Raw genomic sequence first — 55,826 nt, forward strand, 5'->3', positions numbered from 1 at the left:
CGACATCTCCCACAAAGGCCACCCCGACCGCCACGACTGGCACGTCGTGAACGCGGCGATCCACGGAAGCGTCGACTATCTCGTCACCGACGATACGAAATTCCAGTCCCTCATCAACGATGACGACCTGACCTTCGAACCACACACGCCGGACAGTGTGCTCGTCTTGATCGACGACTCGGCGCCGTCTGTGATCCGCGATGTCACCATCGAGCAGCAGGAGTACTGGACGCGCAAGCCGGGGTATTCCTCGCTCCCGGTTGCCTTGCGGAACGCCGGCAGTCCGCGGTTCGCCGAACGGATTCGTCGCCACCTGCAGGCCGTCTACTGCTGACGCGCGGCGCGAGTTCTCTTTCCCTCTTCAACTTATAACGCACACGGGGCCTTGCCGCAAGGCCCCGTGGAGGGCGCATACTCGCTGGCCGGATCCGATTTCTTGCGAGGTGGGTGCATGTCTGAATACGAGAACGAGCTGGCATCGGAGCGCGATTACGTGGCGGGGTTGTACGCGCGGCTGGATGCCGAGCGGGACCGGGCGCGCCGACGGTACGCCGACGCGCTGCGCGACCACGAGGGCCGGGCCGTGGACCGGGAGGGCGACGTGATGACCTCGGCGCGAGAGGTGCGGCGGCTGAGCGTCGCCGAGGAGGGGCTGGCCTTCGGCCGGCTCGACGGGGAGCCGGACGGCACCGTCGGGACGCGGTACGTGGGACGCCTGGGCCTCTTCGACGACGAGGACGGCGACAGGGAGCTGCTGCTGGACTGGCGGGCCCCGGCGTCGCGGCCCTTCTACACGGCGACGGGCGCGCACCCGGAGGGCGTGCACCGACGGCGGCAGTTCCTCAGCGACGGCCGCGCGCTGACCGCGTTCACCGACGAGATGCTGGGTCGCCCGGGTGCCGACGCCCGCGGTGATGCGGCCCTCTTGGCCGCGGTCAACGCGCCGCGCGGGGAGGGGATGCGCGACATCGTCGCGACCATCCAGGCCGATCAGGACCGGATCATCCGCTCCGACAACCCGGGCGTCACCGTGATCGAGGGCGGCCCCGGCACCGGCAAGACGGTGGTGGCGCTGCACCGGGTGGCGTACCTGCTGTACACGCAGCGGGCGCGGTTCGAGCGGCACGGCGTGCTGGTGGTGGGCCCGAACACCTCCTTCCTGCAGCACATCGGGCGGGTGCTGCCCTCGCTCGGCGAGTCCGACGTGGTCTTCGCGACCCCGGCGACGCTGTACCCGGGCGTCACGGCTCGCGCGGAGGACGCGCCGGCTGTGGCGCGGATCAAGGGCGCGGCCGCGATGGCCGACGTGCTCGCCGCCGCGGTCGCGGATCGTCGCACCCTGCCGGAGACGCCGGTCTCCATCGGGCTCGGCGACGCGACGGTGCGGATCGAGGCCGACGTGGTCGGCTGGGCCCGCGACGAGGCGCGCGACAGCGGGCGGCCGCACAACCAGGCGCGTGCGGTCTTCCTCGACGTGCTGACCTGGGCGATCACCGAGCGGGCGCTGGGCCGGATCGGGAAGCAGTGGCTGCGCCGCGAGGACACGCGGGCGTGGGAGGAGATGCGCGGCAGCATGCTCGCGGACCTCGCGGTGGACGGGACGTTCCGGCGCACCGTCGACGCGCTGTGGCCCATGCTCTCCCCCGAGGCCCTGCTCGCGGACCTGCTGAGCTCGCCCGAGCGGCTCGCCGCGGCGGGCGCGGACCCGTCGCTGCTGCGGTCCGACGGTGCCGCCTGGACCGTGTCCGACGTGCCCCTGCTGGACGAGCTCGCGGAGCTGCTCGGCCCGCACGAGGCGCAGGACGACGCGGCCGCCGCCGCGGCCCGGAAGGAGCAGGCGGAGTTCGCGGAGGGCGTGCTGGATTCGCTGGTGTCCCGGTCGGATTCGATGGACGACGAGGACCACCTCTTCGCGACCGACCTGCTGTACGCCGACGACCTGGCCGGGCGGTTCGAGGAGCGGGACACCCGCGACCTGGTGGAGCGGGCCGCGGCGGACCGGACCTGGGCGTACCGGCACGTGGTCGTGGACGAGGCGCAGGAGTTGTCGGCGATGGACTGGCGGGTCCTGATGCGGCGGTGCCCGTCCCGGTCGTTCACGGTGGTCGGCGACCTGACGCAGCGCAGCGCACCCGCGGGCGCCCGCTCGTGGGGCGAGATGCTGGACCCGTACGTCGCGGGCCGGTGGGCGTACACCGCGCTCACGGTCAACTACCGCACCCCGTCGGAGATCATGGCGGTGGCCGCGGACGTGCTGGCGGAGTTCGCACCCGGCGCCGTACCGCCGGAGTCGGTGCGCACGTCCGGGATCCGGCCGTGGGCCCGGCCCGTGACCGACGACGGGGTGGCCGGCGCGATCGACGCCTTCGTCCGGGACGAGGCGGGCCGGGAGGGCACGTCCGTCGTCATCGGGCCCGACGGTACGCCGGGCGCGGTGCCGCCGGCGGAGACGAAGGGGCTCGAGTTCGACGCGGTGCTGGTGGTGGACCCCGAGGCGATCCTCGCCGACGGCGAGCGCGGCGCGGCGGAACTCTACGTGGCGCTCACCCGCGCGACGCAGCGGCTCGGCGTGCTGCACCGCGCGCCGCTGCCGGCGTGCCTGTCCGGACTCGAGAGCCCCGTCGCGGCGTCCTGACGCCCGCGCACGGCGTGCTCAGCCTCCGCTCTTGATCCAGTCCAGCGCGATCGCCACGACGGCCGCGTTGAAGAAGAAGCTGAGCACGCTGTGCACGATCACCAGGCGGCGGGTGGAACGCCGCGTGACGGTCACGTCCGAGACCGCGAAGGACGTGCCGATGGTGATGGAGAAGTAGACGAACTCCGTGAGCTGCGGGCGCTCGCAGTCCGGGAACTGCAGGCCGCCGGCGGAGAAGTAGTCGCGGGCGTAGATCTGCGCGAACGCGGTGTGCAGGAGCAGCCACGAGAGAAGGACCGTGGCCGCGGCGACGGGCTGGAGCGCGGGATCCGGCTCGTCGCCGCGGGTGGCGATCATGAGCAGACCGCCCACCAGGCCGGAGCCGCTGACCACGACCGCGAACAGCGTGGTCTGCCAGCGCGGCGCGGCCATCAGGACCGGATCGTCCTCGCCCGCGGGGATACGGCGGCGCAACAGGAACCAGCCGGCGATCACGTAGGCGACGGCGGCCACGTTCCACACCACGAGCAGCGGCACGGCGGAACTGCCGAACACCAGGACCGCGGCCAGCCAGGCCAGGCCCAACAGGGTGAGCACCGTCTCGAGCAGGGGGACCAGGACCGACCGTCGCATGCGGTCAGCTTTCCACGGCGCCGGCTCCGCGGCGGATACCATCGCCGCATGCCCCCCGCCCGCTCCAGCCCGTCGCGCTACGTCCAGCTGCGGTTCCTGGAGGCGGGTCTGGCAGTGTTGGCCGAGCGGGGGCACGCGTCGCTCAAGCTGGCGGCGGTGTGCGAGCAGGCCGGATCGTCGACCGGGAGCTTCTACCACGCCTTTCCGAGCTGGCCGGAGTTCACATCGGCGCTCATCGCGTACTGGCGACAGACCAAGAGCGACCGGCTGATCGAGGCGGCGCGCCAGGTGCCCGACGCCTACGACCGGCTGATGTCGCTCACTCACGTCGGCCTGACGCTGCCGCACGCGACCGAGGCCGCGATCCGGGTGTGGGCGGCGCACGATCCGGAGGTGGCCCGCCATCAGGCGGAGGTCGACCTGGAGCGGCGCGATGTGATCGCGGAGACCTACGCCGAGGTGATCGGCGACCGCGAGCTCGCGGAGAAGTACGCGACCACCGCGCTGTACCTGCTCGTGGGCTACGAGAGCGGCACACTGCAATCGCTCGACACGCTCGCCTTCGCCTTCCGCACCTTCACCGACGGTGCCCTCGGCGGGCCGCCCGAGGCCGACTGAACGCGGGGCCGGGACGAGGAGGCGCGGCCGCCTGCGGGCGGGCGTCAGCGGCTCGCGCGGACCACGAGGGCGTCGAGCAGATCGAAGACCTGCGCGGTGAGGACGGCGCCGGCGCTCTCGTCACCGAGGACGCGGCGACGGACGGCGCGCTCGAAGGGCCCGTCGAGCGCGGCGTAGGTGCCCGCGGCGTCGAGGAGCGGCACACCGCCCGCGAGCTCCGAGTAGCGGCTCACGACCCGCCAGATCATCGCCTCGAGCGAGCCGTCGATCTCGCGCACGTCGTCGGTGAGCGCCGCCTCGAACATGGCCTGCGAGCGCAGGTCGTACCAGAGTTTATGGGTCGGGAGGTCGTGCTCCATGGTGGCGGCCAGCCGCTCCGCGAACCGCAGGCGCAGCGCGGCCGCGTCGTCGTCGGGACGGAGCACGTCGTCGTAGGAGGCGATGCACTCGGCCTTGTAGAGGTGCACGCAGTGCGCGATGAGCTCGAGGCGGTCGGCGAAGTAGTAGTGCAGCACGCCGTGGCTGTACTCCGAGTTCGCGGCGATCTCGCGGAGGCTGGTGCGGGCGTAGCCGAGCTCGGAGAGGGTCTTGAGCGCCGCACGGGCCAGCTCGTCGCGCTTGGCCGCGACCTTCGTGGCGTGCTTGGTGGCACCCACGGCAGCCGGCGCGATCACCTCGGTCACCCCGCACTCCCTTCCTCCGGCCGACGGCGCGCCGGCATCGTCCCAGGATAGCCCCTGTGCCGCGCCCCTGGGCGGCACCCCGAGCGAAAAGTCTTGACGAATGTCCAACATTTTTCTTGACAGTCGTCTAGATTCTGGAATGTGACGGCCACCACACGCCGCACGGACACCGATCCACCTCGATCAAGGGAGTAGTCGTGAGCGCATTCGATCTGACCGGCCGGCGGGTCCTGGTCACCGGCGGGGCACAGGGGCTCGGCGAGGGAATGGCCCGTGCGCTGACCGCCGCCGGCGCCCGGGTGATGCTGGGCGACCTGCAGGCGGACCGTGCCGCCACCGTCGCGTCCGAGCTGGGAGCCGGCAACGGCTCGGTCCACCTCGACGTCACCTCCGAGGAGAGCTGGACCGCCGCGATCGACGCCACCGTCGCGCACCTCGGCGGGCTCGACGTGGTGGTCAACAACGCCGGCGTCGAGATCACGGGCCTGCTCACCGAGATCACCGTTGAGGACGTGCGCCGCCAGCTCGACGTGAACGTGCTCGGCACGGCCCTCGGCCTCAAGCACGGACTGCGGGCCCTGCGGCCGGGCGGGGCGGCCGGTGGCGGCGGCGCCATCATCAACGTCGCCTCCGTGGCGGCGACCATCGCCTTCCCCGGCATCGCGATCTACTCCGCCAGCAAGTCGGCCATCGACCGGATGACCCGCGTGGCGGCGATGGAGGCCGGGAAGCTCGGCTACGGCGTGCGCGTCAACTGCATCTACCCCGGCCTCGTTCCCACCGAGATGGGCACCGGCCTCGCGGTCGACATGGCGAAGATCGGCCTGTTCGGCTCTGCGGAGGAGGCCGTCGAGGCGGTCGTGGGACTCACGCCCAGCGGCCGGCTCGGCGAGGTGCAGGACATGGCGGACGCCGTCGTCTTCCTCGCCTCCGACGCCTCCCGCTTCGTCAACGGGGCCGGGCTGCCCGTCGACGGCGGCATGGGCATGTGACGGAAACATCCACAGGACAAGGAGAATCATGAGCAACAAGCCGGTAGTGGTGTACGGGGCCTCGGGGTACACGGGGCGCCTCATCTGCGAGTACCTGCGCGAGTACAACGTGCCCTTCACCGCGGCGGGCCGCGACGAGGGCAAGCTGACCGCGTCGATGGAGAGGAACGTCGCGGGCATCGAGACCGCCGACTACGAGGTCGTGCAGGTCGATCACGACGTCGACTCCCTCACCGAGCTCTTCCGCGGCAGCTCCGTCGTGCTGAACACGGTGGGGCCGTTCATCAAGTTCGGCGACACGGTGGTCCAGGCCAGCTTGAACGCCGGTGCGCACTACAGCGACACCAACGGTGAGCAGGACTGGATGATCCACTGCGACGACACGTTCCATCAGCGGTACGCGGAGGCCGGCCTGCTGCTGGCGCCCGGTATCGCCCACATGTACACCACGGGCGAGATCGCGGCCCAGATCGCTCTGGAGACACCGGGGCTCGACACCCTCGACATCGCGGTCTTCTGGGGCGGCAGCCCCACCATCGCCTCCACCCGCACGATCCTCGTCAACGCGGCGGGCGGCGACGCCTTCTACCTCGAGCAGAACCAGTACGTCTCGTTCGACCCGATGCAGGGCCTGGTGCCCCTGTCCGTACCCGGGCAACACGAACTGGCGCAGTCCCTGCCGTGGGGCGGCACCTCGCACCCGGTGTGGTTCAAGCGCGATCCGCGCGTCGCGAACTGCAAGGCGCAGGGCGGCGTCTTCAACGCGGCGCTGATGAACAACGTGCCCGTGATCGTGGCGGACGCGCTCGAAGCCACGAAGGACATGTCGCCCGAGGACCGCGCCGACGCCCTCGACGCCGTCGCCGCCCAGGTGATGAATTCGATGCCGCCGCGCGAGAATCCGCGCGTGAACAAGTCGCTGGACTCCGTGCACGCCTCCGGCCCGCTGGGCCGCTCGCACGTCGTGATCCACGGCAACAGCAACTACAAGCAGACGGGCCTGCTGCAGGCCTACGCCGCGTACTCGCTGCTGCAGCAGCCGCCGAAGCGGGTCGGGCTGGCCTCGGGCTGCCAGGCCTTCGGGCACCGCGAGCTCGAGGGCGTGCTACGGACCTTCGGCCTCATCTCCGAGCCGATCGTCACGGTGCACCGATGACGGTGCGCGACCTGTCCGAGGTGCCCGCCCTCCCGGAGTTCCGGGCGGCGCGGGCACCGTCGGCCCCCGCCATCGCCGACGACCGGCTCGATCTGTCGAACGCCGAGTTCGCCGCGGCCGTCCGCACCGCCGCGATCCGGCTGGAGGAGTACGGGGTGTCCCGCGGCGATGTGGTGGGGCTGCTGCTGCCCAATCGGGTCGAGCTGGTGGTCGCCCTATTCGCTGCGTGGCGCCTGGGCGCGGCGGCCACCCCGATCAATCCCGCGCTCGCGCCGCCCGAGATCGCCTACCAGGCCGCCGATGCCGGCGCCCGCGTGCTGGTGACGGAGGCCGGCGAAGAGACCCCGGACGGCGTCGCGGCGATCGCCTGCCACGAGCTTCTCGCCGTGTCCGACGGCGAGCCGGTGGAAGCCGTCGCCGTGCGGCCCTCGGATCTCGCGCTGCTCATCTACACCGCGGGCACCACCGGGAAGCCCAAGGGCGTCATGATCACCCACGGGAACATCGCAGCGATGACGGCCTCCTTCATCGAGCACTTCTCGTTCACCGAGCGCGACCACAGCCTGCTGGTGCTGCCGCTGTTCCACGCCAACGGCGTCGTCCTCGGCACGCTCACCCCGCTGCGGGCGGGCGGCCGCGCGACGATCGTCGGCCGGTTCCGGCCGGACGAGTTCTTCCCCGCCGTGGAGCGGCACCGTCCCACCTACTTCTCCGCGGTGCCCGCGATCTACGCGATGCTCACCGCGCTGCCGGAGGAGGTGCGTCCGGATTCGTCATCGCTGCGGTTCGGAATCTGCGGCGCCGCACCGATGCCCGTCGACCTCATCGAGAGGTTCGAGTCGCGGTTCGGCGTGCCGATCGTCGAGGGCTACGGGCTGTCGGAGACCACCACCGCGTCGGCGATAAATCCGCTCGACGGGCCGCGCAAGCCCGGCACCGTCGGGCCCGCGCTCCCGGGGCAGCGGATCCGCATCGTCGACGGTGCCCTCCGCGACGTCGCGCCGGGCAAGACCGGCGAGGTGCTCATCGCCGGCAAGGTGGTGATGGCCGGGTACCTGAACCGGCCCGACGCCACCGCCGAGACGATCGTCGACGGCTGGCTGCGCACCGGCGACGTCGGCCTGCTCGACGAGGACGGCTACCTGCGGCTGGTGGATCGCGTGAAGGACATGGTGATCCGCGGCGGGGAGAACATCTACCCCAAGGAGATCGAGGCCCAGCTGTACCGGAACCCGCAGGTCTTCGAGGCCGCGGTGATCGGGCGGCCGCACGAGGTGCTCGGCGAGGTGCCCGTCGCCTACGTCTCGCTCCGCGACGGCGCGACGGTCACCGCCGACGAGCTCCTGGACGGCCTGCGCGGGGAGCTGGCGAAGGTGAAGGTCCCCGTCGACCTGATCCTGCTCGACGACGTCCCGAAGAACCCCGTCGGGAAGATCGACAAACCCACGCTCCGGCAGCGGGACCGGGCACGGGGGTAAGGAGTCAGGCGGACCGGGCGACCTTGTCGACCGCCGCGGCGACCAGCCGGTCGAACTGCGCGCGGTCGACACTCTCGCCCTGGAACGCCCGTAGCCGCACCCACACGGCGTGCTCGCCGACGCGGGCGTAGGCCACGAGGGCGCGCTGCTTCGAGAGCTGATCGTCCGGGGTCTCCTCGACGACGAGCAGCTGGTCCGCCCTGCCCCGCTCCCCGTCACGAACCGCGTACGTGGTGGTCAGCGGGGTTCCCCCGTCGTTCTGCACCACGATCCGGCACCGCTGGAAGTAGGCCGCGACCGTGGCGATGTCGGGCCGGCGCGCGACGACGGCCTCCGTGAAGGTGGACCGCCCGCCTCCGTCGCCCGCGGCGACGCCGGCGAGGGAGGGGGCGGGCTGGGCGGCCCCGTCGAACATCGACACCGGCGCGCACGCGGACGGCGAGTACGTGGTGCCCGTCGGTCGCTGCCCCGTCAGCGGGTCGAGCACGCCGCGGACCACGTCGTCGTCCATCGCGAAGTCCGCCATCGCCATCCCCGGCGGCAGGTCGGAGGCGGTGAGCACGAGGTCGCGCGGCGATGCCGCGGGCGCGGCACCGGAGCTCGACGGCGCCGCGCTCCCGTCGGCCCCCGGTCCGCTCCCACAGCCCGCCAGGGCCACCGCACCGAGGACGAGGATCGCGCAGAGACCACGTGCCGGTGTCATGGTCAGACACTAGCCCGCGACGAGGTCCTCCGTCGTGGACCGGCCGCGGACCACGGCGCTCGCTGCCCAGTACAGGCCCGCGCTCACCAGGAACGTCGGGACGGTGGCGCCCACGGGGCTGACCCACAGGTAGGTGATCGCCGAGGAGAAGGCGACGCCCACCACCCACACCGCCACAGCCACCGGGTTCCAGCCGCCGCGGTACCAGTAGTCGCGCGACCCGGCCTCGGCGAGCGACGCCGCGTACCGCCCGCGCCGCAGCACGTAGAAGTCCACGACGATGATCGCGAAGACGGGGATGAAGACGATGCCGATGGCGGTGAGGAAGGAGGTGAACTTGTCGAGCAACGCCAGCCACGCCGACCCCGCGATCGAGATCACTCCGAGTCCCAGCGCGGCGGGCAGGAACCGGATCCGGCCGGGCTCGGCGTTCACCAGCGAGGTGACCATCCCGTAGACGGCCATCGAGTTGGTCGCCATGACGGAGAAGAAGACCACGCCGGCCAGGGGGATGCCGAACTCGGCCACGATCACCGTCGGGTCGAAGGGCGGTGCGTCCCTGCCGTTCGCGAGCAGCCACGCGATCGCGGTGGCGCCCAGGGCCATCGCGGCCACCGTCGACGCGATGTAGCCCAGGCCCGAACCGATCACGCCGCCGCGCTCGCTCCGCGCGAACCGATTGATGTCGGCCGAGAGCACCGTCCACGAGATGGCCGTGGCGACCACGATGTCGAAGATGCCGAGGCCGCTGAGCCCCTCCGGGTCACGGGGCAGCGCGTTCAGGCGGGCGAAGCCGTCGCCGAACATGTCGATGAACAGGTAGGCCATGATCGCCAGGATCACCACGGCCAGAATCGGTTCCACCTTGGCGATGCCGGCGTGGCCGAAGATCGCCAGCGACACCACGATCACCTCGCACAGCACGGAGAACAGCGCGGGGTTCGAATACCCGGTCTGCTGCTCGATCACGTAGTTCACGGTGACGCCGGCGAGCATCGCCTGCACCCAGCTCCACCCCATGAGCACGGCGATGTTGGCGGCCACCGGGATCCGGCTGCCCCGCACCCCGAACGAGGCGCGGGTGAGCGCCATCGTCGGCAGGCCCGTGCGGGTGCCGACGTTCCCGACGGCGACGAGCACCAGAGCGCCGACGACCGTGCCGGCGACGATCAGCACCAGGGCGCTACTCAGCGAGACCGACGGCACGAACAGCGTGCCGGTCAGCATGGTGGTCACCACGAGGTTGGCCGCGAGCCAGATGGCGAAGATCCGGCGGCCGCCGAGGTCGCCCCGCACGGGCGTGCCGTCGTCGGCGCCGGCGTGCAGGTGCGCGTCGAGGCGGCGGTAGTAGCGCAGCATCAGGCGGCCGAGAGGTGCTCGTGGACGGCGACGAGCGCACCGTCGGGCGTGGTGGTGAAGACGATCGACTCGCGCTCCCGCGTCTCGGTGCGGGTGCCGTCGCCGTCCTGCGTCACCGTGTGCACCGCGTGGCTGAAGACGGCGGTGGCGCCGACGGCCGTCACGAGGCGCTCAGTACTCTCGCAGGAGACGACGCGCCAGCCGGAGTCGACCCAGCCCGCCCAGACCCGCTCGTACTCGGCGCGGTCGGCGAGCGTCCGGGGCTCGGTGTGGAAGACGAAGCTCGCGGCCGGGTGGAAGCCCGCGAAGTAGCCCTCGGTGTTCGTCGCGGCGAAGGCCTCGATGATGCGATCGGCCGCCGCGAGCACCTCGCCCTCGGGGATCGTGTGCTGCATTTCGTCTCCTGACCTGCGGTTCTCCGCTTCGGATCGGCCAACTGTAAGGCCGATCACAGCACCTCGCAAGCAGTTCATGACAGCCGGATCCGTCGGGGCGAACGATCCGCTCGGTGAGTACTGGCCGAAGTGCCCCAAACGCTGCACCGAACCACTCCGTGCCGCATCATCGGTACAGCGGTTCGTCCCGAAAAGGCGGCGGACGAAGTTCGAGAGGAATCGATGGACGAGGTCGACCGGACGCTGGTGGCGTTGCTCAGCGCCGACGGCCGGCTGAGCCACCGGGAGCTCGCCGCCGCCGCAGGCATCACCCGCGCGACGGTGGCCGCACGGATGCGACGCCTCCTCGACTCCGGGGCGTTCACCGTGCAGGGCGTGGTGCATCCGTCGGTGCTCGGCCGGGGCTCGGTCTGCTACGCCCGGATCGAGGTCGACGGTGCCGCCGCGCCCGTCGCGGAGGCGGTCGCCGCGCTGCCGGAGGTGGTCTACGTGTCGATCACCACCGGCCGGTACGCGGTGGCGGCGGAGATCCGGACGGGATCGGGCGACGCCGTCGACGCCGTGCTCTCCCGACTCCGTGGCCTGCGCGGCGTGGCGCGGGCCGAGACCCTGGCCTACCGCGAGGTGATCCGGGACGCCGTCGGCCCCGTCGGCGAGGCGACGGCGCAGCTCGACGCCACCGACGTCGCCCTCCTGCAGGTGCTTGAGCGCGACGGCCGGGCGTCGTACGTCCAGCTCGCTACGGTGGCCGGGGTGTCGGCGGCCGCCGCGCGCCGGCGGGTGCTCCGCCTGGTGGAGGCGTCGGTGGTGCGGATCGGCCCCATCGTCAGCCGGGGTTCGGAGCACGCGCTGGGTATGGGGATCCACGTCCGCGGCGACGCGCGGGACGCCGCCCGGCGCCTGGAGGTGCTCGACGGGGTGAGCTTCCTCGCCCGCACCGTCGGGACGTTCGACCTGCTCGCGACGGTGCGCGCGCCATCGTCGAGTGCGCTGGCCGACACCGTCGACGCGGTGCGGTCACTGCCCTCCGTCGCCGGGGCGGAGACCTGGTCGCACCTGCGGTTCGTCAAGGAGTCGTACGCGTCGTTGGGCGTGGTCGACTGAATCAGTGCGCCTCGGCCTCGATCAGGTCGAGGTCGCGGACGCAGTAGCGGTGGTGCTCGAAGGTCTCAGTGAGCACGGTGCGCAGGCACTGCCCCACCGAGCGGCCCCGCGCGTAGGGCGGCCAGACGTCGTCGTCGGGTACGGGCGCGGGCTCCGCGAGCTGCTCCGGTGCGACCCCGTCGAGCCAGCCCTCGAGCTCGGCCGCCTGGGCGGTGCGCACCGCCGCGACCTCGTCGAAGGAGGGATCGGCGGCGAGGTCCAGACCGTGCGCCCCGCGGTAGGGGGCGACGTCCGGTCCGAGGCCCATCGGTGTGAAGGTCGCCCGCGAGCCCCGGCAGCAGCGGCGGAACCACGAGTCGTGGACGAAGACGAGGTGTCGCAGGGTCTGCGCCGCCGACCACTCGCCGTTCACGGTGCGGCGCTCGATGCCGGGAGCGCGGCGGATGCGCTCGACGGTGACGGCCCAGTCGGCGTGGAGCGCCGCCGCCGCGCGGCGCAGGTCGGCGGGGTCCTCCGAGCGGATCAGGGCGCGCACCGGGTACCTCCGGTCGAGTTCGGCCTCCACGTGCGCCGTCACGTCGACCCCGTTCACCATCAGGCCGGAGACGAGCCCGTCGATCGCGACGTCCTGCATGACGGCCCCGACGAACCGCGCCCCGGACAGGTCGCACTCGCGGAACTCCGCCCCGCGCAGATCCTCGTCGACGTACCGGACCATGATGCGCATCGTATGCCCGCGGCCGGCTTCGCCGTGACCGTCCGGAATCAGGCGAGCTGGTCGAGGTTCGCCGACAGTCCCTCGGCGCCGTCGACGAACAGCTTGTCCACGGCGAGGGCGAGCACGGGCTCCAGGAAGCGGAGGAGGCCGTGGAAGGTGAACTCCACCGCATAGGTGACAGCGCTGCCCGCCCCCTCGGGCGCGATGGAGATGGTGTCGATCGCGGTCAGTGAACTCTTTCGGCCCCTCAGGCGGATCAGCGACGTGGGCTGGAGATCGGTGAGTTCGTAGTCGAGGTCGGTGGTCGCACCGGCGAACCTGCTCGTGACTCGGTACGTCGAACCCACGCCACCGTTCCCTAGGAGGCGCGTGACCTTCACGGCGTTGGGGTCCCACTCCTGAGCGTTGGTGAAGTCGGCCAGGTAGGTGAAGACGACGTCCACGGGTGCGGAGGTGTGCACGGTGTGCTGCTTGGTGATCACGCTGTGTCCTTCCATCGGTGTGCGAGCTTGGATCGGCGGAGGATTCGACGGTCAGGGAGCAATCCCTGCGAAGGAGCACACGTCGCTCCAGACGGCGCGGCGGTCGCTCTCGCTGAACTCGGTGCGCCGCAGGTAATGCTCGGGGCGTTCTGTACGGTCGTGCCAGAATCTGCCGTTCGCCGGCTTCGGGGTCGTCGCCGCCAGCCACACCGCCGTCTCGGCGCCCTGATCCGCGTTCCGCAGCAGCGGGCCCGCCACCGTGCTGAAGCCGGGCAGCGAATCGGCGACGCCGGGGGTGGCCACCCAGCCGGGGTGCATCCCCGCCACGGTCACGTCCGCCGACTCCCACCGCTGCGCCAGGATCGGCACCATCGCCACCTGGACGCGTTTGCTCCGTGCGTACGCGACGGCGCCCTTGTACTCGCCGCTGCGGTAGTCGAGATCGTCCGTCGGGAGTTCGGCCGTGTACATGCCCCCGGACGACATGAAGATCACGCGGGCGTCCTCGGCGGCCGCCAGCTGCGGTTCCAGCAGATCCGTCAGGAGGATCGGCCCCAGCACGTGCGTCGCGAGGGAGAGCTCGTGACCGTTGCTCGCGGCCGTCCACTCCGGCGGCATGACGCCGGCGTTGTGCACGATCACATCGACGCCGTGCGTCGCGAGCCGTTCGGCCACGTCGGGCAGCGCGTGGAGATCGGAGACGTCGCCGAGCTCGACGGTGACGGTCGCGTTCGGCCGGCGACGGACGATGCGGTCCCGAACCTCCCCGGCGCGCACACTGTTCCGGCCCATGATCACGACCTTCGCGCCCAGGTCCGCGACCCGCTGCGCGATCGCGGCCCCGATGCCCGACGTGGCTCCCGTGACGACGACGGTGCGCCCGGCCAGTGATCGGGGGCGCGGATCGCCGTCGTCCCACCGAGACCTGCGCAGCGCGTAGCCGATGTTCGAGTACCCGAACACGATCGATCGGTCGAGTGCCGTATCGAGCAACCTCGTTCTCGGGCCTCTGCCCCCACTGGTCATGTGAACCCCATCGTCGATCCGTCTGACTATCCGGACACCCTGTATTCGTCGCCGCCGGCCATCCGGATGGGATCGCCTGCGCTCAGGGGACGATGTGATCGCCCGGCGCCGTTCACCCAGCGAACGGGGGCCGGGCGAACGGCGTCGAGCCGGGTTCGGCGGCTCCGCCCGATCAGACTTCGAGCGCCCTGCGCATGAACTCGAGACGCGTCGTGGTCGCGACCTGCGCGACGGCCGCCTGCGCAACGTTCTCGAACCCGTGGAATCCACCACCCCACATGTGCAGGTCCACGCTCACCCCGGCCTGGCTCAGCCGCTGCGCGTAATCGATGGCCTCGTCCCGGAATCCCTCCGCGGAACCCACATCGAGATACGACCTCGGCAGCCCGGCCAGGTTCGTCGCACGCGCCGGGGCCGCGTATTCGGACACCTGCGCCGTGCCCCGCCGCTCCCCGAGGAGGGCAGTCCACCCGTAGAGGTTGCCGTTGCGGTCCCACGTCCCGTCGTCCTCGAGCATCGTCGAGCTGTGGGTGAGGAATCGGTCGTCGAGCATGGGACACCAGAGCGCCTGGTAGGAGACCGTGGGGAAGTCCTCGTCGCGCGCCAGGAGTACCGAACCGGCGGCGAGCCCGCCCCCGGCGCTGGTGCCCGTGACCACGATGTGCGACGGATCGACGTGCAGCAGCGCCGCGTTCTCGGCGCACCACCGGAGGCCCGCGTAGCAGTCCGAGACCGGCACGGGGTCGGGATGTTCGGGCGCTCGGCGGTACTCGATCGACGCGACCACGGCGCGGCCCTCGCGGACGTGTTCGAGGTGGTCGTCCAGCCCGAGGCGGCGTCCCCCGGCCACCATCCCGCCGCCGTGGACGTAGTAGACGAGCGGCCAGGGTCCTGGGCCGGTGGCCGGAGTCAGCACCGTGAGCTCCAGTTCCGCGCCGGCGACGGGAACGACCATCTCGTCCACCCGCACGGCGCCACCCGCGGTGAGGTCCACCGGTGCGCGGCCCGGGATGGCCGCCATCGTGATCTCCCGCATGAGTTCGAGCGTGTCGTCGCTCAACGCGGGGGAAGCGGAACGGATCAGCTCCAATCCCGGGATCAGTTCGGGATCGTAGGGCGGTCGTACCGTCGCGGGACCGAAATCGATTGTGCTGTCAGCGGTCATGGGAATCTCCTTCGTCGTGTCCCCTCACTCAACCGCGAAGCCGGGACCTCTCCCAGCCGCCGCCCGGGCGCAATTCCGCCAGTCACTACCGCCGGTTGTCGGTCGTCTGCGAGTGATCGGCCGCCACGGCGATTCGCCACAGCGTGACCGCGAGGCTCGCCCGGGCGTGGCCCATACCCGCGGACGTGTAGCCGAGTCTCCGCTCGAGCCAGTCCAGGCGCTGACGCATCGTGGAGTGATGGAGGTTCTGCGATCGGGCCGCCTCCCGGATACTCGCCCCGCTGAGCATCAGGTCGAGAGTCGGCACCACCCAGGGACGTTCACCCTGCAGCTCGACGAGGCACCGGACATCGGGATTCGCCCTCGCCGTGTCCGCGTCGACGGTCTCGACCACCGCCGCGATACTGCCGAGATCGGAGTAGCGGACGTGGATCGGCCGCCCCGTCGTGTCGACGGCTATCCGTCGCGCCGTCACCGCCCGAGCCCACTCCCGGTGCACGTCGGCGGCGGGGCAGACGTGCACCCCCGCGGCAACGTCCGGTGGGACTTCCCCGGGGGCGCGATCGGGGTCGAACAGGTGCAGTTGGAATCCCCCGTCCACGTCGAGACCCCGGACCATCGCGGGCGCGTCGTCGAGGCGCGTGACCACGACCGCGACCGTCGCGCCGATCCCCAAGTACCGCAACGCCTCCTCGCGCTCCACCGGTTGGACGTCGGCGTCGCAGGCCGTCCGGATCGCCGCCACGACGGGCGACACGTCGCGGCCCCTTTTCACCGCGTGCAGACTCCTGGCGAACCTCTCGAGGACGAGGCGGTCGAGCGGCCAGTCGTCGGAGCCGCGGTCCAGCCACACCGTCACGCCTGCGAATTCATCCACCAGTGCGGCGGCCGTCGGCCCGGACACGTCGGGCACCAGCTTCCCGTCCGCGTCCACGGCCACGCGCATGGCGCGATCCGGATCGTCGAATCCGACGGGACACTCGGCGAGCGCGGCGGCCGCGCGCAGGATCGCGAGCGCCGACGCGCGGTGGTCGACCAGCGTGTCGAAATGGGCGATCACCCGCAACGCATCAGCGGCGCCGCCGTCGCTCGTGGTGAGCCGCACGATGAGATCCCTCATGCGGGCCTCGTCCCTCCGGCAGTGCCGGCGACGGCCGCCGGGAACAGCTGCCCGACTGCGGCGACCACCGCCTTCCGGCGCCGATCACCCGCGGCCACGCGGTCGTCGTGCACCACGTCCGCGAGATCTCCCTGCCCCACCCAGGCGAGGGCCAACTGGTGCACCAGCACCATCACGTCCAGCGGATCCCACGCCGGGTCCACACGGCCGCGTCGCTGCGCTTCGCGCAGCTCGTCGACCCCGTCGGAGACGATCCGCCGGACCGCGTCCCGGAACGGATCCGCCTCAGCGCCGGCCGCGGACGACTCCATCCGCCCCCACTGCAGCAGCCGCAGGTGCGACGGGTTGGCGGTGAAGTAGTCGTGGACGCGGCCCGCGTATCCGGGCAGGTCGTCGACGTCCAGTTCGACGGCCTCGGCCATCTGTCCCAGCTCGACCTCGGCGACCGCGTGATACAGCGCCGTCTTACTGCGGAAGTGCGCGTACACCCGCTCCTTGCTCGACCGCGCACGGCGAGCGATGCGATCGATCCTGGCTCCGGAAACGCCGTGCGCGGCGAACTCGTCCGCCGCCGCGGCGAGGATGCGGTCGCGGGTCGAATCGGCCGAGAAACGGTCTGCCATCCCTCCAGAGTACCGAACCGAACCGTTTGGTTTGGCTGTTTCGCCTGGTCGGCGACGATCGACCCGCCGACTGGCGGGTCTCCGCTCCCGAATCCGCGTCATGCGGCGGCTGTCCAGCCTGGTCACCGGCAGGTTGGGTGAGGTCCATGAACCCGCTCACCACTCCTCCGCCCTCGCGTCCGCCGTTCGACAGCGAACTCATCCCCGTGCTCGACGCGTTCACCGCGACGATCCCCCGACTGACCGCCTCCACCCTCGACGAGGTCCGCGACCTGTCCGTGAACGGCCTACCCGGCCGCCCCAAGCCGGACCTCACCGTCGGCGGCGAGGTGCGGATCGAGGACCACACGTTCACCGGACCGCAGGGCGAGCTCACCGTCACGGTGCTCGCGCCGGCGGCCGGAACCGGACCGTGGCCGCTGATGTACTACATCCACGGCGGCGGGGTCGTCGCGGGCGACCGGTACAGCGCACTCGACGAGGTGGTCCACCACGTGGCCGCGGGGCGTGCCGTCATCGTGTCGATCGAGTACGGCACGGCCCCCGAGAACCCCGCGCCGGGCCCCGTCGACGATTGCTACGCCGGCCTGGCGTGGGCGGCCGAGAACGCGAGCACGCTGACCGTGGACCCGGACCACATCGTGGTCATCGGCTTCAGCGGCGGCGGGAACCTCGCCGCCGGCGTGAGCCTCATGGCTCGCGACCGAGGGCTCCGCGGACTCACCCATCAGATCCTCGGCTGCCCCATGCTCGACGATCGCCTGCAGACCCACAGCTCCCAGATGATGGACGGCGAGGGAGTCTGGGACCGGAACGAGAACCTCTGGGCCTGGACCGCCCTGCTCGGCGAGCGCCGGGGCACGGCCGACGTGAGTCCGTACGAGGCGCCGGCACGCGCCCAGGACCTCTCCGGATTGCCCCGGACGTTCATCGATGTCGGATCGGTCGAGGGCTTCCGCGACGAGGCCATCGACTACGCACAGCGCCTCAGCCAGGCCGGCGTGAGCGTGGACCTGCACATGTGGGGTGGCGGCTTCCACGGTTTCGACATCGGGATCCGGCAACCCGCCGTCTCCCAGATCTCGGCCGCCGTCCGCGACGAGTTCATCCGCCGCGCCCTCGAGCGCTGACCACCGATTCGACGAAGCGGCCGACCACCGGCCAGAAGGAGACACCACCATGAAGGCAGCGATGTTCCACGGCAAGGAGGACCTCCGCGTCGAGGACGTACCCGTCCCCTCGCCAGGCCCCGGGCAGGTGAAGCTGCGCAACGGCTTCGCCGGGATCTGCGGCTCGGACCTGCACGTCTACTACTTCCCCGAGGCCGTCCCGATGGACCTCGGGATGCCGCGGGTGCTCGGCCACGAGTTCTCGGGAACCGTGGTCGAGGTGGGCGAAGGCGTCACAGGGGTCACGGTGGGCGACACCGTCGCCGTGTACCCACTCGCACACTCCTGCGGCGAATGCTCGGCCTGCCGCCGAGGACTCCCGTTCTGTTGTCCGCAGATGGCCTCCGTCGGCGCCACCGCCCCGGGCGGCGGCCTCGCCGAGTACACCACCGTCGACGCCTCCTCGGTGCACGTCCTCCCCGACGGCGTCGACCTGAAGATGGGCGCCCTGGTCGAGCCCATGGCGGTCGCCTGGCACGGAGTCGCCCGATCCGGTGTCCACGCCGGCGGCAGCGCCCTCATCGCCGGAGCCGGACCGATCGGGATCGGCACCTACTTCGCCCTCCGGGCGCGCGGGATCGAGAAGATCCTGGTGTCCGAGCCGAGCCCCGACCGCCGAGCGATCATCGAGCGCCTGGGCGCCACCGCCGTCGATCCCAGCGATCTCCCCGCCGCAGCCGCCGCGCTCACCGAGGGCGAAGGGGTGGACGTCGCGATCGACGCGGCGGGCGCGGGGTCCGCGTTGTCCTCGGCAGTGTCGTGCCTGTCCGCCGGGGGCCGCGTGGTCGTCCTCGCGTTCTACGAGCAGGCGATCGAGTTCCAGCCGACGCAGCTCATGCTCGCGGAGACCGAGGTCGTGGGCGCCGTCGGCTACACGCACGAGGAGTTCGACGAGGTGATCGCCGCGATGGCCTCCGGCCTGTACGACCTCACCGGCTGGGTCCGGGAGACCGACCTGGACCTCACCGTCGAAGCCATCCAGGCGCTGCGTGCAGGGAGCGGCGCAAAAGTCCTGATCCGAGCCGACGAGTCGTGAACGGTGCACGGGGGACCGACTAGATACGACGAACCGGGTCGGGGAGGCAGGGCGCTGTAGGGTCCCGACCTACCTGGCGACTGTCAGCCTTCTCACCTGCACTGCATCACGCAGTCCCACGGAGTTGGCATCTCGCCAGTCCCAGCAACATGGCATTTCCACCACAGCATTCAGGCCGTCGCCGGACTCCCACTCCAGCAGCAGTACCGTTCCCACAGCCTTCGACAGGTCGTAACTAGAACTGGGTCTACGAATTGATCAGCCGGACCACGTAGGGCATCGCGCCGTCGGTGCGCAGCGGCGATACTTTGACCGTCGATCCGGACTCGGGTGCCTCAAGCATCTGGTTGTCACCCAGATAGAGCGCTTCGTGCTGGCTCGCATTCGGGCCGAAGAAGATCAGGTCACCCCGCTTGATCTCAGCGAGCGGAACCTTCTTGCCGATGTTGTACTGGTAGCCGCTGTAGTGCGGGAGCTTGATGCCGACGGCAGCAAATGCGAACAGCGTCAGGCCCGAGCAATCAAATCCCGGGTTCTCGAAGTCACGGAAGGTATCGGCAACGCCGCCGTCGCGGACCCCGACGGTGGGGCCGTTGATATCACCACCCCCCCAGGAATATCTGGTGCCGACCACCGACAGGCCCCGGGCAATGACCGTGTCAATCATTTGCTTGCCCGACATCGACGCGACTGACACAGGCGCTACTGGTGCCTGGATTGCAGGCACCTGGGCTGCCGCTTGAGCCGGGACCTGGGATGCGGTCTGCGGTTGCGGCGTGAACCCGAACAGGTTGCTCAGTTGCCCGAGCAACGACGACGCTGCGGTCGCGGCCGACGGTGGCCCCCCGGGCGCCGACACTGCCGGTGCCGCAGAAGGAGCCGCTACGGGTGTGCTTGCGTTCGGGGGTGCCGCCGGTGCAGGAGCCGGCTGCGAGGAAGGCACCGTCACTGTCTGCTGTTCGCTGACGACGTATTGGTCATAGATCCGCTGCTGACCTGCGGCATCCCCGGACTTCGCCTTCGCCTCGGCGAGCGCCCTTGCGGCCGTCTGCCGACGCAAATCCAACCGTCGGCGTTGATCGGTCGCCGAACGCAGCGCCTCCAGGGTCTGGGCCACCGACCCCTGCGCTCGGGTGCGGCGGTCGGCAGCCGCGCCAGCCGCTGCATCCGCGGAGATCTTCGCGATCCGCGCAGCATCGCGGCTCGATCGCGCCCGCCGCCGGGCGTCATTGAGGCCGGTGACAGTACCTGCCTGGGCGGCAGCAACGCGCCGAAGAACCGCAGTGCGGTCTACCGCCGTCTGCCCATCCGGGGCGGTCAGAGCATCCGCGACCCCGCCCGAGGTGTTCCCCTGCATGTAGGCGGCGCGGAGCATCTCATCGAGCCTGCGCTGAGCAGCATCCACTGCCTGGTCGGAAGCCACGGCCTCCCGATCCGCAACTACTACTGCATTCGTCGCGGCCCGCGCAGCGTCGGCGGCCAACGCCACGTCGATCACCGCCTTGTTCACCGACTGCCGCCGAATGTCAACGTCGTTCTGCAAAGCCGCGATCTGCTGATCAAAGTCCGCAAGGCGCACGATCAACGAAGGAACCACCGCGACCGAGTGACCTGCTCGAGGGTCGTCTCCCACGTGCCGCGCCCACGCAGGATCCGCTCCGCCGACCACGATCGCAGCCACGATCGTCACCGCCGCCGCCCGCTGCATTCCAGACGCCCATCGATGCTGATTCACCACGGAACATCTCCTTCAACGAGCCGACCGCCCCCCGCGGGGAGGTTGCGCCCACGCGAGGGGATCAGAAGCGGAATATTGTTGGTGCGCAATCTTTTTACGCAAAGTTTGACGCGCCGCACCGGCACCCCTTGAGTACCATCCGAACCGTACGTCACAGACGCCACAGAGGGAAGCGGTGATCGAGCAGATGCAGAGCCTTAACTGCCACCTACAATGGGGTTGGCCTGCGGTATTCAAGATTCAATCAAGATCCTGCTACTATCCACGATAGTACTAAGGAGGAGTGCGACCCTTGCCTGGTGAGTTGGAATCCGCGGTCATGCAAGTGCTCTGGGACAGTGAGCACGCCTTGAAGGTGCAGGAGGTGGTCGATGCCCTCGACACCGGGCGGGCACTGGCCTACACCACGGTGATGACGGTTCTAGACAACCTGCACCGCAAGCAGTGGGTCCAACGCGAGAAGGTCGGCAAGGCCTACTTCTACGAGCCGACACTCAGCCGCGCGGAGGCTGCGACCCAGGCGCTGCGTGACGTGCTGGATGCATCCGGCGATCCTGAGGCAGTGCTGCTGCACTTCACCGAGTCCGCGTCGGACGAGGAATCAAAGGTCATCCGGCGGGCACTACGCCGTCGGTCACGGCAGCAATAGACTAAGCCCGGTGCGCGAGATCCGAATCCGGACCCGGATGGAGGGAATGAGTACACGATGACGGTGTTCGCGGCATTGGTCGTCGCGGCGGCTGCGATCGCGGCTGCCGGACCTGTGCTGCTCACCCGCGCGGGGCGTACGCGGCTCGATCCAGTTGCCCTGCTCATCGGCTGGGTGGGAGCGCTGGCAATGCTTGGACTGCTGACGGCGTTAGCGATCGTGGCACTGTTGCTGCCGCTGCACGCAGACTACTCGGTAACCACTGCGTTCGGAGACTGCTGGTCCCTGGCGGTCCATGGCACCGTGCCGCAGGGACGCCGGGCGACCGGCGCCGCACTAGCCGCGCTCATTGCGGGCTCCGTCGTGATCTCCGGCGTGCGCTGCGTCTTCGTCCTCGCGCGCCGGCGGGCGGTCGCGACGTTGCATTGCGACCGAATAAGGCTGGTGGCCAGTCCAGCCGCCGGGGACGGCCGAGTGTGGTGCCTCGAGCACGACGCCCCCTTGGCATTCGCCATCGCCGCACCCAGGGGCGGGATGGTGGTGATCTCCCGCGGCCTACAGACCTTGTTGGCACCCTCCGAGCTGGCGGCAGTGCTGGCACACGAGCACGCACACCTCCGCGGTCGCCACCACCTGATCGTTGCCATCACTGAGGTCATCGGGCAGGTCCTGCGCCCGATCCCGCTGTGCCGGAACGCCCCGAGCGCCGTGCGGGAATTGGTCGAGGCGATCGCTGACGGAGCAGCAGCACGCCGTTGCGGGGCGGCCACGGTACACCGGGCCCTGCTGCAGATGGCCTCCGCACAATCGGTGCGGCAGCGATCAGGGACAGCCGGGCGGGGCCCTACTCTGGCGATGGCGACCACCGCGACCTCGGCGCGGGCCCGCCGCCTACAGCTCCCCGCAGCGAGCCGCAGTGCTCGCGTGCGCCACTGCGGCGCGGTCGCCGCGGCCACCGCCCTGGGATCAGCCGCTACGGTGGCGCTTGCAGCCCTCGTCGTGTCCGCTATTTCCTGCCCAGCGCTCTAGCCCGCTGCGCCCGTGGCGCAGCGTGACAGAGAGATTTGCCTGTTCCCCGGGGGGCCAACTGCGCAGCAACATCCGCTGCGACGCTTCATCGTGACTAGCGAGTGCGACCCACGAGTCGCATTTCAGCGACCGTACACCGAGTCCCGAGCGCCTACGTCCTTGAGCCACTACGCTCCGGTGCCGCTATTCGACGAGTCACGAATGCCGATGCCCGGCGGTCGTGTCCACAGCCACAGGCATCTTCGCCGAGGGGTCGCACACCCCGGCGGGGCATTCGCTCACCTGTAGCGGATGCTCAGGCTCGCCGCCCCGCCACGACCACCGTATCCCCCAGCGGGTGGCGACCGCGGCACCCATGGCGAGGGCCGAGACGACAGCAACCAGGGGCTGCAGCGGCGCCCACAGCGTCAACGCTCCCGACGCGCCCAACATCGCGACGACGACCTTGTTACACAACGGGCACCCCACCGCGAGCGTCGACAGGACCACACCGGAAGTGCCTCGCACAGCACCACGATTCCACCCGGCCACCACCGGAGCTGCCAGCCAGGCGGCCGCGAGAACGGTCACCACCACGAGGACGAGGTAGTCCCACCAGCGCACCGGCGTCATCCGGGTGAAGACAGGATTGGGAAGCACTCGGGAGGGGATCGCGATCACCAGTGCGATCAGCGCACCGCCAGCCGCTGCGTGCCACCACCGCACCCGTCCAATGACCGCCCTGCGGTTCATACCACTCACAGTGCACCCTCCTCACCTCGCGCTTGTCTTTCCTCGAACTCAGCATAACTACTAGATCACATAGTAGTTCTTGGTGGCGGGCCTGCCCGCCCCTCATCTACTATTCAACATAGTAGTTACCTACTAAGCGTGTTAGTAGCTCAATCTCGGGAGAGGCCTGATCGATGAAACATCTCTCTAGCGTGCCGGATCCAGACGTGGGCCTTCCAACGGTGACCGAATCCGTCGGCGCGCCGGTGCGGCATGACGCGGTGCAGGCGTCGGAGAGGATCTCGACGATCACCGGTCCGGTGGGCGGTTGCGACCCAGTGAACGAAGCGGAGCCACAAGGACTGTCCGCTACGTACGTGCTAGACGCGGTCAGCGCTCCCGGTGCGCTCCGGATGCAGTACGAGGGCCTACGGATCGGCGCCGAGGCCGACGATACGCAAGGGCGATTCACCTGCCAGCGCGATGTCAGTCTCGCGGCGGCCCGCGGGCGGCCGGTCGCTGTGACCGAGCGGCTATCGGGGATCCCGGCAGGCGAGTGGGATATTCGGGTGCGAGCAGCGTGGACACCGGCTGCGACGCAGGCGGGCGAGCTGGCGGGCGAGATGAAGCTTCCGGACCAGCAGATGCGGGTCCGGACGGTGTTCGCGCCTCTGGCACACGGGCCCGCGGTGGCAGCGTGGTGTTGGCCGCTGCTGGTGGGGCTCGGCGCTGTCGTCGCGGTCGCGCTCATGGCAGTGAACGTCTCCCTCGCTGGCGGCTCTGCATTCGCGGCGGTGGGGATCAGCGGTGTGGCCTGTGCTGTGGGGTTTCTCGGCGCGCGGTTGTGGTTCTTGGCAATCCATCGGATGCCGCTACGGAAGCTGCTGTCCTCCGGAGCCTGCATTCAGGGGTTCAACGCCGCTGCCGCGGTGGTCTTGGTGATGGGGGCGCCGGCGATCGGACTGTCATGGGGCGCGGTGCTCGATTCTGCTGCCCCGGCACTGCTCGCAGGGATGGCCGTCGGGAGGCCGGGGTGTTGGCTGACCGGCTGTTGCGCTGGAAAGGTCACCGTGTCGCGGTGGTCACTGTGGTCATCGGATCGGAGGGTGGCCGCTTCACGCTATCCGGTGCAGCTGTTTGAAGCTGCGGCGTGCGGGACGCTGGCGATAGGGGCCGAATTCCTGTTCCTGGGCGTCCGGCACTCGGGAGCGATCTTCGTGATCGGACTCGCTGCCTACGCGCTGGTCCGGCAGGTGCTGTTTCCGCTGCGCTCCGACCCGCACACTCGGTGGGGGCGTACCGCAGTCGCAGCAGGTGCTACGGCCGCGATCGCGGTGGCGATATGGGTGATGACGTTGTGACGAGTCGGCGGGGCTACCGGGATGTGCTCAGACAGATCCGGACTGCCTCGCCCATTCTCCGTCCTGGTCAGCGGCCTTCCGACGACGCCAGGGCGCTGGCTTTGGTCCACTGCTGCCAGGGCACACTCCAGTCACCGTTCTGCCATTGCTCGAGAGGTGCGCCGCCAGTGTTGCGGATTTCGACGATGTCGCCGGGGACCGAGAAGTCGAAGAACCATCGAGCGTTGTCACCGTTGAGGTTGAGGCACCCGTGGGAAGTGTTCGTGTTGCCCTGCGCCCACACAGAACTGTCGAGTTGGTGCAGGTAGATACCGTCTGTGCTGATCCGTGTCGCGTAGTTGATCGTCTGTTTGTACCCCAAGCGCGAGTTGATCGGTAGCCCGTAGGTGGACGAGTCCATCACCACCGGGTTCGCCTTGTCCATCACGGTGTAGATGCCCCGTTGGGTCCAGAAGCTGATGGTGTTGCCGTTGATGATCTCGCTGCCGCCCATGCCCATGGAGGTGGGCATCGTACGGACGAGATTACCGCCGTCGTAGACGGTGACCGTCTTGGTCGCGTCGTCGGCGATCGAGACATGCGAGGCGCCGATGGTCGCACTGGCACGCACGTCCTCGGCGCCGTAGAGGCGCTCGCCCAGGCGGACACCGTATAGCGCGGCGTCCACGGTGATCTGAGTGCCCGGCGTGTGGTATTTCTCAGGTCGCCAATGCGCTTCGGTATTCGAGACCCAGCACCACGCTCCCTCGACCGCGGGTGTACAGGTGACTTTCATACGACGTTCTGCCTCGGCGCGGTCTGCGATGTCGGTGTCGAACTTCGCCACCAGCACCAGCCCCACACCGTAGGTCCGCCCTTCGCCGACCGGGGTGCCCGCCGTCGTTGCCAGCTCCATCGTCGCCTGCGCCTGTGGCGCGAGAGTGGTGAACGTGCTCTGCCGTTCGGTCCGGCGTCCTGCCTCATCGACCGCGACCGCTCGCAAGCGGTAGGTGCGGCCGAATCCAAGGGGCTCACCGGCCGACCAGGATTTGCGCGGTGCGTCCAACGTGCCGGCAACGGCGCGTCCCGCCTCGTTGGTGAGCGTGACTTCGGCGAGGGCGCCGGTGCCCACGACACGCACAGTGACCGGTGTGCGGGGTGTGACCTCCGCGGCGCCGTCGGCCGGCGCCAGCTCGATCAGTGGCACGGCGCCCGACGGTTTCGGTGAGGACGAGGATCCGCTCAGCGGCACCGCGCCCCGCTCGGCACCGCAGGCGGACGTGATCGCGACGGCTCCGATTCCGGTTGCCGTCCGCGCCAGCAGAGTTCGCCGTTGCAGAACCATTCAGCCTCCCTCGACCCGCCTCATCACGCAACTACTAATTTGCATAGTACTTTATGGTGAGTGGTCGAGCCCGCCAGGTCCGCAGGCGAGGTACTCTCACCCGCTCCGCCGGTACAGGTACCAGGCGCGGCGAGTCGTCGAGCAGGTGCGGGTGGGTGTTCTGACCGTTCCATCGACTGAAGCGCTCACTTGCCCGGAAGCGAGGGTTGCGCCCTAGCAACAGCGTCCTCGATGTCCTGTACTGATCGGAAGACCAGCGGGTCCACGATCCGCTGCACGGAGCCGTCGGGGCGGACGAGAAAGGACAGCGGCAGCAGGGGCGGGATCTGCAGTGTCCTCGCGACCGCGCCGTCCGCGTCGATGATGCTCGGGTACGCGAGGGCGAGATCGGTGGCGAAGGTACGAGCGTAACTCTCGACGTCGCGGACGTTGATCCCGAGTACCTGGACTGCTTCGGGGCGTTGGGCATAGCGCGAGAGGATCGGCATTTCTTCGCGACACGTCCCGCACCAGGACGCCCAGAAGTTGAGCAAAGTGGTTCTGCCTGCGGTGAGTTGTCCGAGGTTGATCACATCGGGGGTAGTGAGGCAGGGCTCGGACAGATCTGCCAGGGGCCCAACGGATCGGGCTGATACCGATTTCGTTCCGCCGCACTGCGGTTTAGGTACACCGCGGGCTGAGCTGGCCTGGAGTGGGGCCTCGGTTCCAGTGCGGGTGCCGGTGGAGGCGGTATCGTGGTCTCCTGGTTTTTCCGTGAGCGAATGCGCGGTCGAGACGGCGATGAGCAGCAGCGCGGCAGCGATCGCAATAAGGGCCAGTGCGTACCGGTGCCGGCGATGCCACGGCGGGGTTGAGGCGCACTCGTCGGGTCCGGGGGGAAGGGCGACGCTCATGGTGTCTTCTGCTCGTCGATGGGCACGGGCGTCGTATCGGCGGGGACCGACTGTTTGAGACCGGTGGTGCGACGTGCGCGCCGTTTGATCACCGTTGCGGCGATCAGGGCCGCAGCGGCCAGGGCGGACGTGACCGCTTCGGGCAACGCGCCCCAGCGGGTGGCGAGTGTGAGCCGGTCGTCGAGGGGAACAGTCGCGATCAGAGTATCCGCGCTGAACAGTGCGGACTGGTCGGTGACCGTCCCGTCCGGGGTCACGACAGCGCTGACGCCACTCGTCGCGGCGATCAGGACGGTGCGGCGGTGCTCGATGGCCCGCAGTCGGGACATCGCCAGTTGTTGGTACGACATGGCCGTGCGGCCGAAGGTCGCGTTGTTAGTGGGCACGGTGATCAGCTGGGCTCCACCGCGTACAGATTCACGGACGAGGTCGTCGAAGGCCACTTCGTAGCAGATGGCAGCCGCGGTCGGTATGCCAGCGAGGGTGACAATGCCGTCACCATCGCCAGGCACGAACCGGCCGGCCTTGTCGGCGTATGCGGACAGGCGGGTCGCGAGCGGCCGCATCGGTAGGTACTCCCCGAAGGGCACCAGTCGCCGCTTGATGTGTTGCTGTCCAGGACCGGAGCCGGGGTTCCAGACGATGGAGACGTTGCGTGATGTGCCGTCGTCGGCGGAGAGCACTGCACCGACGAGGACAGGTACGCCGAGCCTGTTGACCGTCTCATCGATCCGCGCGCGCACCTGCCGATCGCGCAGCGGGTCGATATCCGAGGCGTTCTCGGGCCAGACGATCATGGCGGGCCGGGGCATCTGGCCAGATTCGATGGCACTGGCGAGGTCCTCGGTGCGTCGTAGGTGATTCTCGAGCACTGCGGCACGCTGAGCATTGAAGTCCAGTCCTAGGCGGGGAACGTTGCCTTGGATCACCGCAACGGTCACGCTCGCTCGCGGTTCGTACGCTGGTAGCGCGATTAGGAGTGCTGCGCCGGCGAACGGGAGGATGCCACCAAGCGACGCACGGACAGCAGCGCGCGGTGACCTCCGCAGTGCCGCGCGGACCACGGCGAAACCGGAGCACCCGATGAGGGCGACCGCGAACGAGACGGCCGGTGCGCTGGCGATCGCGGCCAACTGTACGAGAGGCCCATCGGTCTGCCCGAACGCCAACTTTCCCCAAGGGAACCCGCCGAATGGCAGGCGGCTGCGCAGTGCCTCCGTCGCTGTCCACGCGCAGGCGCACCACAGCGGGTAGCCGGGGAGAACCACCATCCGGCTGACCAAGGCGCCGAACACCGCTACCGCGACGGCTTCGACCGCGGCGAGCGCGATCCACGGCCCAGCCCCAACGTAGATGCCTACCCACGGAAGCAAGGGCAGGAAGAACGCCAGCCCCGCGGCGTAGCCGTACAGCAGGGCTTGGCCGATTCCGCAGCCCCACACGGCGGCGACCACGAGCGCGACACCGACCGGCGCCGCTCCCCACAGCGCGGTGGGTGGGAACGAGATGAACATCGCTCCGCCGCCGGCGGCAGCCAGAAGTAGCCTGACCGCTGTGTGCGTCCACGGCCAATGAGCCGGCCCCCACCGAGTGGATGTCGCGGATGGGAGCCTTCGTGCTGTCTGCGTGGTCACGAGTGAGATCTCCTCAATTCTGGACCGTGGTGGTGCTGCTCGTCGCGAGTCGTCTGGGCGATCGCGGGCGTACTGGTTGGTGCGTGTCGACGGCGATTCCTGTCAGATCGGCATGACGATGTTGGAGACGAAGAGCCGCCGGACCATGTCGACGAAGTCGGACCAGTAGCCGGTGACCAGGGCGAGTCCGACGGCGATCATGAGCACGCCGCCGGCGACCTGGATGCGTCGGCTGTTGCGGCGAAGCCATCCGACGGCCCGCACCGCGGCGGTCGATCCGACGGCGAGTGCGATGAACGGCAGGCCCAGGCCTACGCAGTAGGCCACCACCAGCGCGGCACCGCGTGCCGGCGCTGCGTTGGTGCCCACAATGATCGACATGATCCCCGCCAGGGTGGGACCGATACAGGGAGTCCAGCCGAGCGCGAACACCCCGCCCAGCAGCGGGGCACCGGCAAGCGTGGTCCAGGGTCGTGGCGCAAAACGCACCTCGCGGGCAAGTGCCGGGACCAATCCGATGAACGCCAAGCCCATGATGATGGTGATTCCCCCACCTATCCGCATCAGCGTCTCTGCATTGAGCCGAATCGTCGCCGCCAGACCAAACACCGACATCGTCATCAAGAGGAAGGCCGCTGTGAACCCGCCGACGAACAACGCGGCTGCGCCGAGCACTCTCCACCGACCGGACCGGTCTACCGCCTTTCCGCTGCCGCCGAGCTCTGCGATCGACGTCGCTGGAGCCTCGGCGCCGACCAGCCCCGCGAGGTACGACAAGTAGCCGGGAACAAGGGGCACGATGCACGGCGAGGCGAAGGACACCAACCCGGCGAGCAGGCATGCCCCGATCGCCAGGATCAGCGGACCTGACACGGCGGCGTCGGCAAAGGCTTGTCCCATCAGCCCTCCCCGGCGACGCGGTCCACGGCATCGGTGAGGGTCTTCTCGTCGATCGTCGTCAGGTATGCCGCGGCCACGCGATGCTGCCGATCAAGGACGAAGGTCATCGGCACTACTGTGGTCGGGTACTGCTCACCGAGCGCGAGCAGCGTCTTGCCAGGGGGATCGTAGATCGACGGATAGGTCAGCCCGTGGGAGCGGATGAAGTCCCGCGCCGCATCGTCGCCGGCGGTTTCACGAACGTCGATACCGAGAAACTGCACACCCTTGGACTTGCGCGCCGTGTACACCTTTTCCAGAGCAGGAGCCTCGAGACGACAGGGGGCGCACCAGGAGCCCCAGACGTTGATCACCACGACCTTTCCGGCGTAGTCCGACAGTCGCAGCGTGGCCCCGGGATCAGTGACACTACGTCCGGACAGCTCACCGACGACGCTGCGCCGCTCGGGCGGGTAGAAGTGCCTGGCCTTGCCATCCGGAGCGATGATCCCGCCATCGCGTGCCCGGTCGCTGAGCTGAACGCACCCGCCGAGCAGCATCGCGACCACAAGCACCGCGATCACACCGGCGCACCGGCGCAGACTCGAGCTGCCGCTCGGGGGACGGTCATCATCGCCCAGCGATGCCCGTGTGGACTGTCGTCGCATCCTCACCCCTTCTCGGCGGCTAACGAACCAGCCACCAACTACTAAGTAGCATAGTAGTTGGTGGCTGGTCGGTCGCACTCGCCATCGGGGGCAGCCGCGGAGACGTCGGTCGCGTCAGGTGTACTTGAGGGTGGTCATCATGCCCATCTCCATGTGATAGATGTTGTGGCAGTGCAGGGCCCAGGTTCCGGGGTTGTCCGCGTCGAGGTCGACCTCGACCGAGCCCATGGGCTTGATGAGCACCGTGTCCTTGCGCAGTCCGCCACTGCCGGGGAGGCCCCAGGTGTGGCCGTGGATATGCATGGGGTGGAGCATCATCGTTTCGTTGGTGATCTGCATCCGCAGTCGCTGGCCCTTGCTGACGCGCAGAGGCGTGTCTTCGCCGTGCTTCTTGCCGTTGATGCCCCAGGCGTACGGGTCCATCTGGCCGTTGAGAGTGACCTTGATCGTGGAGTCGGGCTGGGCGTCAGGAAGGCGCGCGGAGTCGGCGGCGGTGAGTTCGGTGGCGCCGAGCAGGACCGGGCCGTCCAGTTCCGCGGGGCGAATGTCGGCGGCGGGTGCGGCGCCGGAGCCTGTGCGCAGGACTGCCAGAGCCTGGCCCTTCTTACCTTCGGCGGCGGCGACTAGCGGAAACGCGCCGTCGCCTGCGGTGACGGTCACGTCGTAGCGTTCCCCCATAGCGACGAAGAGCGCGCGGGCCTGCATGTCGTTGACCCTGTGTCCGTCGGTGTGGGTGACGGTCATCGTGTGACCGCCAAGGGCGACCCGGAAGACGGTGTCGGAGCCGGCGTTGATGATCCGCAGGCGGATGCGTTGTCCGGGCTTGGCGCGGAACTCGGTCGGCGCCGTAGGGATTCGGCCGTTGATGAGGTAGTGCGGGTAGACCACGTCGCCAGCATCGCCCAGCGGAGAGCTTCCCATGCCAGGCATCGAGGAGTGGTCCATGCCACCCATCCCGCCCATTCCGGTCTGCAAAGGTCCGGTCTTGGCTTGGAAGTCGGCAAGGATCTGGTCAGGGTTCTTGCCGATGCCGTCGGTCCAGTCGTCGAGGACGACGATCCACTCGGCGTCGAAGGCGCCTGGTTCATTGGGGTCGTCGATGATGATCGGAGCGTAGAGGGCACGGTCGAGTTGGGCACCGACGTGGGGATGGAAGTAGTGGGTGCCGGCGTCCGGGGCGGTGAACTCGTAGACGAATCGCCCCCCGGGGCGCACAGCATCCTGGGTGACGCCGGGAACGCCGTCAGCTTCGTTACGCAGGCGGATGCCATGCCAGTGGATGGTGGTGTCGGCGGGAAGCTTGTTGTCGAGGGTGACGCGGAGGAAGTCTCCGGCGTTGGCGCGCAGGACCTTGCCGGGGAGGGCGTCGTCGTAGGCCCAGGTACGGGCGGTGATACCGCCGAGGTCTACGGTGGTCTCGCGCGCGGTGAGGGTCGTCTCAACGACCTTCTGTCCGGCCTGGGGTGTGGCCTGTAGTGGCGGTCCTTGCAGCGCACGAGAGGCACCACTCGGCGTGCTGGCGGTCTTGTCGCCACATGCGGCGAGCGCGCCGACGCTGAGCGCGGCGAGACCGCCGAAGAGGGCTGTTCGTCTGGTCACCGGTGTCATGAATTGGTTCCTTGGTTTGACGTCGAGGAAGTCGGGGGCGGCCCTGCTTAGGGGGCAGCGGGGCTGACTGTCGGGCTGCCGTCGCCCATCCCTGGCATACCCGACATACCCGGCATGCTTGTGTGAGGTGTCGGCGATGAAGTCGGGGAGCTGCTCATCGAGTGGCCTGCGGGCATCGACGGTTGGGTTGAGGTGGGGGTAGTGCTGGTGTCGTCGTTCATGTTCATCGTGGACATGTCGTCGCCGCAGGCGGTGACGGCGAGGGCAATAGTGGCGGTGACGGCGGCGGTGGTGATCAGTCGTTTCGGGTTCATCGGTTCGTCTTTCTGGCAGGGATTCTCTGTGGGGTTCGTTGAAGGGGCGGTCGGGGTAGTGGGCTCGAGGCTGTACCGGGTTCCGGTGGTGGGTGTTCTCGCTTGGTGTTGCGGCGTTTGTAGACCGGCAGGGTCAGGGTGAACTGGGCGCCTTGTCCGGGGCCGCGGCTGGTGGCGGTGAGGGATCCGTCGTGGGCCTCGGCGAGCGCGCGGGCGATAGTCAGGCCGATACCGCTGCCGCCGGCGTCGCGGCTGCGAGAGGTGTCGGTGCGGTAGAAGCGGTCGAAGATGTGTGGGAGGTGTTCGCTGGCGATGCCTTCGCCTGTGTCCTCGACGATGATGTCGATGAGGTTGTGGTCGCGGCGGCGGCTGCTGACCGTGACGCTGCCTCCCGGTGGGGTGTGTCGGCGTGCGTTGCTGAGCAGGTTCGCGAGGGTCTGGCCGATGCGGGCACGGTCGGCGTCGACGAGGTCGGTGGTGGTGGGTCCGAGGCCGAGGTGGATACCTACGGCGTCGTAGCCGGGTTGCGCTTCTCGGACCGCGGCGGTGGTGATGTCGTTGACCGCGGTCGGCTCTGCTTCGACGCGTAGTTGTCGTTCGCCGGCGCGGGAGACGGCGTCGATGTCGTCAGCGAGTCGCTTGAGGCGGCCGGTGGCGCTGCGGATGACGCCGTACATTTGCGCGCCCGGCGTGCGGATGCCGTCCTCGGCGGCTTCGATTTGGGCGGTGATGGTGGTGATCGGCGTCCGGAGTTCATGGGCGAGGTCGGAGAGCATCTGCTGGCGGATCTCTTCGGTGGTATCGATTTGCTCGGCGAGTCGGTTGACGCTGCGGGTCAGGTCGCTGAATTCGCGGCCCAGGCGGCTGGGCGGGACGCGAATGGCGTGGTTGCCGGCGGCGATGTTCGCCGTCGAGGTCACCACGGCGCCGATGGAGCGTCGGACGCGGCGGGTGATCAGCCAGCTGACGACCAGTGCGAGGACCACGGAGCTCAACAGGGCGACCGAGACGGATACCACCAGTGAGGAGGCGAACGCCTCCTCGACGTGTTTGGCTTGGGGTGAGGTGGTCGGCAGGCCGGCGTGGGCCATGTGGGTGTGGAACAGGTGCGGTGCGACAGTCCACGCCACCAGCGCGGAGGCCCCAGCGCCAGCGGCGATGACGATGGTCTGGGCGATGAACAGCCTGGTGGTGAACCCCGAACGTGGGCGACGGGTGCGCCGTGCGTCGGATCGGGGCGCGCTCATTGCTTCGACCGGCCGTCACCCATTCGGTAACCGATGCCGCGGATGGTGCGGATGTAACGCCGCTCGGTGGTGGTGTCGCCGAGCTTGCGACGCAGGCTGGCGATGTGGACGTCGACGACGTGTGCATCGCCGACCCAGGTCGGTCCCCAGAGTTCGGCGAGCAGTTGGTCGCGGCTGAACACCATGCCCGGGCGGCGGGAGAGGACGTCGAGAAGGTCGAACTCGGTGCGGGTGAGAGCCGCGGGTCTACCGGCGACGCTCACCTCCCGACCGTTCGGGTCGATTAGCAGATCCCCGATGCGGCGCTCCGCGCCCTGGGGCATGGCGGGCCCGTTGACGGTTCCGGCGCGGGGGCGGCGCAGCATTGCTTCGATTCGGGCGATCAGCTCCCGCGGGCTGAACGGTTTGGTCAGATAGTCGTCCGCCCCGACGGACAGGCCGACCAGAGTGTCGACTTCGTCGGCGCGGGCGGTGACCATGACAACGTAGGCGTCCGAGAAGGTGCGCAGTTGCCGGCACACTTCGACACCGTCGAGCGAGGGCAGCCCGAGGTCGAGGACGACGACATCCGGTGGAGTTCGGTGCGCGGCGGCGACTGCGGCCGCTCCATCGCCGGTGATCTCGACATCGAAACCACTGCGCTGAAGGTAGTCGGCGATGACCTCGGCGAGGTCCGGCTCGTCCTCGACAACCATCGCGCGCAGGCCCAGCTTCGGCCGCGGTTCGGTCACCGCCGTCGGCTTGGGCTCGGCAACAATCGCATCCATGCCTCCATCGTGGCCTGACCGTATGCCCAGGATCGACCCGAGGCGCGGTTCTTGAGCAAATCTTGATCTTGAGCACACGTAACGGCCTGGTTAGGGCACGCACAGTCGAGGGCGATCAGATACCCCTCACCGGACTGATCACCGGTGGCACGTCTTCACCCGGCGGGCCACGGGCACGCCATCTGCCGACTCACGCTGACCGTCCTGGTCCTGCAAGACCGTCGCGCCGGGTGGCGTGCCACACACCTGTGCCGCCCTTTTCCGCTTCCGAAAGGACCCCAGCACGTGAGCACCGAAGTGACCACGGTTCCTGATTCTCGCCCCCCACTGTCATTGCTGCACCCGCCGTTGCCCGCCCGGTCGCTCCTCGACATCGGACCTGTCTCGGAGCGCCCGGCGGCCCTGGTCGGCAACACTCCGGTGATGCGGATCGCCGAACCGTTCGCGCCGGCCGGGCACGGGTTCTGGGCCAAACTCGAGGGGTTCAATCCCGGCGGCATGAAGGACCGCCCTGCCCTGCACATGATCGAACGGGCCAAGGCACGGGGGGATCTCACGACGGGCGCACGGATCGTGGAGTCGACCAGCGGCACGCTCGGGCTCGGCCTGGCGCTCGCGGGCATCGTGCACGATCATCCGGTGACGCTGGTGACCGACCCGGGGCTGGAGCCGATCCTGACGCAGATGCTCGCCGCCTACGGCGCCGAGGTCGACCTGGTGACGGAACCTCATCCGGCGGGCGGATGGCAGCAAGCCCGACGCGACCGGGTCTGTGAGCACCTGGCTGCGGACCCGACCGCGTGGTGCCCGGACCAGTACACCAACCCGGACAACGTCAGCGCCTATCAGCCGCTGGCCCTCGAGCTGCTGACCCAGCTCGGGCACATCGATGTGCTCGTCTGCTCGGTCGGCACCGGCGGACACTCGGCCGGGGTCAGCCGCACCCTGCGGCAGTTCCTGCCGGACCTGCAACTCGTCGGAGTCGACACCATCGGATCGACGATCTTCGGCCAGCCCGCGCACAAGCGACTCATGCGTGGCCTTGGCTCGAGCATCTATCCGGAGAACGTCGACTACTCGGCGTTCTCGGAAGTGCACTGGGTCGCGCCCGAGGAGTCGGTGTGGGCGTGCCGGACCTTGGCATCGACGCACTACGCGACCGGCGGCTGGAGCGTCGGTGCGGTAGCCCAGGTCGCCGGGTGGATCGCCGGCACCCGCTCGCCGGACACGGTCGTTGCTGCGATCTTCCCCGACGGCCCCCAGCGCTACTACGGAACCGTCTACAGCGACGCCTACTGCCACGCCAACAACATCGACCCGACGCTCGCACCACCGTTGGCGCCGATCACCATCGCCGACCCAGCCAGGACCGTGGTCACCCGCTGGTCCCGCACCACCAACGTCCGCAACCCGCTGACCGTCGTATGAGGGGGCCCATCGCCACGTTCCGGACCTTCGACCGGCCCAGCCAGGTGTTGATGGTCAACCAATTCACCATCAACCTGGGCTTCTACATGCTCATGCCCTACCTAGCCGGATACCTCGCTGGCCCCGTCGGGCTCGCCGGCTGGGCGATCGGGTTGGTGCTGGGAATTCGGAACTTCTCCCAGCAAGGGATGTTCCTCATCGGCGGCACCCTCGCCGACCGACTCGGCTTCAAGCCGCTCATCGTCGCCGGGTGCCTACTGCGGACCATCGGGTTCGTACTGCTGGCGACGGTCGAATCGCTGCCTGCACTGCTAATCGCATCCGTAGCTACCGGATTCGCCGGGGCACTGTTCAACCCCGCGGTGCGCGCGTACCTGGCCGCTGACGCCGGAGACCGGCGCATCGAAGCCTTCGCGATCTTCAACATCTTCTACCAGGGCGGCATCCTGATCGGCCCGCTGGTCGGGGTAGCGTTGATGGCCTTCGACTTCCAGGTGACATCGGCGGTCGCCGCTGGGGTCTTCGGCGTGCTGACCGTCGCGCAGATCCTGGCTCTGCCACGCGATCGGCGCGACCGCAGAGCCACAGCCGAGCCGCGGCCGTCGGTGCTTGCCGACTGGCGGACCGTGGCCAGCAACCGGCGGTTCGTGCTGTTCTCGTGCGCGATGATCGGCTCCTACGTGCTCTCTTTCCAGGTCTATCTAGCGCTGCCACTGCACGCGGCGTCGATCACCAGCAGCGAGCAAGCGTCGACCTACCTTGTGGCGGCCGTATTCGTGGTAACCGGTGTGATCGCCGTGGCCGGGCAGCTGCGGATCACCGCTTGGTTCCGGAGCCGGTTCGGGCCCACCCGCAGCCTCAGCCTCGGGATGGCGCTCATGACGGTGGCGTTCGTGCCGCTACTAGCAGTGCCGACCGCAACGCTGACCGGGCAGGTCGCCGCCATCGCGGCGCTGTTGCTGGCGGCAGCGGGCCTGGCGATAGCCACGGCGACCGTCTTCCCATTCGAGATGGACACGGTCGTCAGCCTCTCCGGCAATCGACTCGTCGCTACCCACTACGGGCTCTACAACACGGTGGTCGGCGTGGGGATCCTGGCCGGCAACCTCGGCACCGGGGCGCTCATGTCATTGGGGGACCGGCTCGGGTTCCCGGCGCTGATCTGGCTGGTGCTCATCATCGTCGGTTCCGGCGCGGCACTCGCGTTGCGGGCGCTCCATCGAGCCGGCGCACTGAGTGTGCCCGATCCCGCGGCCCGCGAAGCGGACGTGGCCGCTGCGGCGGGAATGCATCGTCGGTGACCTGCTGTCAGGAGTCTGTGCTGCGGTGTTCCGATACGCAGGGCCCCGGTCCCTCCGCGGTGGAGGGCCGGGGCCGGGGCCGGGGCGACGTTAGTTGGCGACGCTGGTGAAGCCACGCAGCCGCAGGCTGTTGCCGACGACGAAGACGCTGGAGAAGGCCATCGCGGCCCCGGCCAGCATCGGGTTGAGCATGCCCGCCGCAGCGACCGGTATCGCAGCGGTGTTGTAGGCGAATGCCCAGAACAGGTTCGTCTTGATCGTGCTCAGCGTTTTGCGAGAGAGCCTGATCGCGTCAACGGCGCTGCGCAGGTCGCCGCGCACCAGCGTGATGTCAGAGGCTTCGATCGCGACGTCGGTGCCGGTTCCCATTGCCAGGCCCAGGTCGGCCTGGGCCAGCGCAGGTGCGTCGTTGACGCCGTCGCCGACCATGGCGACGACCTTGCCCTGATCCTGCAGGCGCTTGACCACCGACACCTTGTCCTGCGGCATCACCTCGGAGATGACCTCGTCGATGCCGACTTCAGCCGCGATTCGTTGTGCGACGGCGGCGTTGTCACCGGTGAGCAGCACCGGCTTCAGGCCCAGGGCCCGCAGTTCGCTGATGGCCTGGGCGCTGGTCGGCTTGACCGCGTCGGCGACAACGAGGATGCCCTTCGCCTGACCGTCCCAGCCAACCGCCACGACGGTCTTACCGTCCGATTCGGCGTCCCGTTTCGCGGCCGCCGTCCGAGGGGACAGTTCGAGTGCCCAGTCAGCCAGGAAACTCTCGCGGCCCACGATCACGGCATGCCCGTCGACCACGCCCTGCACCCCTTGTCCTTCGACGTTGGCGAAACCTTCCGGTGTGGGCAGTTCTCCGCCACTGTCGCGAGCCGCGGCGGCAATGGCCTGGGCGATCGGATGCTCGGAGGCGTTCTCCAATGCACCGGCTAGCCGTAGCAGTTCGTCAGAGTCGGTGCCGTCCTCTGCAATCACCTCGGCCAGCGTCATCTTGCCGGTCGTGACCGTTCCGGTCTTGTCGAGCACGATGGTGTCGACTTTGCGGGTGGACTCGAGCACTTCCGGGCCCTTGATCAGTACACCCATCTGGGCTCCACGACCCGTTCCCACGAGAAGCGCTGTCGGCGTGGCCAGTCCAAGTGCACACGGGCAGGCGATCACGAGCACGGCGACCGCGGCAGTGAACGCGGCCGCGACGGGGAAGCCAGCACCGAGCCACGCGCCGAGGGTGGCGAACGCGATCGCGATGACGATCGGCACGAACACACCCGAGATCCGGTCCGCGAGCCGTTGCACCTCGGCCTTCCCCGTCTGCGCGTCCTCGACGAGCTTGGCCATCTGCGCGAGCTGCGTATCCGCTCCGACCCGGGTGGCGCGCACCTCAAGCCGTCCTCCGGAATTGACCGTCGCTCCGGTCACCGTGTCCCCAACGGAGACCTCGACCGGGACGGACTCGCCGGTCAGCATCGACGCATCGATGGCCGAGGATCCGGACGTGACCACCCCGTCGGTGGCGACCTTCTCCCCCGGTCGGACCACGAAGGTGTCGCCGACGGCCAGCTCGGCGACCGGGATCCGAACCTCCGCGCCGTCACGCAGCACTGCCACGTCCTTGACGCCGAGCTCGAGGAGCGCGCGCAATGCTGCTCCGGCCTGCCGCTTGGACCTCTTCTCGAAGTAGCGGCCGGCGAGCACGAACACCGTGACCCCTGCGCCGACCTCGAGGTAGATGTTGCCTGCTCCGTCCGACGGAGCGATCGAGAACTCGAACCCGTGTGTCATCCCGGGCGTGCCGGCGGTGCCGAGGAACAACGCGTACAGCGACCACAGGAACGCTGTTAGGGTGCCCATCGAGATGAGGGTGTCCATGGTGGCGGTTCCGTGTTTGAGGTTCATCCACGCCGCCCGATGGAACGGATAGGCACCCCAGACGATCACTGGCGCAGCGAGCGTGAGCGATGCCCACTGCCAATAGGTGAACTGTAGGGCCGGTGCCATCGCCATCGCGACTACCGGCACCGCCAGCACAGCCGAGCCGATCAGCCGCTGCCTCAGGGACGTCAGCTCCGGGTCCATGTCCTCGCCGGCAACCCCAGCACCAGGTCCTCCAGCCCCCGGCGTCGAGGACCGCGGGAGAGTCGCCGAGTAGCCGGTCTTTGCCACCTCGTCGATCAGCGCCTGCGCATCGAAACCCTCGGGGACGTGCACCTTCGCCTTCTCCGTGGCGTAGTTCACCGTGGCCTCGACCCCATCGAGCCCGTTGAGTTTGCGCTCGATCCGGTTCGCGCACGAGGCGCACGTCATCCCGCCGATGTCCAGCTCGACACTACGGCCGCCCGACGGCGCTGACACACTCATCATTTTCCTCGATCCGTACTTGCGGTCTATCGCCAGGCCTGTGGCCCGCGCTGCTTCATTGCGTCACTGCTGGTGGCCGCCACCGTGCGGGGCGCCCGGTTCACTCGCCGGCACGGCGGGCGATCCACCGGGGGCACGGTGCTCCCACCGCGCGACCGCCGAGTCGGGTACTGCCACCCCACCGATCACATACGCGCTGGCGAAGACACCGGTCACCGCAACCACGTAGACGATCAGCCTGCGCATGGCACTCATGGATTGCGCACTGCCGAGTAGCCAGCCTCTTCCACCGCGGCGAGAACCCGCTCGTCGGTCACCTGCTGCGCTCCCGTGACACGCAGCCGACCCGTCTGCGCGCTGACCTCGATGGACTCGACACCGGGGATAAGGCTGACCTCCTCACGGATGGACATTTCGCAGTGGCCGCAGGTCATGCCTGTCACCTGGTATTCGCTGGTCGTCATCGCCTTCTCCTACCCAGTTCAGATACCCCCTGTGGGTATCTCCAAATCATGCTTAACATACCCCAGGCGGGTATGTCTAGGCCCTCCTGTCGCGGCGAGTGCGCCGGAGCGGTGGTCGCGCGGCCGATCCCGAGCAACCCTTGCGGTCAATACCCCGCCGGGGTATATATTCGGGGTACCCGGCTGGGGTACCCGTTCAGGTGAATGTGAGACGGTCGGGGGGCCTGAGATGAAGGAGTTCGACGATGACCGACAATGCACACCGACAGTCTTGCTGTGGGCACACCGGCCCCGGCGAGCAGTCGCTCGAGCTGACCCGCAGCGCCCGGCAGGCGGGCACAGGCGGTACCGACACGGCGGAGTGCCCCGTCATGACCGGCACGGTGGTGGACAAGTCTGCCGCTGTCAGCAAGGGCCTCTACCGCGACTTCGAGGGCACGCGGTACTACCTGTGCTGCGCCGGGTGCGGGCCTCGGTTCGACGCCGACCCACACAAGTACGTTACGGCGGCCTCGGCGTGAGCACCGATATCCCCGCGGTTGCGGTCGAGCGGGCCGAGTGCTGTGCGGCGCAGCACGGGTATTTGACCGATAAGTCGCGCTATCTGATGCGGGCGAAGCGGATCGAGGGACAGGTGCGTGGCATTGAGCGGATGATCGATGAGGACCAGTATTGCATCGACATCCTGACCCAGATCAGTGCCGCGACGAGCGCCCTGCAAGGGCTCGCCTTGGCGTTGCTGGATGACCACATGCGGCACTGCGTCGTCCAGGCCGCCCGCTCAGACCAGCAGGAACTCGACACCAAGCTGAACGAAGCGACTGCCGCGATCACCCGTCTCGTCCGATCATGAGTCCACCCGGGGTGTCGTCCCGGTGGCTGTCGTTTCCGCGAAGGAGCACGTTATGGAGCACGGTTCGCATACCGATCACACAGGACACGCCGGTCACGGCGTTGGGCCCGAAGTGCCACAGGGGCTGCAGGTCGCCGCTCGAGGCTATCGCTTCGAACCGGCGATCCAGATCGTCGACGCCGGGACCGTGGAACTTCGCTTTGTGATCCTCGGGCCCGACGGCGAGCCGCTAGTCACCTTCGAGGAACGTCACGACAAGCAGTTGCACTTGATCGTTGTGAGCCGCGACACCAGCGTCTTTCACCACGTCCATCCGTCGATGGACAGTGCCGGGTCCTGGACTGTGCAGCTGGCGCTCACGCCGGGAGTGTGGCGGGTCTTGGCCGATTTCGTGCCGCAGGGCGCGCCGGACGGGCTCACGCTCGGTGCCGACCTGTTCGTGCCGGGCGGGTTCCATCCTCGGCCCTTGCCTGAGTTGAGAAGGGCCTGGACCGGCGGCGACTACACCGTCACGCTCGAGGGCGATCTCGTTGCCGCCCAAGCCGGGGAGCTGCAGGCCGTCGTCACCTGGAATGGCGTCCCGGTGACCGATCTGCAGCCCTATCTTGCTGCGTACGGCCACCTGGTGGCGTTGCGGGCCGGTGACCTCGCTTACCTGCATATCCATCCCGAGGGGAGCCCGTCGGACCCGCAGACGCCTGCAGGTCCCCGGATCCGGTTCCACGCGGTCGCTCCCTCCGTGGGAACCTACCGGCTGTTCCTGGATTTCCGACATCAGGACACCGTCCGGACCGCGGACTTCACCCTCGTTGCCACCGGAGGCACCACCGGTGCAGTCACTGGCGGTGCGAGCGCGCACCACCATCAGTAGCGCTGATTCAGGCAGTACTAGGTTTTCCGGAGCCCGGGGTGGCGTGCGCTGCGGGCCCTGTTCGATCGACGTCGTCGCCAACTAGTTGGGAGCCATCGTGGGGCCTTTTTCTCATCGCGATTTCCGCCTGTTGTTCAGTGCGCAGATCGTTGCGCTGCTCGGCACCGGGCTAGCGACGGTCGCCCTCGGGCTGCTCGCCTACGACATCGCTGGCTCGTCCGCAGCGGTCGTCCTGGGAACGGCGCTGACGATCAAGATGGTTCTCTATGTCGTTATCGCACCGGTGGCGGCGGCGTACGTCGACCGGCTGCCGCGACGCGCGTTCCTGATTGCGCTGGACCTGTTCCGTGCGGCGATCGTGCTGGCGTTGCCGTTCGTCACTGAGGTCTGGCAGATCTACGTGCTCATCGGATCACTGCAGGCGGCGTCGGCCGCGTTCACGCCTACGTTCCAAGCCGTGATCCCCGACATCATCACCGATGAGCGCGAGTACACCACTGCGTTGTCGGCCTCGCAAGTTGCCTACACGATGGAGAGTCTGGTCAGCCCGGTCGTGGCGGCGCTGGCGTTGCTGGTGATCGAGTTCAATGTGCTCTTCGTCGGTACCGCGATCGGGTTCGTCCTGTCCGCGGTGCTGGTGCTGCAAGCCAAGGTACCCAACGCGAAACCGTCGGGCGCCACGCGGCCAACGGACCGGATCTTCGCCGGTCTGCGGATTTTCACAGGTACCGCCAGCCTGCGAGGAGTCATCGCGGTCAATTTCGCTGTCGCCGCGGCCGGTTCGATCGTGGTGGTGAACACCGTCAACTACGTCCGTGACCGACTGAGCGGGTCCGAGTCCGACGTCGCGTGGATGATGGCGGCGTCCGGCGGTGGGACCCTAGCTGTGGCACTAGCGGTACCACGCTTGCTCGACCGGGTGACCGCCCGCGCCGTGATGCTCACCGGAGCGGGCCTGCTCACCGCCGCGGCTACTGCGGCGGTTGCCATGGCTGCGGTGGACCGGCCGAGCTGGGCGGTGACCGCGGCGATCTGGCTGGCGAGCGGTGCCGGCTCAGCGCTGGCTATCACCCCGACCGGAAAGGTGCTGCGGTCTGCTGTGGCGCCGGCAAACGTTGCTTCCGTGTTCGCGGCGCAGTTCTCGCTCTCGCACCTCGCTTGGCTCATTGCCTACCCGATCGCGGGTTGGGGGGCCACACGATTCGGTCTCGTACCCGCGTGGGGTGTACTCGCGCTGATCGCCGCCGCCGGTGCGATCGCCGCGCCGCTGCTCTGGCGGCGCGGTGCCCTGCCCGCTGGCACGCAGGTACCGGCCCCCGCGGAGGAAGGCGGCGCGGTCCCACCCGATCAGGCATGGCGTCACGCTGCGGCCGCCGACGGGACCCTGACCGAGTGCCAGTGTACATGCACACAAGCCGCGTAACGCCCAGGCGACGAAATTCCAGCACCTGCGCCGTCCCATCGCGGCCGCCTCGTCTATGGCAGGCAACCAATCCTGATCCGTACAAGCTGGCCGCCCCGCTCACCACCGTCCGGTGGGTGGATACTGACGCTATGGCGACAAGCGACGAGGCTGCGCAGTTCGTTTCAGGCAATGCCGGCTGGCCCAGATCCTGTCCGATCCGGAGCGCCGGACGCGCGTAGACGCCATCACCACAGAGATGGCCTTGCTCGACCGTCAATACCGCGCGGCTGTACGGCTCCTCGACGGCGCGCTAGCCGCGAAGACCACCACTGGCGAGTCCCCCAAGGTTCGAACAAGGCAGTGCAGGCCAAAGAGCAGGACGACGCCGCAGGCGGCCGCCACAACCGCGTCATCCGCACCGCGCCCCACGCTCTCGGGCGGGTGGTCCTCCGGTGCCAATACCGGCGCCTATACGCGGAACTGCGGTGGACCGATGCGACGAAGCAGCACGCCGAGTACCTCGGCGAGATGACCTGGCAGAGCCGCGCCGACAACCTCGCCGCCGCCTGGAGCGCAGCACACGCCCGCGGTCTCACCGCGAAGGTCCTCGAGGAAGGGTCCGCCGAAACCGGTACCAGGTAACCGCTCCGGTGCCACGCCCCTACTGCAGCCAGCGGGCGCCGTCCTCGGATGCACGTGCCAGGACGGTGTCCAGGCGGCGGGGATCACGCGGGCCGCGGGTGAGGTAGGTGATCGCCGTCTGGTCATCGAGGTCCGCCGACGGCGCGCACATCCAGCACGCCGCCGTCCACGGCTCGGCGGCGCGCCGCAGGGCCTGCCAGACGGTCAGCAGCCGCTCATCCACCCAGCGACCGTCGGGGAACTGCCACGCAGGGAACACCGGTGTGCCGCCGGCCAGCGGCACCCAGATCACCTGCTCCGCGGCGACCATCCGCGCCAGGTCATCGCCATCTAGACCGAGGTACCCGGTGACACCATCGGCGTCGTAGAAGGGACCGACGAGCTCGTCGAGTATCGCTGCCGCAGCGGCGCCGGCGCTCGTCTCGTCCACGCAAGGTGATGATCCGCGCGGCCGGTGCACTTGTCCACCCGAAATGACCCGCACCCAGAGCTGGCCCAGAAGTGGATACTGACGACCATGACGGAAAGCGGCGACGAAGTGCGGTTCATCTCCGGCGATGAGCGACTGGCGCGGATTCTCGCCGACCCGCAGCGGCGGGCCCGGGTGGACGCCATCACCGCCGAGATGGACCTGATCGATCAGCGGTACCGCACGGCCGCCCAGCTGCTCGACGACGCGGTGCCACGACAGCCGCAGAGGTCGGCGCCCGCGCGACCGCCGCGGTCCTCACCGCACTCCAGCGTCACCTCACCGCCGCGGGCGTCCGCGAGGTCAGCATCACGCTCACATTCGGCGATCACGACGTGACGGTGCCGTGGATCCGGTTCGCCGGACATCGCCTGCCAGACACCGACGACTGATCACCGTGCACCCGGACCCACACCGACCCTTCTAGTCCGGTGCGGACTCGTCGAGGGTGAATCCGCTCGCCTCGGCGTCCGCGGCGCACAGGGTCCGGACCCAGCTCCCGCGGCGCGTGAGGCCACCGTCACCGCCGCACTGCTCGCACATACGCTCGGACCGCCGTTCCGCCGCCCGGATCAACTCGTCGAAACCCGGCCGGGGCCGGTCCGGTTCGAACTCGACGTAGTACCGCAGGCCGCCGAACTTCTCCTTGATCTGAATCAGCTGGTAGCCGGGGTCGATCGCCGCCAGCTCCCGGTCGAGATCGACGATCAACCGGTACCAGCCAGGCCCCACATCCAGGGACCCGTACCACCCCGGAAGGAACCGGGCACGGATCCCCGCCAGATCATCCTCACTCACTTCGTCGGCCATGCAGGCCAGCCTGCCAGGACGCCTGCACCGCGGAGTGACAGGCCCGGCACCACCCCCGACTCCACCGGTTCGGTGCGCAATCACCGCCGGGGAACTACCCACAACCCCGGGGAAGCGATGGATCCGTGCCGACGCACTGCGACCCCGACCACCCTGCCTACAGGCCGAATGCGCCGCCCGAGACGAGGATGATGACCCCGAGGGTGATCAGCACCAGGGGAAACAGCACGCTTTCCCCTCGTTCGAGGATCTCGGCGATGCGGCGGCGGGTGGCGACGTACCGGGCAATGGACACCAGTGCCCCCACCAAGATCACGAAGACCACGCAGTAGGCGGCGATCGCGGTGTGGTTGATGCTGGCGAAGACGGGCACGTACACGCCGATGTTGTCGCCGCCGTTGGCGAAGGTCACGCCCGCCACGCCCAGGACGCCGACCGCGTTGCCCGCCCCCTTCCCCGTCGCGCAGTCACCATCGCCGCTGCCGCTGCCGCGGTATTCGCGCCAGCTCGACCACGCTGCCCGCAGCCCCAGGATCAGGGGGACGAGCCCGAAGTACGGGATCGCCGCGACGGGGAGGAAGGCGCCGGCGCCGAGGGCGATCAGCACTGCGGCAGCGAGGATGCCGGCGAATCCGAGGTACTGCCCGGCGGTGATCTTGGCCGTCAGGTGCCGCTGGCCCGCGCCGCGGGCGAAGAACAGGGAGATCACGATGATGTCGTCGATGTTGGTGGCCACGAACAGGCCCACGGCTTGCAGCACGGTCGAGATCATCACCGGCCACCTGCCCGTGATGTGAGCGCTGACCCGGCGGGTGACGTGACGGAGGTCGTCGCAGCGGCAGTGGTGGTGGCCGGGGCGGTCGCGCGGTCGAATCGGCGGGCGCAGTCGGCTGAGCAGAACCACCATCGGCCGGTGTCGGTGTGCCGGTGTGCGGGGGCGGTCGCCGGGTCGATGCGGGCGCCGCAGATCGGGTCGTGCGGGTGCCGGGTGTCGGTGAAGGTGATGCTGTGCAGTTCGATTGGGGTGCTGATGTTGCGCAGGTTTCGCGGGCCGAGGGCGGTGGTGGGCACACCGGCGCGGGTGGCGGCGGGCAGGAGCGGGTCGGTGAGGACGGCGTGGCCGGCGCCGGCGAGGGCGGTGATGCGGGCGGCGATGTTGACCGCGTGCCCGTACAGGTCGCCGTCGCGTCGGAGGGCGGTGCCGTGGTGGATTCCGGCGCGGAGGGCGAGGAATCCGTCCTCGTCGGCGGCGTGCCCGGCGAGCGCGGTGATCGTGGCCAGCATCGCATCGGTGGTGTCGGCGGTGAGCATCACCGCATCGCCGATGGTCTTGACCAGCCGGGCCTGCGGGTGCAGGGCTCGACGGGCGTGCTCAGCCAACCGGAGCGCAAGCTCGGCGGCTTCGTGGTCGCCGCACATCTCGGTGAGCACGCTGTAGCCGGCGAGGTCGACGAATGCCACGGCGACCTCCACCTGTTCGAGGCCGTCCAGCTCGGGCCGCGCACCGTGGTGATGGCCGCGGCCGAGCCGGTGTTCGGGCCCTGGCGTGGTCATCGGCCTGCGGTGCGGGTCGCGCGGAAGCGGGTCAGTGCCGCGTTCTCCCGGACGGTGACCTCCCGCAGCGGCAGGCCTGCCAGGTGCGGGCGCAGCTGGCCGCGGTCGATGAACCGGTGCGGTGCGCCTTCGAGCCGGTGCAGGATCCGCGCCGGCGCGGTGCCGAGCAGGTCGTAGCCGACCAGGGTTCCGCCGGGGCGCAGCACCCGGACGGCTTCGCGGAGGGCCTGCTCCCAGTCGACGACGTGGTGCAACATGATGAACGAGACGACGGTGTCGAACTCGTCGTCGCCGAAGGGCAACGCGGCGGCGTCGGCCACCCTCGCCTGCGCTCGGTCACCGAAGCGCTGCAACCGATCCTGCGCGGCGGCGACCATCACCGGGTCGAAGTCGGTGACGGTGAGCTGCACCTGATCCGCAGGGGCGCTCGCCGCCAGCAGCTGCGCGGCCATCGCGCCGCCGCCGCCGCCGATCTCCAGCACCCTCCCCGTAGGGCGCACGCCCTGCAAGGCCCACGGCAACACCCACCGCCGTGTCGCTGCCTCCCACGGCGTGCTGCGGCAGAACAGGGACTCGATCGTCGACATCGATGGCATACCCAGCAGCTCCCAACACCGCTCACGGCCACCGATCGGCGGCCTGTTCCTCGCGAGAACTCGATTACACCACAGAATACCGCTATCATCGTCGTATGACGATGAATGAGTGTTCGGTGGCGACGGGCGCGCAGCTCGATCCCGCGGTCGCGTTGTTCCACAGCCTCTCCGACGGGACCCGGCTGGCGATCGCGACGCGGCTTGCCCACGGTGGCGAGGCCCGGGTGGCGGACCTGATGGCCGAGCTGGGCCTGGCGCAGTCGACGGTGTCGGCGCACGTGGCGTGCCTGCGGGACTGCGGTCTGGTGCAGGGCCGCCCGCAGGGGCGGCAGGTGTTCTACAGCCTCGCCCGCCCGGAGCTGATGGACCTGCTCGCGGCGGCGGAGACGCTGCTCGCGGCGACCGGCAACGCGGTCGCGTTGTGCCCGAACTACGGCACCGACAGCGCCACCTGCTGCAGCCCGGACGCTGTGACGACCGAGGAGGCTTCGGCGGCGAAGGTGGTGCGGCGATGAGTGACGCGTGCGGCTGCGGGCACGACGAGCCCGCCGGCGAGGACGAGCAGGCTCCCGGGCAGTGGTGGCAGGTGCGGGAATTGCAGGCCGCCGCGGCCGCGGCGGTGTTCCTACTCGCCGCATACATCGTCGGGTGGGCCGGCGGCCCGCAGCGCCTGTCACTGGTGCTGGAGTGGATCGCGCTGCTGATCGGGGCGTGGACTTTCGTGCCGTCCACGCTGCGGCGCCTGGCCCAGGGCAAGATCGGCGTCGGGATACTGATGACGATCGCCGCCGTCGGCGCGGTGATCCTCGGCGAGGTCGGCGAGGCGGCGATGCTCGCCGTGCTGTTCGCCATCAGCGAGGGCCTCGAGGAGTACGCCGTCTCACGGACCCGCCGCGGCCTGCGGGCGCTGCTCAACCTCGTCCCCGACACCGCGACCGTCCTGCGCGACGGCACCCCGGCCACCATCTCCCCGGCCGAGCTGGCGGTCGGAGACCGGATGCTGGTCAAGCCCGGCGAGCGGATCGCCACCGACGGCGTGATCCGCGACGGCCGCACCGCCCTGGACGTCTCGGCGATCACCGGCGAATCCGTGCCCGTCGAGGCCGGACCCGGCGACGAGGTGTTCGCCGGGACGATCAACGGCACCGGCGCCCTCACGGTCGAAGTCACCACCACCGCGGAGAACAACTCGCTGGCCAAGATCGTGCAGATCGTCGAGGCCGAACAGTCCCGCAAGGGCGACGCACAACGCCTCGCCGACACCATCGCCAAGCCCCTGGTCCCGGCGATCATGATCTTCGCCGCCGCGATCGCGATCCTCGGGTCCCTGCTCGGTGACCCCGCAACGTGGATCGAACGGGCCCTGGTCGTGCTGGTCGCCGCCTCCCCCTGCGCACTGGCGATCTCCGTCCCCGTCACCGTCGTCGCCGCGATCGGCGCCGCCAGCAAGATCGGCGTCCTGGTCAAGGGCGGCGCCGCCCTCGAGGCCCTCGGCCGGGTGCGGACGGTCGCCCTCGACAAGACCGGCACCCTGACCGCGAACCGCCCCGCCGTCGTCGACATCGCCACCATCACCGACCCGGCCACCGACCCGGCCGGCCCCTCCGTCGAGGCGAGCGACCTCGGCTCGGGCGTCCGGTCGCCGGAACAGGACCGGGTGCTCGCCGTCGCCGCGGCGCTCGAAGCCCACAGTGAACATCCCCTCGCCCGGGCGATCCTCACCGCCAATGGCGACCGCATACCGGCGGCGGTCGATGTGCAGGCCGTCCCCGGGGCCGGGCTGACCGGGCTCGTCGACGGGCGGCCCGCCCGGCTCGGCCGGCCCGGCTGGATCGACCCGGGCCCACTTGCAGCGCGGGTCGCGGCCATGCAAGCCGGCGGCGCCACCGCGGTCCTCGTCGAAGACGACGGGCAGGTCATCGGGGCGGTCGCCGTCCGCGACGAGCTGCGTCCTGAAGCCCGCGAGGTCATCGATCACCTGCACCGCGGCGGCGCCACCGTCGCGATGCTCACCGGCGACAACACCGCCACCGCCACCGCCCTGGCGAAGATCGCCGGGATCGACGACGTACACGCCGACCTGCGGCCCGAGGACAAGGCCCGGATCATCGGCGAGCTCCGCAAAGACCGGTTCACCGCGATGGTCGGCGACGGCGTCAACGACGCCCCCGCCCTCGCCACCGCGGACCTCGGCATCGCCATGGGCGCCATGGGCTCGGACGTCGCGATCGAAACTGCCGACATCGCGCTCATGGGTGAGGACCTACGGACCCTGCCGCAGGCCCTCGATCACGCCCGCCGGGCCCGGAACATCATGCTGCAGAACGTGGCCCTGTCCCTCGGGCTGATCGCGATCCTCATCCCGCTCGCACTGTTCGGCGTCCTCGGCCTCGCCGCCGTCGTCGCCGTCCACGAACTCGCCGAGATCGTCGTCATCGCCAACGGCGTCCGCGCCGGCCGCGTCACCGCGCTCCCGCCGGCTCCCCCAGCAACGAGCCGGCGGCCGACGATTCAGCAAGCGGTGTAGCGCCACGCCACGGGCCTCCGCGCGGGTACTGGGGCGGGATCAGTGCGGTCTGCGGGCGGTGCGGCTTGCGTTCGCGGACTCAGGTCCGGGCGGGTGAGCTGCTCGGTGTCCTTCGGGATTTCAGGGGACACCGAGGAAGGACAGTCGCTTGTGCTCGGTGCTCTGCTCGCCGTCACCGAAACATGCGCGGCTCGGTCCGTTCGTTTGGGTTCGAGGGATGTCCCTGGTATTTCGCGCGCGCATTTCGCACACCGCTCCTACCAAGCGGCGGGCCACCGTCGAGCAACCTCCGAATTGGTTACTGGCACGCTTGTACCAATGTCCCGGAGATCAGATCGCAACCGCACCCCTCGCCCGAAGCCCGCGCCCGCACCGCTGGATCACACACCGCTGATGACGGCATTGCGGCAGGTGGAGATCGCCGTCGCCGGGTTCAACCGCGAGGCCGCGCGGATCGAGAGCGAGTACGGCATCGCCATCTGTCCCGAGCGGGTCGTCAACACTCCCGAGACCACTGGCCTGGCACACTACATCGAGGTCGCGATCGGCATCGTCGCACGTAAGCTTCCCGTGGCGGTGTATGGGTCGGACGGCCGGCGCTGGACCGGCGCCCGGTCTCCGCGGCAGGTGTTCGCGCTGTACGAGGCGGCCGGCGACAACACCGCTGACTACCTGACGCAGATGGCTCTCAACGTCGAGCGGATCAAGGCCAAGAAGGACGACCTCGACCGCAGCCTCAAGCAGAAGTGCCTGCGGCCGAAGACGAACGGGAAACCGTGTCAGATGCGGCCGCTGTACCAGGCCGGAGTCGGCCACCAGGACGGGTTCGGTTGCTGGCGCCATGCCACCGACGACGAGAAGCTCGAGCTGGAGAAGTCGCGTATCGCCATCGAGACCAAGACCGGTTGTCCGGGGTGCAAGGCCGGGCCTGGCGAGGCGTGCTTGATCCCCACCGAGGACGGCCTCACTCCCGCCCAGGCCGGCCTGACGATGGTCGACGGCGAGTGGCCCCGTGTGCGGGTTCTCGGTGGAGCCGAGATCCACGTCCCGCGGATCGAACTGATCCATCCTCGCGTCCTCGAGCCCGCCGAGTAGATCCGCCAAGGACGGCACGCGAACCCCAGGCCCAAAATCATGGGCGCACCCGGCAGCGGCGCCCCAAATCAACTCCGCCTAGCGTTCGGGACAGTGAGCCTGACCCTATACCCCTATACGAGGAGTCCCATGACGGATGAACCGGATGTCCAGCAGCCGCCCGACGGCAACGATCCACCGTCGGAGACGGTGGATGAGCTCACGGACGGTATGCGCGGCCGGTGGGTGGTGGCCTCGCAGGGATCAACGCACCTGTGGGACCTGGATGCGTTGACGTACACGCGTCGTCCCGGCCCCGCCAGCCCGTCTGGGGCGTTCGACTACGACGGCATCGCGCACCGGATCACAAGGGTCACCCGCTGGCCGCGTGTCGGTGACCAGTCACTGGTCTGGTTCGACGATCCCGCGAGCCCCTTCGACACCGAGCAGTTCCGCCGCTCGTCGGCGATCGTGTCGATCACCCGCGCCCCAGAGCTGGCGGATGAAGAACCAGACGGTTCTGAAGTCGGTGACGCCGGCTGAGTCCGGTAGGTGTAGGCGGCAGTCAGCTGCGTCGTTCGATGAGGACGACGTCGCGCCAGCGGCCGTCGCGTTGGCCGATGCGTTCGCGGGTGCCGACGGTGCGGAATCCGGCGCGCCGGTGCAGGGCGAGGCTGGCGTGGTTCTCGGGGAAGATCCCGGTCTGGATGGTCCACACCCCGGCAGCGTCGGCGGACTGGATGAGGGCCTGCAACAGCGCGGCTCCGATGCCCTGCCCGGCGTGGCCGGAGTCGACGTAGACGCTGTGCTCGATGACGCCGGCGTAGACGCAGCGCCCCGAGACGGGCGCCGCTGCAACCCACCCGGCGACCTGCCCACCTGGGGCGAGGGCGACGACGCGGTGCTCAGGTAGGTGTCGTTGGTCGAAGTCCGTCCAGCCGGGTGCGGCGGTTTCGAAGGTGGCGTTGCCGGTGTCCATGCCGGCTTGGTAAATCGCGAGGACCTGTGGCCCATGCTCGGGCCGCATCACAACGATCGCCGGGTCCGCCGCTCGTGCGGCGGACCCGGTTGAGTCGTGGGGGCTGGTGGTCACCTGTTCAGGCTAAGGACGCTGCGCTGATGGTGCAGCTGGTGCTCGCGGACCCAGTTCTGGGCGGCGACCTGCACGGCGTCCCACGGGGACCCGAGGGGCGGGGTGTAGGACAGGTCGAGCTCGGAGAGGGCGTCGACGCTCATGCCGTGGTGCAGGGCGGTGGCGTAGGTGTCGACGCGCTTGGAGATCTCGGCCGTGCGGTGCCCGATGAGCTGGGCACCGAGTAGTGCGCCGGTGTTCTGGTCGCCGGTGATCCGGATGCTGATGGGGGTGGCACCCGGGTAGTAGGCCTTGTGATCGTCCGGTGTGGAGGTCGTCGACACCGGCACCCAGCCGCGGTCGGCGGCAAGGGCTTCGGTCTCTTTGAGGCCGGTGCGGGCGGCGACGAGGTCGAAGATCTTCACGACCTGGGTGCCGAGGGAGCCGGTGTAGCGGGCGGTGCCGCCGAGGGCGTTCTCGCCGGCGACGCGGCCCTGCTTGTGCGCGGTGGTGCCGAGCGGGAGCCAGGTGATGCCGAGCTGGCGGTGGTGGGTGTGCACGGCGTCGCCGGCGGCGAAGACGTCGGACAGATTGGTGCGCATCTGCTCGTCGACGGCGATCGTGTTCTTGATGCCGAGCTGCGCGCCCGCTGCGGCAGCGAGGTCGGTGTCGGGGCGCACGCCCACGACGACGAGCACGAGATCGGCGGTGAGGTGATCGCTCTGGCCGTCACTGCTGGTGGTGACGGTCAGGGCGCCGGTGTCGGTGCGGTCGACCGCGGTGACCAGGGTGTGGGTGCGGACGTCGACCCGGTTGCGGACCAGTTCATCGTGGACGAGGGCGCCGAGTTCGGGTTCGACAGTGGGGAGCACCTCAGGGAGGGCTTCGATCTGGGTGACGGTGATGCCGCGGGCAGTGAGACCTTCGGCCATTTCCAGGCCGATGTAGCCGGCGCCGATGATGATCGCGGTCTTCGGGTCCTTCGTGGTGAGGGTGTTCATCACGGCGAAGGTGTCGCCCATCGAGTGCAGCAGGTGCACGCCGTCAGCGGGGCCGAGGTGGTCGAGGCCGGTGATCGGCGGCCGCACGGACACAGCGCCGGTGCCGATGACGAGGACGTCGTAGTCGAGGTCCCGGGCGGCGCCGTCCGGGCCGGTGACGGTCAGGCGGTGTCCGGCCGGATCGATCGCGGTAGCTCTGGTGTCGGTGTGCACGGTCATGCCGGTGGCGGCGAGGTCGGCGGCGGTGCGGTGGGCGAGGTTGCTCCAGTGGGTGACCTCGCCGGAGACGTAGTACGGGATGCCGCAGATGGAGAAGTTCGGGTAGGCGTCGGCGACGACCACGGTGACCTCGCTGGTGGGGTCGAGTTCGCGGGCCCGCAGGGCGGCGGAGATCCCGGCGTCCGATCCGCCGATGGCGATGATCTTGCGTGCAGACATGGGGTGTCGGTTCCCTTCCAAGAACAGGCAAATGAGGTGTGAGCAGGCACAGCGGCACTGACGGCGGTGAGCGGGGCCGTCGAGCACGTCGATCAAAGGGGTGGGTCAGGTGATCGTGGGATGGAGCTCGGCGAGGAGGTCTTTGACGCGGCGGTCGAGGTCGTCACGGATCAGGCGGACGGTCTCGATGGGGTGGTTGTCGGGGTCGGCGACCTGCCAGTCCAGGTACCGCTTGCCCGGGTAGACCGGGCAGGCGTCGCCGCAGCCCATGGAGATCACCACGTCCGCGGCCGCGACCACGTCGTCGGTGAGAGGCTTGGGAAACTCAGCGGCCAGGTCGAGCCCGACCTCGGTCATGGCCTGCTCGACGATCGGGTTGATCACCGCAGCAGGCAGCGACCCGGCGGAGCGTACGTGCACCGCCCCGGCCGCGTGGTGTGTCAGGAGCGCGGCAGCCATCTGCGAGCGGCCCGCGTTGTGGACGCAGATGAACAGCACCTCGGGCACGGTCTTGGTGCTCGCACCGGTCGACTGCGCCAGGGCGGCGAGACGCTCGGCGGCGAACCGGCCGGCGAGAGTCACCAGGTGAGTGTGGATGCGGGCGGTGCGCCGCAGCGCGGTGTAGGACTCGAAGACGACCCGTTCGACGGTCTGCTCGGAGACGATCCCGCGGTACTGGGCGGCGAGCCGCTCCGCGGTCCGCGCCAGCAGGGCCTGGGGCATCAGCAGTTCCGGTGTTCCGGCCGACTCGGTCGTGGCGTTGGCGTTCATCCGACTTTCTCCCGCTTCTCGGGCTTCCCGGCCTGCTCGGTCGCTACCGGGTGGTGAGTTCGGCTGCCAGCGCGGTGACGCGGGCGGCGATGTCGTCGCGCACGAGGCGCATCCGCTCGATCCCGTCGATGCCCCGCTCCGACGGCTCGTCGGTATCCCAGTTGACCAACGCGACACCGTCCGGGGTGTCGACGACGGCTTCCCGGCCGAGAGTGACCACCAGGTCCACCCGGGCGAGCAGCGCCGGGTCGATCGGTTTCGGGGTCTCGCCGGTGATGTCGACACCGACCTCAGCCAGCGACTCGGCGGACAGGCCGTTGACCACGGAGCCGGGCTTGGTGCCGGCCGAGTGCACCTCGACGGCATCGCCGACGGTCTTGCGCATCAGGCCGGCGGCCATCTGGGACTTGCCGCCGTTCTTCACGCACACGAACAACACGCTCGGCGTGGCCGATTCGGTGTCGGCGGTGATCGTATTGTCGGACATCAGTTCACACTCCTGGACGGATCCGCGGTCGCGGCGGTGGAGGACGGGGTCAGCGGGAAGCGCTTGCGCAGGGCCAGCGAGACATAGACCAGGCCGACCAGGACGGGGACCTCGATGAGCGGCCCGACGACGCCCGCGAGGGCTTGGCCGGAGGTGGCGCCGTAGGTGGCGATCGCGACGGCGATGGCGAGCTCGAAGTTGTTGCCGGCGGCGGTAAACGCGAGCGTGGTGGTGCGCTCGTAGCCGAGTCCCATGACGGCGCCGAGCAGGTACCCGCCGCCCCACATCACGGCGAAGTACACCAGCAGCGGCAGGGCGATACGGGCGACGTCCCACGGGCGGGAGGTGATCTGCTCGCCCTGCAGGGCGAACAGGATGACGATGGTGAACAGCAGCCCGTAGAGGGCACATGGTCCGATCCGGGGGAGGAACTTCGTTTCGTACCAGTCGCGGCCCTTGGTCTTCTCTCCGATTCGGCGGGAGAGGTAGCCGGCGAGGAGCGGGATGCCGAGGAAGATCAGCACGGATTTGGCGATCTGCCAGGGCGAGGTGCTGATGGTGGTCTGTTCGAGGCCGAGCCAGCCGGGCAGGATCGAGAGGTAGAACCAGCCGAGGACGGCGAACATGATCACCTGGAACACCGAGTTCAGCGCCACGAGGACGGCTGCGGCTTCGCGGTCGCCGCAGGCGAGGTCGTTCCAGATGATCACCATGGCGATGCACCGGGCGAGGCCGACGATGATTAGGCCGGTGCGGTACTCGGGCAGGTCGGGCAGGAAGATCCAGGCGAGTGCGAACATCAGCGCCGGGCCCAGGATCCAGTTCAGGAAGAGGGAGCCGAGCAGGAGCTTGCGGTCGCCGGTGACGGTGTCGAGGCGGTCGTAGCGGACCTTCGCCAGCACCGGGTACATCATGATCAACAGGCCCAGGGCGATCGGCAGCGAGACACCGTCGACCTGGATCCTCTCCAGCGCGGTGTTCAGCCCGGGGATCATCCGGCCGAGCAGCAGGCCGGCGACCATGGCGACACCGATCCACACCGGCAGGAACCGGTCGAGGATGGACAGCTTGCCGACGACCGGCTGATGCTCAGTCGTCGGGGCGGGGCTGGTCACGAAAGAACCTCCAACGAGATGGCGGGGTCACCGGACTGCAGGATCCCGGCGAGCGAGGACAGGACTTCGGGGATGACGCGGTAGTACACCCACGAGGCGCGGCGCTCGGACTCGAGCAGGCCTGCGGTCTTGAGGACCTTGAGGTGGTGCGAGATCGTCGGTTGCGAGACGTCCACCGCCGGCGAGATGTCACACACGCAAGCCTCGCCTCCCTCGTGGCTGGCGATCAGGCTGAACAGGCGCAGCCGGACCGGGTCGGCCAGGGCCTTGAACACCGCCGCGAGGTCGACGGACTGCCCCTCCGACAGAGGCTCACGGACCAGCGGTGAGCACCGCACGGTCACATCGGTCAACGGAATCGAATTCGACACACATCAATATTGACAGATATCGATGTTGGACACAAGCGTGTCTGGGTTATAGGTAGCGACAGATATCTTCGCTAGCGCACGACTTCGGATCGGTGTGTTCGGCCGCTTGGCGTAGGTGGGTGATGTTGTCGCGCAGTGCGATCAGTTCCGCGATCTGTTGATCGAGGTGGTGGATCGACCTGTCTAGCTGGTCGCGTACGTGATCACATGGGGCTTGGCCGGTGCCGCGTATGTCGATGATTCTTTTGACTTGCGCGAGAGTGAGTGCCGCCGCCTGCCCCCTCTTGATGAATTGCACGATG

Annotated in this window: 59 protein-coding genes (2 of these 59 running past the window's edge); 23 read left to right on the forward strand and 36 right to left on the reverse strand. The window is 69.1% G+C overall.

The window, feature by feature from the left end:
* Positions 1–334: the 3' portion of a PIN domain-containing protein gene (locus tag ACM9LD_RS08075; protein ID WP_415676200.1), read on the forward strand. The gene continues 242 nt to the left of window position 1, outside the view; the window shows 334 of its 576 coding nt (coding positions 243–576); its start codon lies off the left edge, out of view; the stop codon is at positions 332–334.
* 117 nt (positions 335–451) lie between these two features.
* Positions 452–2,635, forward strand: a complete 2,184-nt coding sequence (gene helR, locus ACM9LD_RS08080; protein WP_415676201.1) for an RNA polymerase recycling motor ATPase HelR — start codon at positions 452–454, stop codon at positions 2,633–2,635.
* Positions 2,636–2,653: 18 nt separating this feature from the next.
* Here helR and ACM9LD_RS08085 read toward each other — a convergent pair whose 3' ends face one another.
* A complete protein-coding gene (locus tag ACM9LD_RS08085; RefSeq protein WP_415676202.1) occupies positions 2,654–3,268 on the reverse strand; it encodes a DUF1345 domain-containing protein in 615 nt (204 codons plus the stop codon).
* A 48-nt stretch (positions 3,269–3,316) separates the two neighbouring features.
* Here ACM9LD_RS08085 and ACM9LD_RS08090 point away from each other — a divergent pair, with 48 nt between their 5' ends.
* Complete coding sequence (locus tag ACM9LD_RS08090) at positions 3,317–3,886, forward strand: TetR/AcrR family transcriptional regulator (protein WP_415676203.1); 570 nt, start codon at positions 3,317–3,319, stop codon at positions 3,884–3,886.
* A 44-nt stretch (positions 3,887–3,930) separates the two neighbouring features.
* Here the strand turns inward: ACM9LD_RS08090 and ACM9LD_RS08095 are convergent, their stop codons facing one another.
* Positions 3,931–4,569: a TetR/AcrR family transcriptional regulator gene (locus tag ACM9LD_RS08095; RefSeq protein ID WP_415676204.1), complete on the reverse strand. Its 639-nt coding sequence runs from the start codon at positions 4,567–4,569 to the stop codon at positions 3,931–3,933.
* A 197-nt stretch (positions 4,570–4,766) separates the two neighbouring features.
* Here ACM9LD_RS08095 and ACM9LD_RS08100 point away from each other — a divergent pair, with 197 nt between their 5' ends.
* From ACM9LD_RS08100 to ACM9LD_RS08110, 3 genes are read left to right on the forward strand one after another with little or no spacing between them, the layout of a single operon-like run.
* Positions 4,767–5,561: an SDR family NAD(P)-dependent oxidoreductase gene (locus ACM9LD_RS08100; protein ID WP_415676205.1), complete on the forward strand. Its 795-nt coding sequence runs from the start codon at positions 4,767–4,769 to the stop codon at positions 5,559–5,561.
* Between the two features lie 25 nt (positions 5,562–5,586).
* Positions 5,587–6,717, forward strand: coding sequence for a DUF5938 domain-containing protein (locus ACM9LD_RS08105; protein ID WP_415676233.1), 1,131 nt, complete (start codon positions 5,587–5,589; stop codon positions 6,715–6,717).
* On the forward strand, positions 6,714–8,195 hold the full coding sequence (locus ACM9LD_RS08110; RefSeq protein ID WP_415676206.1) for a class I adenylate-forming enzyme family protein: 1,482 nt from the start codon (positions 6,714–6,716) through the stop codon (positions 8,193–8,195). The genes ACM9LD_RS08105 and ACM9LD_RS08110 overlap by 4 nt, the downstream gene beginning before the upstream one ends.
* Before the next feature lie 4 nt (positions 8,196–8,199).
* Here the strand turns inward: ACM9LD_RS08110 and ACM9LD_RS08115 are convergent, their stop codons facing one another.
* The 3 genes from ACM9LD_RS08115 to ACM9LD_RS08125 are packed head-to-tail and all read right to left on the reverse strand — an operon-like array spanning position 8,200 to position 10,652.
* The gene (locus ACM9LD_RS08115; protein WP_415676207.1) at positions 8,200–8,898 is read right to left on the reverse strand and encodes a hypothetical protein; all 699 of its coding nucleotides are present in this window, start codon (positions 8,896–8,898) and stop codon (positions 8,200–8,202) included.
* A 9-nt stretch (positions 8,899–8,907) separates the two neighbouring features.
* Complete coding sequence (locus ACM9LD_RS08120; protein WP_415676208.1) at positions 8,908–10,257, reverse strand: purine-cytosine permease family protein; 1,350 nt, start codon at positions 10,255–10,257, stop codon at positions 8,908–8,910.
* Positions 10,257–10,652 carry a YybH family protein gene (locus ACM9LD_RS08125; RefSeq protein WP_415676209.1) on the reverse strand — a complete coding sequence of 132 codons (396 nt, stop codon included), beginning with the start codon at positions 10,650–10,652 and terminating at the stop codon, positions 10,257–10,259. Before ACM9LD_RS08125 ends, ACM9LD_RS08120 begins: the two co-directional genes overlap by 1 nt.
* A 222-nt stretch (positions 10,653–10,874) precedes the next feature.
* Between ACM9LD_RS08125 and ACM9LD_RS08130 the strand changes: the two genes are divergently transcribed.
* Complete coding sequence (locus ACM9LD_RS08130) at positions 10,875–11,756, forward strand: AsnC family transcriptional regulator (protein ID WP_415676210.1); 882 nt, start codon at positions 10,875–10,877, stop codon at positions 11,754–11,756.
* 1 nt (position 11,757) lies between these two features.
* On the opposite strand, the gene ACM9LD_RS08135 is transcribed toward ACM9LD_RS08130, so the two are convergent.
* The 6 genes from ACM9LD_RS08135 to ACM9LD_RS08160 all read right to left on the reverse strand — a co-directional run bounded on the left by ACM9LD_RS08135 (position 11,758) and on the right by ACM9LD_RS08160 (position 16,890).
* Entirely contained in the window at positions 11,758–12,474 is a 717-nt protein-coding gene (locus ACM9LD_RS08135; protein WP_415676211.1) for a DinB family protein, read from the reverse strand.
* 47 nt (positions 12,475–12,521) lie between these two features.
* Positions 12,522–12,956 (reverse strand): SRPBCC family protein, encoded by a 435-nt coding sequence (locus tag ACM9LD_RS08140; protein ID WP_415676212.1) that lies wholly within the window; start codon positions 12,954–12,956, stop codon positions 12,522–12,524.
* Positions 12,957–13,007: 51 nt separating this feature from the next.
* Positions 13,008–13,982, reverse strand: coding sequence for an SDR family NAD(P)-dependent oxidoreductase (locus ACM9LD_RS08145; RefSeq protein ID WP_415676213.1), 975 nt, complete (start codon positions 13,980–13,982; stop codon positions 13,008–13,010).
* A 172-nt stretch (positions 13,983–14,154) separates the two neighbouring features.
* A complete protein-coding gene (locus ACM9LD_RS08150; RefSeq protein ID WP_415676214.1) occupies positions 14,155–15,147 on the reverse strand; it encodes an alpha/beta hydrolase in 993 nt (330 codons plus the stop codon).
* An 85-nt stretch (positions 15,148–15,232) separates the two neighbouring features.
* A complete protein-coding gene (locus ACM9LD_RS08155) occupies positions 15,233–16,267 on the reverse strand; it encodes a CdaR family protein (RefSeq protein WP_415676215.1) in 1,035 nt (344 codons plus the stop codon).
* Positions 16,264–16,890, reverse strand: a complete 627-nt coding sequence (locus tag ACM9LD_RS08160; RefSeq protein WP_415676216.1) for a TetR family transcriptional regulator — start codon at positions 16,888–16,890, stop codon at positions 16,264–16,266. The genes ACM9LD_RS08155 and ACM9LD_RS08160 overlap by 4 nt, the downstream gene beginning before the upstream one ends.
* A 146-nt stretch (positions 16,891–17,036) precedes the next feature.
* On the opposite strand from ACM9LD_RS08160, the gene ACM9LD_RS08165 reads away from it, so the two are divergent.
* Positions 17,037–18,020 (forward strand): alpha/beta hydrolase, encoded by a 984-nt coding sequence (locus ACM9LD_RS08165; protein ID WP_415676217.1) that lies wholly within the window; start codon positions 17,037–17,039, stop codon positions 18,018–18,020.
* 49 nt (positions 18,021–18,069) lie between these two features.
* A complete protein-coding gene (locus tag ACM9LD_RS08170; RefSeq protein WP_415676218.1) occupies positions 18,070–19,095 on the forward strand; it encodes an alcohol dehydrogenase catalytic domain-containing protein in 1,026 nt (341 codons plus the stop codon).
* Between the two features lie 247 nt (positions 19,096–19,342).
* Here the strand turns inward: ACM9LD_RS08170 and ACM9LD_RS08175 are convergent, their stop codons facing one another.
* Complete coding sequence (locus ACM9LD_RS08175; RefSeq protein ID WP_126195761.1) at positions 19,343–20,833, reverse strand: NlpC/P60 family protein; 1,491 nt, start codon at positions 20,831–20,833, stop codon at positions 19,343–19,345.
* Between the two features lie 283 nt (positions 20,834–21,116).
* Here ACM9LD_RS08175 and ACM9LD_RS08180 point away from each other — a divergent pair, with 283 nt between their 5' ends.
* Together ACM9LD_RS08180 and ACM9LD_RS08185 are read left to right on the forward strand one after the other, a co-directional pair.
* Positions 21,117–21,482, forward strand: a complete 366-nt coding sequence (locus tag ACM9LD_RS08180) for a BlaI/MecI/CopY family transcriptional regulator (RefSeq protein WP_040765956.1) — start codon at positions 21,117–21,119, stop codon at positions 21,480–21,482.
* A 57-nt stretch (positions 21,483–21,539) separates the two neighbouring features.
* On the forward strand, positions 21,540–22,511 hold the full coding sequence (locus ACM9LD_RS08185) for a M56 family metallopeptidase (protein WP_019201638.1): 972 nt from the start codon (positions 21,540–21,542) through the stop codon (positions 22,509–22,511).
* A gap of 195 nt (positions 22,512–22,706) precedes the next feature.
* On the opposite strand, the gene ACM9LD_RS08190 is transcribed toward ACM9LD_RS08185, so the two are convergent.
* Positions 22,707–23,243 (reverse strand): hypothetical protein, encoded by a 537-nt coding sequence (locus ACM9LD_RS08190; protein ID WP_019201637.1) that lies wholly within the window; start codon positions 23,241–23,243, stop codon positions 22,707–22,709.
* Positions 23,244–23,464: 221 nt separating this feature from the next.
* On the opposite strand from ACM9LD_RS08190, the gene ACM9LD_RS08195 reads away from it, so the two are divergent.
* Entirely contained in the window at positions 23,465–24,583 is a 1,119-nt protein-coding gene (locus ACM9LD_RS08195; RefSeq protein ID WP_158635062.1) for a prolipoprotein diacylglyceryl transferase family protein, read from the forward strand.
* Between the two features lie 67 nt (positions 24,584–24,650).
* On the opposite strand, the gene ACM9LD_RS08200 is transcribed toward ACM9LD_RS08195, so the two are convergent.
* The 8 genes from ACM9LD_RS08200 to ACM9LD_RS08235 form a co-directional block, all read right to left on the reverse strand.
* A complete protein-coding gene (locus ACM9LD_RS08200) occupies positions 24,651–25,907 on the reverse strand; it encodes a L,D-transpeptidase (RefSeq protein WP_019201635.1) in 1,257 nt (418 codons plus the stop codon).
* Between the two features lie 185 nt (positions 25,908–26,092).
* Positions 26,093–26,800 carry a TlpA family protein disulfide reductase gene (locus ACM9LD_RS08205; protein WP_081585946.1) on the reverse strand — a complete coding sequence of 236 codons (708 nt, stop codon included), beginning with the start codon at positions 26,798–26,800 and terminating at the stop codon, positions 26,093–26,095.
* On the reverse strand, positions 26,797–28,314 hold the full coding sequence (lnt, locus tag ACM9LD_RS08210; protein WP_019201633.1) for an apolipoprotein N-acyltransferase: 1,518 nt from the start codon (positions 28,312–28,314) through the stop codon (positions 26,797–26,799). The genes ACM9LD_RS08205 and lnt overlap by 4 nt, the downstream gene beginning before the upstream one ends.
* Before the next feature lie 222 nt (positions 28,315–28,536).
* Positions 28,537–29,334: a cytochrome c biogenesis CcdA family protein gene (locus tag ACM9LD_RS08215; protein ID WP_019201632.1), complete on the reverse strand. Its 798-nt coding sequence runs from the start codon at positions 29,332–29,334 to the stop codon at positions 28,537–28,539.
* Complete coding sequence (locus ACM9LD_RS08220; RefSeq protein WP_019201631.1) at positions 29,334–29,897, reverse strand: TlpA disulfide reductase family protein; 564 nt, start codon at positions 29,895–29,897, stop codon at positions 29,334–29,336. Before ACM9LD_RS08220 ends, ACM9LD_RS08215 begins: the two co-directional genes overlap by 1 nt.
* Before the next feature lie 198 nt (positions 29,898–30,095).
* The gene (locus tag ACM9LD_RS08225) at positions 30,096–31,589 is read right to left on the reverse strand and encodes a multicopper oxidase family protein (RefSeq protein ID WP_019201630.1); all 1,494 of its coding nucleotides are present in this window, start codon (positions 31,587–31,589) and stop codon (positions 30,096–30,098) included.
* Between the two features lie 310 nt (positions 31,590–31,899).
* Complete coding sequence (locus ACM9LD_RS08230) at positions 31,900–33,150, reverse strand: sensor histidine kinase (protein WP_019201628.1); 1,251 nt, start codon at positions 33,148–33,150, stop codon at positions 31,900–31,902.
* A complete protein-coding gene (locus tag ACM9LD_RS08235) occupies positions 33,147–33,917 on the reverse strand; it encodes a response regulator transcription factor (RefSeq protein WP_051158842.1) in 771 nt (256 codons plus the stop codon). The genes ACM9LD_RS08230 and ACM9LD_RS08235 overlap by 4 nt, the downstream gene beginning before the upstream one ends.
* A 348-nt stretch (positions 33,918–34,265) precedes the next feature.
* On the opposite strand from ACM9LD_RS08235, the gene ACM9LD_RS08240 reads away from it, so the two are divergent.
* The gene (locus tag ACM9LD_RS08240) at positions 34,266–35,345 is read left to right on the forward strand and encodes a PLP-dependent cysteine synthase family protein (protein WP_051158972.1); all 1,080 of its coding nucleotides are present in this window, start codon (positions 34,266–34,268) and stop codon (positions 35,343–35,345) included.
* An 8-nt stretch (positions 35,346–35,353) separates the two neighbouring features.
* Entirely contained in the window at positions 35,354–36,646 is a 1,293-nt protein-coding gene (locus tag ACM9LD_RS08245; protein ID WP_175546284.1) for an MFS transporter, read from the forward strand.
* A gap of 90 nt (positions 36,647–36,736) precedes the next feature.
* On the opposite strand, the gene ACM9LD_RS08250 is transcribed toward ACM9LD_RS08245, so the two are convergent.
* Both ACM9LD_RS08250 and ACM9LD_RS08255 read right to left on the reverse strand, forming a co-directional pair.
* Positions 36,737–38,998 carry a heavy metal translocating P-type ATPase gene (locus tag ACM9LD_RS08250; protein ID WP_371190617.1) on the reverse strand — a complete coding sequence of 754 codons (2,262 nt, stop codon included), beginning with the start codon at positions 38,996–38,998 and terminating at the stop codon, positions 36,737–36,739.
* Between the two features lie 257 nt (positions 38,999–39,255).
* Positions 39,256–39,468: a heavy-metal-associated domain-containing protein gene (locus ACM9LD_RS08255; RefSeq protein WP_019201623.1), complete on the reverse strand. Its 213-nt coding sequence runs from the start codon at positions 39,466–39,468 to the stop codon at positions 39,256–39,258.
* 245 nt (positions 39,469–39,713) lie between these two features.
* Between ACM9LD_RS08255 and ACM9LD_RS08260 the strand changes: the two genes are divergently transcribed.
* The 5 genes from ACM9LD_RS08260 (at position 39,714) to ACM9LD_RS08280 (ending at position 43,239) form a co-directional block, all read left to right on the forward strand.
* On the forward strand, positions 39,714–39,989 hold the full coding sequence (locus ACM9LD_RS08260; protein WP_019201622.1) for a YHS domain-containing protein: 276 nt from the start codon (positions 39,714–39,716) through the stop codon (positions 39,987–39,989).
* Positions 39,986–40,321, forward strand: coding sequence for a metal-sensitive transcriptional regulator (locus ACM9LD_RS08265; RefSeq protein WP_019201621.1), 336 nt, complete (start codon positions 39,986–39,988; stop codon positions 40,319–40,321). The genes ACM9LD_RS08260 and ACM9LD_RS08265 overlap by 4 nt, the downstream gene beginning before the upstream one ends.
* A 52-nt stretch (positions 40,322–40,373) precedes the next feature.
* A complete protein-coding gene (locus tag ACM9LD_RS08270) occupies positions 40,374–41,192 on the forward strand; it encodes a hypothetical protein (RefSeq protein WP_040765953.1) in 819 nt (272 codons plus the stop codon).
* Between the two features lie 97 nt (positions 41,193–41,289).
* Positions 41,290–42,615, forward strand: coding sequence for an MFS transporter (locus ACM9LD_RS08275; protein ID WP_019201619.1), 1,326 nt, complete (start codon positions 41,290–41,292; stop codon positions 42,613–42,615).
* Between the two features lie 342 nt (positions 42,616–42,957).
* A complete protein-coding gene (locus tag ACM9LD_RS08280; RefSeq protein WP_019201618.1) occupies positions 42,958–43,239 on the forward strand; it encodes a hypothetical protein in 282 nt (93 codons plus the stop codon).
* A 19-nt stretch (positions 43,240–43,258) separates the two neighbouring features.
* Here the strand turns inward: ACM9LD_RS08280 and ACM9LD_RS08285 are convergent, their stop codons facing one another.
* The 6 genes from ACM9LD_RS08285 to ACM9LD_RS08310 form a co-directional block, all read right to left on the reverse strand.
* Positions 43,259–43,669: a hypothetical protein gene (locus ACM9LD_RS08285; RefSeq protein ID WP_019201617.1), complete on the reverse strand. Its 411-nt coding sequence runs from the start codon at positions 43,667–43,669 to the stop codon at positions 43,259–43,261.
* A gap of 209 nt (positions 43,670–43,878) precedes the next feature.
* On the reverse strand, positions 43,879–44,040 hold the full coding sequence (locus ACM9LD_RS08290; protein ID WP_415676219.1) for a hypothetical protein: 162 nt from the start codon (positions 44,038–44,040) through the stop codon (positions 43,879–43,881).
* Between the two features lie 91 nt (positions 44,041–44,131).
* Positions 44,132–44,518, reverse strand: a complete 387-nt coding sequence (locus ACM9LD_RS08295) for a hypothetical protein (RefSeq protein WP_126195756.1) — start codon at positions 44,516–44,518, stop codon at positions 44,132–44,134.
* A 157-nt stretch (positions 44,519–44,675) separates the two neighbouring features.
* Positions 44,676–45,293: a cadmium resistance transporter gene (locus ACM9LD_RS08300; protein WP_068526155.1), complete on the reverse strand. Its 618-nt coding sequence runs from the start codon at positions 45,291–45,293 to the stop codon at positions 44,676–44,678.
* Positions 45,290–46,072, reverse strand: a complete 783-nt coding sequence (locus ACM9LD_RS08305; protein ID WP_068537260.1) for an adenylate/guanylate cyclase domain-containing protein — start codon at positions 46,070–46,072, stop codon at positions 45,290–45,292. Before ACM9LD_RS08305 ends, ACM9LD_RS08300 begins: the two co-directional genes overlap by 4 nt.
* Positions 46,069–46,668, reverse strand: a complete 600-nt coding sequence (locus ACM9LD_RS08310; RefSeq protein WP_040765948.1) for a class I SAM-dependent methyltransferase — start codon at positions 46,666–46,668, stop codon at positions 46,069–46,071. The genes ACM9LD_RS08305 and ACM9LD_RS08310 overlap by 4 nt, the downstream gene beginning before the upstream one ends.
* 95 nt (positions 46,669–46,763) lie before the next feature.
* Here ACM9LD_RS08310 and ACM9LD_RS08315 point away from each other — a divergent pair, with 95 nt between their 5' ends.
* From ACM9LD_RS08315 to ACM9LD_RS08330, 4 genes are all read left to right on the forward strand, one after another.
* Positions 46,764–47,183, forward strand: coding sequence for an ArsR/SmtB family transcription factor (locus ACM9LD_RS08315; RefSeq protein ID WP_051158840.1), 420 nt, complete (start codon positions 46,764–46,766; stop codon positions 47,181–47,183).
* Positions 47,180–49,195 (forward strand): heavy metal translocating P-type ATPase, encoded by a 2,016-nt coding sequence (locus ACM9LD_RS08320; protein WP_019201610.1) that lies wholly within the window; start codon positions 47,180–47,182, stop codon positions 49,193–49,195. The genes ACM9LD_RS08315 and ACM9LD_RS08320 overlap by 4 nt, the downstream gene beginning before the upstream one ends.
* Before the next feature lie 393 nt (positions 49,196–49,588).
* Positions 49,589–50,290 (forward strand): hypothetical protein, encoded by a 702-nt coding sequence (locus tag ACM9LD_RS08325; protein WP_415676220.1) that lies wholly within the window; start codon positions 49,589–49,591, stop codon positions 50,288–50,290.
* Positions 50,291–50,419: 129 nt separating this feature from the next.
* Complete coding sequence (locus ACM9LD_RS08330; RefSeq protein WP_068537262.1) at positions 50,420–50,812, forward strand: hypothetical protein; 393 nt, start codon at positions 50,420–50,422, stop codon at positions 50,810–50,812.
* A gap of 22 nt (positions 50,813–50,834) precedes the next feature.
* Here ACM9LD_RS08330 and ACM9LD_RS08335 read toward each other — a convergent pair whose 3' ends face one another.
* The 7 genes from ACM9LD_RS08335 to ACM9LD_RS08365 form a co-directional block, all read right to left on the reverse strand.
* Positions 50,835–51,248, reverse strand: a complete 414-nt coding sequence (locus ACM9LD_RS08335; RefSeq protein ID WP_225536086.1) for a GNAT family N-acetyltransferase — start codon at positions 51,246–51,248, stop codon at positions 50,835–50,837.
* A 110-nt stretch (positions 51,249–51,358) separates the two neighbouring features.
* Entirely contained in the window at positions 51,359–52,780 is a 1,422-nt protein-coding gene (locus tag ACM9LD_RS08340) for an FAD-dependent oxidoreductase (RefSeq protein ID WP_068526158.1), read from the reverse strand.
* 105 nt (positions 52,781–52,885) lie between these two features.
* Complete coding sequence (locus ACM9LD_RS08345; protein WP_068526159.1) at positions 52,886–53,551, reverse strand: arsenate reductase/protein-tyrosine-phosphatase family protein; 666 nt, start codon at positions 53,549–53,551, stop codon at positions 52,886–52,888.
* A 43-nt stretch (positions 53,552–53,594) separates the two neighbouring features.
* Positions 53,595–54,038 carry an arsenate-mycothiol transferase ArsC gene (locus tag ACM9LD_RS08350; RefSeq protein WP_068526160.1) on the reverse strand — a complete coding sequence of 148 codons (444 nt, stop codon included), beginning with the start codon at positions 54,036–54,038 and terminating at the stop codon, positions 53,595–53,597.
* The gene (arsB, locus tag ACM9LD_RS08355; RefSeq protein ID WP_415676221.1) at positions 54,038–55,153 is read right to left on the reverse strand and encodes an ACR3 family arsenite efflux transporter; all 1,116 of its coding nucleotides are present in this window, start codon (positions 55,151–55,153) and stop codon (positions 54,038–54,040) included. The genes ACM9LD_RS08350 and arsB overlap by 1 nt, the downstream gene beginning before the upstream one ends.
* A complete protein-coding gene (locus ACM9LD_RS08360) occupies positions 55,150–55,524 on the reverse strand; it encodes an ArsR/SmtB family transcription factor (protein ID WP_068526162.1) in 375 nt (124 codons plus the stop codon). The genes arsB and ACM9LD_RS08360 overlap by 4 nt, the downstream gene beginning before the upstream one ends.
* Before the next feature lie 46 nt (positions 55,525–55,570).
* Positions 55,571–55,826 carry the 3' portion of a heavy metal-responsive transcriptional regulator gene (locus ACM9LD_RS08365; RefSeq protein ID WP_068526163.1) on the reverse strand. It continues 134 nt past the right edge of the window, so only the last 256 of its 390 coding nucleotides appear in the window; the start codon falls outside the window, past its right edge; it ends in the stop codon at positions 55,571–55,573.

The sequence above is a fragment of the Tsukamurella hominis genome, from assembly GCF_965137015.1.
In the GTDB taxonomy this organism is placed as follows: Bacteria; Actinomycetota; Actinomycetes; order Mycobacteriales; family Mycobacteriaceae; genus Tsukamurella; species Tsukamurella hominis.

Bases quoted from the DNA above. Each gene is read 5' to 3' on its own strand.
- ACM9LD_RS08330 (WP_068537262.1), top strand. From the start codon at position 50,420: ATGACGGATGAACCGGATGTCCAGCAGCCGCCCGACGGCAACGATCCA.
- ACM9LD_RS08090 (WP_415676203.1), top strand. From the start codon at position 3,317: ATGCCCCCCGCCCGCTCCAGCCCGTCGCGCTACGTCCAGCTGCGGTTC.
- ACM9LD_RS08325 (WP_415676220.1), top strand. From the start codon at position 49,589: ATGACGGCATTGCGGCAGGTGGAGATCGCCGTCGCCGGGTTCAACCGC.
- helR (WP_415676201.1), top strand. From the start codon at position 452: ATGTCTGAATACGAGAACGAGCTGGCATCGGAGCGCGATTACGTGGCG.
- ACM9LD_RS08235 (WP_051158842.1), bottom strand. From the start codon at position 33,917: ATGGATGCGATTGTTGCCGAGCCCAAGCCGACGGCGGTGACCGAACCG.
- ACM9LD_RS08115 (WP_415676207.1), bottom strand. From the start codon at position 8,898: ATGACACCGGCACGTGGTCTCTGCGCGATCCTCGTCCTCGGTGCGGTG.
- ACM9LD_RS08165 (WP_415676217.1), top strand. From the start codon at position 17,037: ATGAACCCGCTCACCACTCCTCCGCCCTCGCGTCCGCCGTTCGACAGC.
- ACM9LD_RS08345 (WP_068526159.1), bottom strand. From the start codon at position 53,551: ATGAACGCCAACGCCACGACCGAGTCGGCCGGAACACCGGAACTGCTG.
- ACM9LD_RS08315 (WP_051158840.1), top strand. From the start codon at position 46,764: ATGACGATGAATGAGTGTTCGGTGGCGACGGGCGCGCAGCTCGATCCC.
- ACM9LD_RS08120 (WP_415676208.1), bottom strand. From the start codon at position 10,257: ATGCTGCGCTACTACCGCCGCCTCGACGCGCACCTGCACGCCGGCGCC.
- ACM9LD_RS08260 (WP_019201622.1), top strand. From the start codon at position 39,714: ATGACCGACAATGCACACCGACAGTCTTGCTGTGGGCACACCGGCCCC.
- ACM9LD_RS08155 (WP_415676215.1), bottom strand. From the start codon at position 16,267: ATGAGGGATCTCATCGTGCGGCTCACCACGAGCGACGGCGGCGCCGCT.
- ACM9LD_RS08190 (WP_019201637.1), bottom strand. From the start codon at position 23,243: ATGAACCGCAGGGCGGTCATTGGACGGGTGCGGTGGTGGCACGCAGCG.
- ACM9LD_RS08230 (WP_019201628.1), bottom strand. From the start codon at position 33,150: ATGAGCGCGCCCCGATCCGACGCACGGCGCACCCGTCGCCCACGTTCG.
- ACM9LD_RS08225 (WP_019201630.1), bottom strand. From the start codon at position 31,589: ATGACACCGGTGACCAGACGAACAGCCCTCTTCGGCGGTCTCGCCGCG.
- ACM9LD_RS08145 (WP_415676213.1), bottom strand. From the start codon at position 13,982: ATGACCAGTGGGGGCAGAGGCCCGAGAACGAGGTTGCTCGATACGGCA.
- ACM9LD_RS08255 (WP_019201623.1), bottom strand. From the start codon at position 39,468: ATGACGACCAGCGAATACCAGGTGACAGGCATGACCTGCGGCCACTGC.
- ACM9LD_RS08350 (WP_068526160.1), bottom strand. From the start codon at position 54,038: ATGTCCGACAATACGATCACCGCCGACACCGAATCGGCCACGCCGAGC.
- ACM9LD_RS08295 (WP_126195756.1), bottom strand. From the start codon at position 44,518: ATGGCCGACGAAGTGAGTGAGGATGATCTGGCGGGGATCCGTGCCCGG.
- ACM9LD_RS08335 (WP_225536086.1), bottom strand. From the start codon at position 51,248: ATGGACACCGGCAACGCCACCTTCGAAACCGCCGCACCCGGCTGGACG.
- ACM9LD_RS08320 (WP_019201610.1), top strand. From the start codon at position 47,180: ATGAGTGACGCGTGCGGCTGCGGGCACGACGAGCCCGCCGGCGAGGAC.
- ACM9LD_RS08270 (WP_040765953.1), top strand. From the start codon at position 40,374: ATGGAGCACGGTTCGCATACCGATCACACAGGACACGCCGGTCACGGC.
- ACM9LD_RS08215 (WP_019201632.1), bottom strand. From the start codon at position 29,334: ATGGGACAAGCCTTTGCCGACGCCGCCGTGTCAGGTCCGCTGATCCTG.
- ACM9LD_RS08125 (WP_415676209.1), bottom strand. From the start codon at position 10,652: ATGCAGCACACGATCCCCGAGGGCGAGGTGCTCGCGGCGGCCGATCGC.
- ACM9LD_RS08135 (WP_415676211.1), bottom strand. From the start codon at position 12,474: ATGGTCCGGTACGTCGACGAGGATCTGCGCGGGGCGGAGTTCCGCGAG.
- ACM9LD_RS08310 (WP_040765948.1), bottom strand. From the start codon at position 46,668: ATGCCATCGATGTCGACGATCGAGTCCCTGTTCTGCCGCAGCACGCCG.
- ACM9LD_RS08200 (WP_019201635.1), bottom strand. From the start codon at position 25,907: ATGGTTCTGCAACGGCGAACTCTGCTGGCGCGGACGGCAACCGGAATC.
- ACM9LD_RS08185 (WP_019201638.1), top strand. From the start codon at position 21,540: ATGACGGTGTTCGCGGCATTGGTCGTCGCGGCGGCTGCGATCGCGGCT.
- ACM9LD_RS08150 (WP_415676214.1), bottom strand. From the start codon at position 15,147: ATGACCGCTGACAGCACAATCGATTTCGGTCCCGCGACGGTACGACCG.
- ACM9LD_RS08130 (WP_415676210.1), top strand. From the start codon at position 10,875: ATGGACGAGGTCGACCGGACGCTGGTGGCGTTGCTCAGCGCCGACGGC.
- ACM9LD_RS08160 (WP_415676216.1), bottom strand. From the start codon at position 16,890: ATGGCAGACCGTTTCTCGGCCGATTCGACCCGCGACCGCATCCTCGCC.
- ACM9LD_RS08085 (WP_415676202.1), bottom strand. From the start codon at position 3,268: ATGCGACGGTCGGTCCTGGTCCCCCTGCTCGAGACGGTGCTCACCCTG.
- ACM9LD_RS08170 (WP_415676218.1), top strand. From the start codon at position 18,070: ATGAAGGCAGCGATGTTCCACGGCAAGGAGGACCTCCGCGTCGAGGAC.
- ACM9LD_RS08205 (WP_081585946.1), bottom strand. From the start codon at position 26,800: ATGAGCGTCGCCCTTCCCCCCGGACCCGACGAGTGCGCCTCAACCCCG.
- lnt (WP_019201633.1), bottom strand. From the start codon at position 28,314: ATGTTCATCTCGTTCCCACCCACCGCGCTGTGGGGAGCGGCGCCGGTC.
- ACM9LD_RS08110 (WP_415676206.1), top strand. From the start codon at position 6,714: ATGACGGTGCGCGACCTGTCCGAGGTGCCCGCCCTCCCGGAGTTCCGG.
- ACM9LD_RS08340 (WP_068526158.1), bottom strand. From the start codon at position 52,780: ATGTCTGCACGCAAGATCATCGCCATCGGCGGATCGGACGCCGGGATC.
- ACM9LD_RS08305 (WP_068537260.1), bottom strand. From the start codon at position 46,072: ATGACCACGCCAGGGCCCGAACACCGGCTCGGCCGCGGCCATCACCAC.